The organism is Ideonella benzenivorans, from assembly GCF_020387415.1.
Classification (GTDB): Bacteria; Pseudomonadota; Gammaproteobacteria; order Burkholderiales; family Burkholderiaceae_C; genus Ideonella; species Ideonella benzenivorans.
Map to the genome: position 1 here is coordinate 282855 of NZ_JAGWCB010000007.1, position 57671 is coordinate 340525.

Consider the following 57671-nt stretch of genomic DNA (forward strand, 5'->3'; position numbering starts at 1 on the left):
CGGCCTGACATGAAGGTCTCGACCTTTGGGTCGTGCTTTGCCCAGCACATTGGCCGGGCGCTGGCCGCCCGTGGCTTCAACTGGTTCATGCCAGAGGCCGCACCCACGGGGCTCAGCCCAGAAAACGCCCAGCGCTTCAACTACGGCGTGTTTTCGGCACGCACCGGCAATATCTACACCGTGTCGCTGTTGCGGCAGTGGGTGGAATGGGCCCTGGGAGAGGCGGTTGCGCCGGAGGAAGCGTGGTCCCAGGACGGGCGGTTCTACGATCCGTTTCGCCCCAACATCGAGCCGCAGGGATTCGAATCACCGCAAGAGATGCTGCGTTCCCGTGGGGCGGCGGTGGCAGCGTTCAGACGTTGCCTGAAGGAATCTGATCTGTTTGTCTTCACGCTTGGGTTGACCGAGAGTTGGTTCCACAGACAGTTCGGGTATGAATACCCCATGTGCCCCGGAACGGTGGCGGGCGAATTCCATGAGGACCAGCACAAATTCGTGAATCAGCTGTTTCCGTTCATCCGGAAGACGCTGGCGCAGACGCTGGAGAAGATCCAGGCCATCAACCCCACGATCAAGTTTCTGTTGACGGTGTCGCCGGTGCCGCTGACGGCGACCATGTCCGGTGGGCATGTGCTGGTGGCCACCATGGAGTCGAAATCCATCCTCCGTTCTGTGGCTGGCCAGTTGAGCCGGAACGTCGAGTCCGTGGACTACTTTCCGTCCTACGAGATCATCAGCGCCACGCCCTACCGTGGGACGTTCTTCGAGGCCAACCAGCGTCAGGTGAACCCGGTGGGTGTCAACCATGTGATGGACATGTTCTTCGAAGGCCTGGCCAAACGGGGCGGCTCGGCGAACGGCGCACTGGAGGGGCGTGATGCCCCCGGGGGGGCTCAGACCCGGGATGTTGTGTGCGAGGAAGAACTTCTGGGAGCATTCGCGCCATCTCGCCAGGTGAGCGCCCCATGAAGGTGGGGGTCATCGGGAACAGCCATCTGGCGAGTCTCAAGAAGGGCTGGGAGGCTTTGGCCGTTGCCAATCCGTCCGTGGCTTTGACCTTTTGGGGGGCGCCGGGGAACGACCTGGGCACGTTGGCCCGATCCGGAACCGCGTTGGTGTCACCGAGCGAGCAGGTCCGGCGGATGCTGGCCTTCACCAGTGGCGTGGGCGAAGAGATCCAAGTCCCCGATCACGATGTTGTGCTGCTGTATGGCCTGGATCTGCGGATCCCTTTCCTGCCCCTTGATTTGTCAGAGCAGGTTCGGCAGCAGACCTGCGTGGACTGCCTGGACGCCTCGCTCAATCTGCGGCTCGCACGTGAGATTCAAGGCATTTCCGGTCGGATCCCGATTTACATCGCCCCGCGCCCCATGGGCGCGTTTGTGGCCAAGCACAAGCTGAGCACGCCGCATGAGTCCTATGCCGAGGTGGTCCGGCGGTTTCAAAGGATCGCGGCCCAGGTTGCCTTGAAGTTTCAAGCACAGCCGCAGGAGACCTTGACCTACGACTGGTTCACCCAAGAACACTTTGCCCGCAACAGCGTCGATCTGGCCGGGCCCGATGGCGCAGACCTGGCCAAGGTGCGCCACCGGGTGGACCATCACCACATGAATGGTGACTACGGACGATTGTGGCTAGAGGGTTTCCTGCCGCAGTTGAGGTGACTGCCAGCTGGCGCGGGCGTAACGCCCGGGTGCTTGCCCCACCTGCCGGTGGAAGGCCAGGCTGAAGGCGCTGGCGGAGCCGTAGCCGACCCGCTCGGCCACTTCGGCGACGGGGCGCTGTTCATTGCGCAGCAAGGTCTTGGCGATCTCCATGCGCCAGGCCAGCAGGTACGCCATCGGCCCCAGGCCCATCACGCGCCGAAAGCGTTCGAAGAAGGCGGAACGGGACAGGGCGGCCAGCTTCGCCAGCTGTTCACTCGTCCAGGGCCGATCGACCTGGGCGTGCAGCTGGCTGAGCACACGCGCCAGACGGGCGTCGGCCAGGCCACGCAACAGCCCGGGGGGCGCGGTGTCGCTGGCCGCCATGCGCATCGATTCGATGAGCAGCAGGTCCACCAGGCGGGTGAGCGCGAAGTCCGCGCCGGGTTGGGCGTCGGCCGCTTCCTCGCCCACCATGCGCACCAACTGGGCCAGGCGGGCCGAGCCCCGCACATGGACCACGCCGGGCAGCATGGCGGCCAGCAGCGCGGCGTCGCCACCGTCAAAGGCGAAGGCACCGCCCAGCGAGCGCAGGTCCGGGCGTCCGCGGCGCTCGCCGTAGCGCAGCCCGCCCCGGGTGTTGGCGGCGGCCAGCGGGTCCAGCGGGATGGGCGGCGGGGCCTCGCCCGGGCTGGACAGCGTGAAGCTCGGCGTGCGAGGCAGCAACACGAAGTCGCCCGCCTGCAGGACGAGGGGGGCATGGCCATCGACGCTGAGCCGGCAACTGCCCGCCAGCAGGATGCAGAAGCTGGGCAGGCCGTACTCGGCATAGCGCACGGCCCAGGCGCCCTTGGCCGTGATGGGGTTGGCCATCACCGCACGAGGGCGCAGCAGGCGGACGACGTCGGACAGGGGATCGTGCATGTCTGGACGATCAATGAAGTTTGACGGACTGTAGACGATTGGAAGTCCGGTCCGTGGTCCCTATCGTTCATCCCATGTTCCACACCTCAGGAGATGAACCATGAAGACTGTGCTGATCACCGGCTGCTCGTCCGGCTATGGGCTGGAAACCGCTCGCCACTTTCACGCCCTGGGCTGGTCGGTCATCGCGACGATGCGCCAGCCCCGTGACGACAGCTTTCTTCCCGTGTCGGATCGGCTGCGCGTGCTGCCGCTGGACGTGACCCGCCCGGAGAGCATTGCCCAGGTGCTGGAGGCCGCCGGCCCCATCGACGTGCTGGTGAACAACGCCGGCATCGGCCTGTTCGGCGCCTTCGAGGCCACGCCCATGGCCACCGTGCACGAGCTCTTCGAGACCAACACCTTCGGCACCATGGCGATGTGCCAGGCGGTCATTCCGCAGTTCCGGGTCCGCGGGGCCGGCACGCTCATCAACGTCACCTCCAGCGCCGTGCTGGCGCCCATGCCTCTGGTGGCGGCCTACACCGCCAGCAAGATGGCCGTCGAGGGATTCAGCGCCTCCTTGGCGCTGGAGCTGGCACCGTTGGGCGTGCGGGTGAAGCTGGTCCAGCCCGGCTACGGCCCCACGACCCGGTTCGCGGCCAATGGCCAGGGGCGCATGCAGGGGCTCATCACCGAGCCCTATGCCGCCTACGCGCACAGCGTCTTCGCCCAGTTCCAGGGCGCTGCACGCACGACCCAGCCGGCCGATGTGGCCGAGGCGGTCTGGCAGGCGGCGCAGGAGGGGGCAGATCGGCTGCGCTATCCGGCGGGCCCGGACGCGGTGGCGCTGGCGGCTACCCCGGCTGGTCAGGGGAGCAGGGCCTGAACGCGGGGCCGGACGGGCACGTCGAGGCCTCTTCTTCACCGCGCTGTTCGAACAGCGCCACCATGTGGCGCAGCGCGGCGGTCTGCCGCTGGCCGTGGGCCAGCAGGGCGGCACGCAGCTGCTGCAGTTTGTCCGCCTGCAGACCGGGCTGCAGGGCGCGGGCAAAGGCCTCCAGCGGTGTATGCAGCCCTTCGCATTCGAAGTGCTCGGCCCCCAGATCGGGGGCGATGGCAGCGAACACCGACTTGGCCGACCAGGAGCCCGCCATGGCCGGGTGGTAGTAGTGGGCGCGGGCGATCTGGAACAGGTCGACGATGCGCTCGGCCAGCGCCAGCAGGGCCGGGCCCAGGTCCTCGAACTGGGCGGCCAGCTCGCGCAGGCGGTTGCGTTCGAAGCCGGCGTTGTAGGCCTGCACCGGACCGTTGTCGTTCCCCAGGGCCAGCAGCAGGCTTTGGGCAAAGGCGCGGCGCGGGTCGCCCGTGGCGTCGGCCAGAAAACCGTGGTGCTCAGGTGGCTGCCCCGGCGCGGCCACGGTGTCGCAGCTCCATTGGAACGGCAGCACCTGGTAGGGCCGCGTACCGGCCCACACCGGCACCGCAAAGCCGATGGTCTCAAAGCGCAGGAAACGCCGGGGATAGGGCAGGGCACGCAGCAGCGGGGCGGCGGCCGGTTCCAACACCGGCGCGTTCTGCTGTACCGCGCGCGTGGCACGGCGCAGACGGGCATCGGGCAAGGCGTCCAGCGGCACGCTGTGCAGGTCCACGTGGCCGGCGGCACGCAGTTGGGCGGCCAGTTCCCGGCCCACGATCTCCAGGCGTGCGCGCGCATCGCCGGGACGGGCGGGGGCCTCCGGCAGGGCGCAGTGCGCCAGCTGCTCGCAGGGGCCGGGCTGGGTGCAGGGGGCGCCCAGGGGCACGGCGGGTTCGGGCGCGCGGGCGCAGGCCTGCATGGCGGTCAGCCAGTGGCCCACCGGCCGCGATCCCAGCGTGGGGCCCAGGTCCACCTCGCGCAGCAGGCCGGCATAGCAGCCGTGGCCGGGGTAGATGAAGCCGGTGTCCACCAGCAGCAGGCCCACGCTCTGCACCCGCAGCCCGCTGCGGGCCGCCACATGGGCCCACAGCGCCACCGCGTCCACATCGGCCTCGGTGCCCACGGTGGCGTAGCGCAGCTTGAACAGGCGCCAGCCGTGCGAGCCGCGGGTGACCAGGTCGACGCGGGCGCACGCGCCGTCGTTACTGGCCAGGCAGGCGCCCAGCAGGGCCCAGCCTTCGGTCTGGGGCGTGGCCTCGGCCAGGGCGGCGTGGGTGCGCGCGATGGCCAGGTTCCAATCGGCCTCGGTGCGCGGGGCGGGCACCGCCACCCCGGCCGGAAAGGAGGCGCGCAGCGCCGCATCCAGCGCCGGCCCGTGGACCACGTCGGCATCCGTGGGGTCGGCCGGGGCCGGTGCAGCCTCTTCAGCAGCGGCCTGCCGGTGCAGCCAGAAGCGGCGCGCACAGGCCCGCCAGCGGCGCAGGTCCGCGTCGTCCAAGAGGGCAAGGGTGTCGGCCATCATGGGCAAAGGCTGGACAGAATCGGACAAACACGACAGATCGGGCCAGGGCGCGCCAGCGTCGACGGACGCCGACACCAAGGCTCAGTGGGCCCGTGCCGCCAAGGGCTTCACCGGGCCCACATCCACCAGAATGTCTTCCCCCTCCACCTGCAGTGGGTAGGGATGCAGCGCGCTGGGGTGGGCGTGCGACACGCACTTGCCGCTGCCCGCGTCATAGCCCCACTGGTGGATGGCGCAGACCACCCGCTGGCCGTCGAAGCAACCCTCGGCCAGCGGCACGTCGGCGTGCGGGCAACGGCCCCGGTAGGCCTTCAACTGCCCGCCCTGCGGCCAGACGAGCAGCACGCTCTTCTTGCCCACCTGAAACAAACCCATGCCGCCTTCGGCGACGGCGTCCTTGCGACAAACGGGGGTGAAGGCCATGGTGCGGGCTTCCGGGCAGTGATTTGGGCCTGATAAAGGCAAATTGCGGGCCATGGGGAACTGGCCTAGGGGGCGGGAGGAAGTTGTGACTGTCTTCGGCCAACCTCAGTCGTTCGCGAGATTCAGCCCTAAGGGGGGCTGGCCGCATTGCGCCAGGGTGCTGTAGGAGAGAAGCTGGGCGCCGCCTGCTTCAGCTGATCAAGCAAGCTGTTTTCTCTCTCTGTGATCTGCCCGCCAACCAAGCGCGGCGGGATTACCTCGCCGTGAAGCTGCGCGCGAAGGTCGTCCCATCGCTCGCGCAGCACGCGCCAGTGGTGTTCGTCGTAAGTGCCGCGGAAGATCACCGGCAGCACCTCGATGCGAGGTAGGTCTTCGCCACAGCGCCTTTCGCGCAACGCCCCATGCAGTTCCTTCGCCCAGCGGCTACCCACGCGATCGACGCGACCAATTTGTTGTTCTACCACGCCGGGATTCCACTCGGGGTGCAGCAACACCACCACGCGGCAGGCCTCGTGTAGGTTCAGGCCCTCGCGGCCGACCAGTGATTGCGCGATCAGCACCATTGGCGCGGCCTCGGACCGGTTGAATGCTTGTTGAAGCATGCGACGCGACTCGGTCTTGGTGCCGCCATGCATGAAGCGGGCGAACTCCCCCGTGCGCGTGCCAAATTCGTCTTCCAGTCGGCGCTGGAACTCGGCCCAGCTCTCGGCAGGGTCGTCTTGTGCGTCGGCGTCGGCTTCTGCTGCATCGTTGTCCATCACTGCGTCGACCAACGCCGCGAATTCCTGTCCCAGCTCCCGTGTCTCCATATCGGCAGCTGCATTGGCCGTCAGCTCCAGCAACGCGCGGGCAACTACCGCGACCGGATGGCCGTCTTCGTCGCCAGATGGCGCGTCGGCGGCGGCTGCCTGCAAGCCGGCGCACAGCGTGCGATAGATAGAAGGTGCGGTGAAGGCATCGCCCAAGCGCTGCACCAGAGCTTGGCGGAAGCGCTTACGCAGATTGCGTTCCCGGCGGTAGCCGGCGGCCAACGCATCGTCAATATCTTGCAGCGCGATCGGGTGTTGCGCACCGTGCTCCTCGGTCCATTGCCTGTGCGCGGCACGGATTGCGGGCCATTGGTCCAGACCGTCGGCACTGGCGCGCACGCTGCGTTGCGGCCAGTAACGATCTTCCGCCAGGCGGCGCAACAGCTCGCGTGCGTTAAGCAACAGCTCCAGCGCACGCATCTGGCGCGTGAAGCGGCCAAACACCAAGACCTTCTCGCGTTCGCCGGGCGGCGCAACCACCGCGCGCTTCTCGATGGCGCGCACAGCCTCGCGCAGCACGGGATGCTCGTAGGTGGTGTCGCCCACAGCGTGTAGGCTTTCGCGTAGCGACGCGCGCCAGAACGCTGCTCGCTGCCGAGCATGTGCGTCCAGCGCGGGTTCGGGCGCTTCCGCCTGTCCGTTGCTGCGGGCACGTTCGGCGTTTAGGGCAGCTTCGATACGCTCCTCTTCCTGCACGTCCTCGTCCAAGAACTTGCTGGTGCCGTGGCCGCTGGCGAAGGTGGTGCGCAGGTACTTTTCGTTGCGGCTACCACCGCCTCGGATCAGCGACAGCGCCTCGGCAGCGCATACCGCCTGTCTCCACGGCAGCGACAACTTCTCGGGGTCAACCAACACTTGACCCTCGGTGGCGCGGTAGCTGCCGCCCGCGTGCTCTTCGTAGAGGAGGACATCCGCGTCCTCGCGCTTGTCCCTCCGCACCACGAAGTCGCCCAGCTGGCGCTGGAAGTCGGCGGCCGCCGCGGTGTATGCATCGCGCGCCTGTCCGCTGGTGCGCCAAGCGAGGCGCACGCGCTGCAAAGCCTCTGCATATCGGTCGATAGCGTCCCGCGCCGCCTGCAACCGTTTGGCGGGGATGCGAATGCGCTCCAGCGTCTGCACCCATTGCCCAGCATCCAACTCCACCGGCGTCGCGCTCATGGCCAGATAGCGCGTGTTGTCGTCCACGTGCAGTATTTCGTCCAGCAGGCGGGACAGCCGGCTGTCCTCACCGCGGCTCTTGTGCGCTTCGTCCACCACCACCAGGTCGAAGAGACCAAAGCCAAGGCCGACGGCCTTCATCAGCATGCTGCGGTGTTCCGTGCCCATGGCATAGGTTGCAGGTCGCAACAGTGGCTCCCATTGCGTCTGTTGGGCGAACTGTCGCAGCGCGTCCCCGGCAGGAGACGCATCGTCCTGCATCATCCTTGTGATAGCCTTTGCTGCTAGCCAGGCCTCTTCGCCATAATGCTGTTTGCGTACCTTTCTAATGTGGTCGGGGCGGTCGCACAGCACTGCTACCAGCGCGGGCAGCAGTATCCAGCGGCATGAATGCGCGTTCTCCTGGATCTTCCAGTTGCTGAACGCGTGCGACAGCACCACCACTTTACGCTGGTTCCACGGTATGGGGCCGCCCTCGGCCCAGCCGTCCATGTAGCTGACGATGCCGCGTAACACGTACTCGGTTTCCAGCCCACCGCCACGCAGTTCGCGCTGCCACTGGTAGCCCAGGCCGCTGGGGATCAGCACCGCCACGCGGCCGCCGCTTCGAACCACTGAGTCGATCAGCTGCACGGCGATGCGCGTCTTACCCATGCCGACTTCGTCGGCCAGCACCATGCCATTGCGCGGCAGCTGGGTACCGAAAACCCGCAAAGTGGCACGCTGCCCCTTGTTGAGCCGCACCGCGGCGCCGGTGGCCTCCTGAGCTTCGATCTGCGCCACCTGGCCTGCCAAGTGTGCAGACACTTCAAGCCACCTCATAACTCATTCTCCCCGGAGCGCGCCACGGACTCCAGCCCGCAGACCTCCCAGCACTTCTCCACTGCGTCCAGCACCGGAAGGTAGCGCGCGAGCGCCGCCGATAAAGGATCTCGGGCAAACACCGGCAGACTGCACTCGGCGCGTAGCACCGCCAGCGGATTCAACGCAAGCTGGCGCTTGAAGGCGTCAACCACTGGGCAATCAGCTGCTTGGCGTAGCGCCTGTTCTAGGCTGATGCACCACGCGTCCCAGTCCGCTTCGGACAAGCCGGCCTGCTTGTCGGCGACGTTCTCCATCAGACGCATCATGGTCCGGATGGCACTGTCGACGGGATCAGGCGCCGCTGCCCTGGCCAGTACTGTTCCTGTCTCGAAATCCCGCGTGTCGGTGTCACAGTCCTCTTCGGCCGGCGACTGCGGGAATTGCGCCAGCTGCCACCACGCCGACTCCAGATCCAGCTTGGGTAGCTCCACCGCGGCCACGCGACCCGCGCTATCGATGACAGGAATGCTGCAACGCAGCTGTTCACCGGTAACGCTCCATTGCACCACTACCGAAGGCTGCTGCGCGCCGCGCCAGACCACCTCCTGTGGCCCCAGGTAGGCGCAGACGTTGCCCGCCGTGTCCAGCACTTCGACCGGCACGGTGTAGGCTGGAAGCACCAGCCGAGCCGGCTGGCCAGCTGGCAACGGCACGTAGCGGCACCAGGAAACGGGCGGAGCCACAAACGCTGGTGGGCGCTCGGGCATCTCGGAACCAGCCTGCAATTGGGCCACATCCTTCACTTCGTGCTTCCATTGCATTGGTAGGCGGCTGCTAGCGCATGACTCCTGCCCAGGTTTGGACCAAGTCAGCGCGTCGTCGCCAAACACCACACCGGCCTCCAGGTTGCCCTGCGGACAGTTCTGCAGGATACCGGGCCTTGTCAGGTTCCCGGAGCCCAAGTAGATCCAACCGTTGAGGCACTTGTCAGAATCTTTGCGATAGCCGCAACCGAAGATGAATTTTGCGTGCAACGTGCGTGCGGGGCGCTGGTCCAGGAAGGGCGGCGGCTCGGCAGCCCACACGCGCCAGCCCAGGGCCCAGATGGCAGTCAATCCGCTAGCCACAGCCTGGCAAGCGGTGGGTTCGACGAACAGGTGCACTTCGCAACTGCGGGTTGCCAAGCCGGCATCCCTCAGCGCGTCGACGATTTGCACTAGCGCCACCGGTGGCTCCTTGCTGGTCCCGCCTTCGTAGAAGCCAGAGCCGAGCATCAGCGTGTTGCGGTCCATCTCTCCGGCGTGGTGCCGCACGAATTCCGGCAGTTGGCGCAGCAGCGACTTCTTACGCGAGTCGAAGAAGCGCGCCTTCCGGCGAGGACGGTCCACGGCCCGTACCCAGGCGTCGAACTTGCCGCGGGCCAGCGCAGTGAGGCTTCGCGGCTCCGCTTCCAACGCGCCCAGGTCGAACTTGGGTTGCAGCCAGTGAAATAAGTCCCAGGCCGCCGCCACATCGGCGCGCGCCTGCAATGGGCCCAGGTCGCGCAAGGCGAGGTCCTCAGAGCGGACCTCTACCAACCACATCGCATCCAGACTGCGCTCCAGCGTTTCACGCGTCCAGTTGCCAGTGCTTACCACCAGCCGCAGGCACCAGCGTTCCGGCTCCTGTTCGTGGCGGTAGCCGAGCAGCGCCAACTTGGCATGTAACAGCGCGAAGTGCGATGCGTCGCGCATAGGCGCGTGCAGCACGCCAGGCGCATCGTGTGGCAGCACCTGCGACTGGCCACTATCAAGCAGCACGATCAGAGCCAGCTTGCCAGCATAGGCGCGCTGCGCCGTGGTTTGGCGCGTGAAGCGCTCCGCCGCGGCGTCCAGGAAAGCTGCATCGGCCGAATAGCCGCATAGCCACCCAAAAGTGCCGACATAACTCTCGGGCGGCGCGAAACATTGCAGCAGGGAAGGGGGCAGGTAGCGACTCATGCGGCTGTCTCCGCCTCGCCCAGCCACTGGTCCAGTCGTGCTTCCAGGTCCAATTCCATGAGGAAGAGATTGCGCATACGGAAGGACATGCCGGCCGGTAACAGAATGCGGTCGGACAAGACGGCTGTCGCTTCATCGCCGTCCTGTTCTTCGCTCTCTTCCCCTGCTGCGCCGTCGAAGGCCATACCAGGCACGATCTCCGCGTCGCTCAGCCGCAGCACACGACCGTCTCGGGCTACGAGCTGGGCCAGCACCTGCTGATGTTCCCCCCGAGCTATTTCGCGACAGAACTGCAAGCCGGCCGGGTGGTAGTTGCCGTGCTCGGCTCCGGTGAGGAATTGCTCGGCAGCCGCCTGTGCGGCCGCTAGGGCTCTACCCACCGTGGTGGGCGGCGGCGCAGTCAGTCGAAGCGCGTGGCCCGCCGGCCCCATTACACGTTCACATGCATCAAGCACGGCTAGGGCAGCGTCGCGTGCGCGGAAAAAACTCGCGCCAGCGTGAAGATCAGCCCAATGCTCAGGTGAAAACTCCTCCGGAGCGTGCACGTCCCAGCCTGACGTCGGCTCGTCCTGCAGCCGGCGCACCCAGGCTAGCGCCGCGCGGCGGCGAATGGAATTCGCGTCGCTGCGAGCCGACAGGCGTTCCCTCAGGACCTCGGAGGCACGCGGTGGCAGTGGCGCCAGCGGCGTGATTGCTCTCTCGATGGTCGCAATGTGGGCTACCCGCACGGGACTGCCCACCATCCACTTCGCCAACGTGTCTATTAGGCCGCTACCGTGCCAGCACGCGGGATATGGGGCGCAAGCCGCTTCGAGAAGCGCCTCGCCCGCCTCGGACACGCAGTAGGCATTGAAGCGCTCACTGTTGGAGTCGACCAGGCCGAGAGCCAGCAGTGGCTGCACCGCCGACATACGCATCGGTTGGGTGACGTAGAACCCGGGGCGGCGCATCACTTGAAACGTGAGATTGTTGGCGTCTTGCAGCTTCTGCGCGCCGCGTATTCGCGCATCGCGGCGCTGAGCACCGCTCGACCGCGCCTTGCGCTGCCGCTCCAGCGTTGCCAATGCCATGCGGCAGGCGAGCGCTTCCACGGCATTCGCCGCCTCAATGTTGGAAACCTGTATGCTTTCACGGGCTTTGGCAGCCGCCGCGATGCCCAGCAACGGCCAAAGCAACTGCCTGCCGGTCCAGATACTGCCCATGCCCGGCACCGCCAGTTCGTTGAACTGCCGCACCGCAGCGCCGACATCCAGTGTGCGGACTCGCCGGGCCGCGACCAAGCCATCCGGCCCCATGAGGCCCCATGGAGTGGATGGATTCATCGCGTGGCGGCTCTCAACATTGGCTGTAGCACAAAGAGACGTTGCTGCGTGCTTGCAAAAAAGGGAGCAGGAAGCGAATCGCTGTCGCGCCTCCTCGCACGAAGGCGCGGTGTTGAGAAGGCGACCTCCCGGTTCGCTATTACGTTTTGTAGCACGGTGCCCTGGCAGGCCGCTTCATGCTCGTCATCTCAAATGTTGACTGTCTACTTTCCAGCCATCTATTGACGCTTCCCGAAGGACTGCTCCCGGTCGAAAGCCGTCTCCACCAAGCACGATCTCACATCCGCACCACCACCTTGCCGAAGGCCCCCCGGGCCAGGTGCGCAAACGCTGCCGGCACCTCCTCGAAGCCATACTCGGCGGCAATCACCGGTTGCAGCCGATTGAGGTCCACCGCGCGGACCAGGTCTTCCAGCGCGCGGCGGTGGCCCACGCTGATGCCCTGCACCACGGCGCGCTGCAGCAGGGCGTCGTAGGTGGAGGCGGTGAACTCGCCGCCGTCCAGCACGCCGATCATGGACAGACGGCCGCCCTGGGCCAGCACGGCCATGGAGCGCGCGACGTTGGCGCCGCCCACGGTTTCCAGCACCTGATCCACGCCGTGCCCGCCGGTGAGGCGGCGGATCTCTGCCGGCCAGTCGCTGTCGCGCGCCAGGGCGTGGTGGGCGCCCAGCGCCTGCGCGCGCTCGCGCTTGTCCGCGCTGCCGGAGACCACGATGGCCTGCGCCCCGTGCAAGCGGGCCAACTGCACGCCGAACAACGCGACCCCGCCGGTGCCGTGGACGAGCACAGTCTGGCCGGCGCGCAGTCCGCCCTGTTCCACCAAGGCGAACCAGGCGGTCAGCCCGGCGCAGGGCAGGGTGCTGGCTTGCACGGCGGACGCGCTGGCCGGCGCGGCCACCAGCCATTGCGCATCCAGCAGCACATGCGAGGCCAGGCCGCCCGGCCCCGGCGCCCCGAGGATGGTCACGTCGGCAGGCGCCTGCCCGTCGATCCACCCGCCGACAAAGGTGCTGATGACCCGCTCGCCACCTTGCCAGCGGTGCACCCCGGCCCCCACGGCCGCGACCGTGCCCGCAAAGTCCGACGCCGGCACCAGCGGATGTGGCATGCCGCGGCCGTAGCTGCCGGTGGTGACCATCAGGTCGCGGTAGTTCAGGGCCGCGGCCTCCACCCGCACCAGCACCTGGCCGGGGCCGGGCAGGGGCAGAGGGGATTCGATGCAGCTCAGATGCTCCAGGCCCGGGGCCGTGAGTTGCCATTGGCGCAGCAGTTCGCTCATGGGATGTTCCTTGGAAAGACAACGGAGCGAGATGCTATTGATTCCACCGGCGGCGCAGTGAAGCCATTTATTCCGTGGAATGGCGCCACAATGGCGCCAATGAGCGAACGTCTGAACGGCATTGAAGCCTTCGCCGCCGCGGTAGAAACCGGCAACTTCGCCCTGGCGGCGCAGCGGCTGGGGCTGACGCGTTCGGCCGTGGGCAAGAGCGTGGCGCGGCTGGAGGCACGGCTGGGCACGCGCCTGTTCCACCGCACCACCCGCAGCCAGAGCCTGACCGAGGACGGGCTGGCCTATTACGAGCGTTGCCGCCGGGCGCTGGCCGAATTGGAGGCGGCCGATGCCGCCCTGGAGGCCGGCCGGCTCACACCCTCCGGGCGGCTGCGCATCACCATGCCCGAGCTGCTGGGCCGGGTGCTGGTGGCGCCCCTGCTGTTGGAGCTGGGGGCGCAGTACCCGGCGCTGTCCTTCGACGCTTCTTTCAACGATCGGCGGGTGGACCTGGTGGAAGAGGGCGTGGACCTGGCCGTCCGCAGCGGCCCGCTGGACGACAGCACGGCCCTGGCGGCCCGAGCGCTGGGACATCAGTGGATGGGCATGTTTGCCGCACCGGCGTACCTGGCCGCGCACGGCCGGCCCGCCAGCCTGGAGGCCCTGCTCGCCCAGGCGTCCGCGCACCGCTTCGTCGGCTATGTGCGCGACAGCGGCCGGCATCCCTGGCAGTTCCGGGATGCCAAGGGCCAGGCGGTGGCGTTCACCCCGCCCAGCCAGTTCGACTTCGGCTGCAACAGCCTGGAGATTGCGGCCCTGGCGGCCGCCCAGGGGGCCGGCATTGCGCGGCTGCCGGTCTGGCTGGTGCGGGAGGCGCTGGACCAGGGCCGCCTGGTGCGGGTGTTCAACGAGCCGCAGGCCTTCGGCTACGCCGTCCATGCCGTGTGGCCGCACGCCCGCGCCATGCCGCTGAAGACGCGGGTGCTGATCGACCTGCTGGTCGAGCGCCTGGTGCCGGCGCTGGCTGTGCGTTGAGGGGCGGGTCAGCGCTGAGCTTGCAGGTCAATTTCCACCTGGCCGTCGTCGGTCAGGCGCAGCGGGTATTCGTCCAGCGCGCAGCCTTCGGGCCGCAGGCCTTCACCGTTGCGTCCGTCGAACACCCAGCCATGCACGGTGCAGGTCAGGGTGCGACCGTTGAACTGCGAGTTGTTGACCAGCGACTGCTGCTCATGCGGGCACAGGCCGGTGAAGGCGCGGGGCTGGCCGCCGTCAGGCCAGATGACCAGCACCTCGTGGCCGTCGAGCAGGAAAGGCACGGCCTCACCTTCGCCCAGGTAGCGCTGCTTGCACAGGGTTTGAAAGGCCATGGTGTCGCTGCTCCTCGCCTTGCCTGGGGGCTGGGCCGTCAGCGCGGTCGCGCTGTCGGCAAGCCGACAAACCCAGGGTGTGAAGCGAGCGCAGCAAAAGCCGCGCCAGCTGCTGTGGCGATCCGCGCGGGCTAAGGCCTGGGGGGGGCCGCGTCGGCCTCCGCCTCCGGCCAGAGGGCGGGAAAGAGAAAACGCAGGGCATCCAGGGGGATGCCGAAGCGCACCGGCCCGCGGGGCGAATCAGAGCGCAACAGGCCCGCGTCCAGCAGCTTGCCGATCAGGGTGGTGGCGGTGCGTTCGCCCAGACCGCTCATGCTGGCAAAGTCCCCGCGGGAGACCTCCCCTTGCGTGGCAAAGAGATAGTGCAGCGGCCGCAGGGCCTCCCTGCGCAGCCCGCGTTTGACGACATGCTCTTCGTGGGCCAGCAGCGCACCCAGGCGGTCCTGCATGTCACGCAGGTTCAGCATGCGGGACATGAAGCGCACCTGGTCCAGGCAGATGCCGATGAAGAACGCGATCCAGGCCAGCAGCATGCGCTCGCTGAGATGCCCTCGGCCATCCAGGTCCCCCATGCGTGGCATGTCGGCATTGCCCAGGGCTTCGCTGTAGTGCTCGGCCTGGCGGGCCAGGCCCCGCAAGGGTGACCAGAGACCGCCGGTCAGTTCCAGGGCGCCCAGCACGGCCAAACTGTGCAAGCGGGCGGTACGGCCATTGCCGTCGGCAAAGGGATGGATCCAGACCAGGCGGTGATGCGCCGCGGCGGCGGCGACGATCTGCAATTCGCCACGCCGGGCTTGCCCATACACGGTGGACCAGCGCGCCAGCAGATCGGGCAGTGCCGCGGCAGCCGGGGCGACATGGTTCTTGATGCGGACCTCTCGCGTGCGGATTTCGCCCGGCGTCACCACCAGGGCCTCACTGACCGCACCCTGCGGGTCGTGCAGCCGGACGATCCTGTCGGCGTCGCTGAGCTGTCCAAACAGGTGGTGGTGGATGCGGCAGAGGAAATCCGGCGCGTAGGCTTGGGCCACGCTGACCGGCTCCGCGTGGATCCATTGCTCGGTGGCGATGTGGGCCAGCGCCAGACGCTGGAGGCGGGCTTTTTCAGCGTTGGTGGAGAAGTCCTGGGACAGGGCTTGTTGGATCTCCAGCGGTCGGGTGTGCTCGCCCTCGATCTTGTTGGAGTAGTACGAGTTCATCGACCGCAGCAGCCGGGCCAACTCCTGGCTGACGCCGTTCTGGCAGGCACCGGTCAGGCGAGCGGCTTCGGTGCGAAGGTCGTGCGCCAAGCCCAGCACCTCGTCCGCCTGCCCGTCCCGCGGCAGCAGCGGCTCCATTTGCGAGGGGTGGTCGTACATGCGCCATATTTTGCGTATTACCAATGAATACGCAAGTGGTTGATTTTTTTTATTTTATTGAATCAATTGCGGAAAGAATTGCGGATCCATCTTCGCGCACGGGACGCCGGTCAATCAGTCGCCCGAACCAGCCGCCGCCGCTCGCAGCTTGTCCTTCTTGCTCGGCCGCTTGCCCTTGATGCCGCCGCTGGCGGCGCCGGCCGGGGCGGTCTCGGTCACGCCGAAGCCGGCGATGCGCTCGCGCGGCACGCGGTGGCCTTGGCGCTTTTCGATCAGGCGGAAATGCGCCTCGGTGGCGGGGCTGATGAAGCTGATGGCCAGGCCGCTGGCGCCGGCGCGGGCGGTGCGGCCGATGCGGTGCACATAGTCCACCGCAGCGCGGGGCAGGTCGTAGTTGACCACCACCGGCAGCTGGGCGATGTCGATGCCGCGCCCGGCCAGGTCGGTGGCCACCAGCACCTGCAGCTCGCCGGCCTTGAAGGCGGCCAGCAGGCGCGTGCGGGCGCCCTGGCTGGCGTCGCCGTGGAAGGCCTCGGCCGTCAGGCCGGCGCGGCGCAGCTTGTCGGCCACATGGTCGCAGGCGTAGCGCGTGGCCACGAAGACCATCACCCGGGGCCAGCCCTCCTGGGCGATCAGCTGGCGCAGCAGCGGGGTGCGGCGGGTGCTGTCCACCTCGATGGCGCGTTCGGTCAGCAAGGGCGCGGCGGCTTCTGCGCCCTGAGGGCCTTCGGTGTCGGCGCTGGCGCCGGGCGCGGGGGCCACGTCCACCCGCAGCGGGTCCCGCAGCAGTTGGTGGGCCAGGGCATCCACCTCCGCCGGGAAGGTGGCCGAGAACAGCAGGTTCTGGCGCCGCGCCGGCAGCGCGCGCAGCACACCGGCCAGTTCGTCGGCAAAGCCGCTGTCCAGCAGGCGATCGGCCTCGTCCAGCACCAGGGTGTGGACGTCGTCCAGGCGCAGGCCGTTGTGCTCCAGCACGTCCAGCAGCCGCCCCGGGGTGGCCACCACCACGTCGGCACCAGCGCGCAGGGCCATCAGCTGCGGGTTGATGGACACGCCGCCGTACAGCACGCTGAGCTTGACCGGTGTGGGCAGGCCCTGGGTGATCTGCTGCAGCGTCTCGCCCACCTGGGCGGCCAGTTCGCGGGTGGGCACCAGCACCAGGGCCTGGGGCCGGCGCTTGCCGATGGGGGCATGGGCGGCCAGGCGCTGCAGCAGGGGCAGGGCATACGCCAGGGTCTTGCCCGAGCCGGTGGGCGCGCAGGCCAGCACGTCCTGCCCGGCCAGCGCGGCCGGGATGGCGGCGGTCTGCACCGGGGAGGGGGTGTCCAGACCCAGGGCCTGGACGGCACGCAGCAGACGGGGCGAGAGCCCGAGGTCGTCCCAGCGGGCCGCGTCCGCGCTTTCAGAGGCTTCGGTCACGGCAGGCGTGTTCTCCGGCGATTCGCTCACAGCAGCCTCACCTTCACCGCACGGCCCTTGACCTTGCCGGCCGACAGGCCGCGCAGCGCGGCGTCGGCGATGCTGCGCTCCACCGCCACATAGGTGGAGAAGTCGTTGACGTTGATCTTGCCGATCTTGCTGCCGTCAAAGCCCAGGTCCTTGGTCAGCGCGCCCAGCACGTCGCCGGGGCGGATCTTCTCCTTGCGCCCGCCCAGGATCTGCAGCGTCACCATCGGAGGCAGCAGGGGCGGGGCGTCGGTGGCGTCGGCCAGCTCGCTCAGCGGGTGCCACTCGCTGGGGCGGCCCTGCATCTCGTCGATGCGGCCCACGCTGCCCATCTCGTCCAGGCTGGCCAGGCTGAAGGCCCAGCCCTCGGCCTCGGCCCGGCCAGTGCGGCCCACGCGGTGCACATGCACCTCGGGGTCGGGGGTGATGTCCACGTTGATGACGGCTTCGAGCTGGGCGATGTCCAGGCCGCGGGCGGCCACGTCGGTGGCCACCAGCACGCTGCAGCTGCGGTTGGCAAAGCGCACCAGCACCTGGTCGCGCTCGCGCTGGTCCAGGTCGCCGTGCAGCTCCAGCGCGGTGAAGCCCTGGGCCTGCAGCACGGCCACCAGGTCGCGGCACTGCTGCTTGGTGTTGCAGAAGGCCAGGGTGCTGACCGGGCGGAAGTGCTTGAGCAGCAGGCTCACCGCGTGCAGGCGCTCGCTGTCCTTCACCTCATAGAACTGCTGGCGGATCTTGGTCTCGGCGTGGCGCTCGGTGAGCTTCACCTCCTTGGGGTCGCGCATGAAGCGCCCGGCCAGCTTGGCCACGCCATCGGGGTAGGTGGCCGAGAACAGCAGGGTCTGGCGCGCCTTGGGGCAGCGTTCCACCACCTGGGCGATGTCGTCGGCGAAGCCCATGTCCAGCATGCGGTCGGCCTCGTCCAGCACCAGGGTGTTCAGCGCGTCCAGCGCCAGCGTGTCGCGCGCGAGGTGGTCCAGGATGCGGCCGGGCGTGCCCACCACGATGTGGGCGCCGTGCGCCAGGCTGGCCAGCTGGTTGCGGATGGGCGCGCCCCCGCACAGGGTCAGGGTCTTGATGTTGTCCTCGGCCCGGGCCAGGCGACGGATCTCCTGCGTCACCTGTTCGGCCAGCTCGCGGGTGGGGCACAGCACCAGGGCCTGCACGGCAAAGCGGCGCGGGTTCAGGTTGGCCAGCAGGGGCAGGGTGAAGGCGGCGGTCTTGCCGCTGCCGGTCTTGGCCTGGGCGATCAGGTCAGCCCCGGCCAGGGCCAGCGGCAGGCTGGCGGCCTGGATGGGCGTCATCGCCAGGTAGCCCAGTTGGTGCAGATTGGCCTGCATGGCCGGGGGCAGGGGCAGGCTGGCGAAGGAGGCGGCGGCGGGCGCGGGAGCGCCGGTCGTGTCGGTGCGGGTCATGCACGATTGTCCGCTGTGTCGACCCATCCCTACAAACGGCGACGCCCTGTGGCGCCCGTGGGGCGGTTCACCAGGCCGATGCCGGCCAGCACCAGCACGCTGCCGACGAGGAAGGGAGCTTCCAGCGGCTCGTCCAGCAGCCAGACGCTCAACAGCACCCCGAGTACCGGGGTCAGGAAAGAGAATACCCCCAGGCGCGAGGCGAGGTAGTGCCGCAGTAGCCAGAACCAGGCGAGAAAGCTGGCGAAGGAGACGACCAGACTCTGGAAGCCGAGGTGCCACCACAGCGTGGGGGAGGGCTGCCAGTGCCACTGCCCGCTGAGCCCGGCGATGGGCAGCAGCAGCACGAAGGCGCCGAGCAACTGGTACATCAGCGTCTCGGTGGCGGGTGCGCTGGCCAGCGACGAGCAGCGCAGCGCCAGGGTGGTGGCCCCCCAGGCGGCCCCGGCCATCAGGGCCAGCGCATCGCCCAGCAGCACCCGGGCGATGGCGCTGTCGCCCGGCCCGGCATGGCCCCCCAGAAAGGCCAGGGCAATGCCCCCGAAGGCCAGTGCAATGCCCACCCATTGGAGGCGCCCGAGCCGCTCGGCCGGCAACCGGGCGTGCAGCCCCAGGGCCGCGAAGAGCGGGGCGGTGTACTGAAAGACCACCACATGCGAGGCCTGCGTGAACCGAAGGGCTTCGGCCACCAGCAGGAACTCCAGTGCGAAGAGGCTGCCCACCAGGGCCCCGGCTCGCCGATGGCGAGGGTCCGGGCGGTCCCCGCGCTGCCACATCAGCGTCGACAGCAGGAGTAGCGCCACCAATGAGCGCACTGCCACCATCAGCATGGGGCTGGCCACGGGGGCGGCGGCTTTCAGCGAGATTTGCTGCAGGCCCCACAGAACGCAGAGGATGCTCATCGCGCCGATGGCACGGGCGTCCAAGGGGCCAGGGACTGGCGTTGGGGCGGGGCGGGTACCGGCGGTGAGGGGCGGGGTGTTCGGCGTGGGCAGGGCGGTCATGGTGGTGTCAATGTGCACTCGGGGAAGCATCCTGAAAAGCAGATAATTTGCGTGACTTTCATTCGAAAATCGAATCCAAGATGGAGCTGCAGACCGACTGGCTGAAGGCCTTCGTGGCCACGGTGGATGCCGGCTCGCTGTCGAGCGCTGCACAGGAGGTGCACCGCTCGCAGTCGGCCGTCAGCATGCAGATCAAGAAGCTGGAGGCCGCGGCCGGCTGCGCGCTGCTGGTGCGGGGGCCGCGTCAATTGCGCCTCACCCCCGAAGGGCAGGTATTGCTGGGCTATGCCCGGCGCATGCTGGACCTGCAGGCCGAGGCGCGGGTGGCCTTGCATGGCGAGACCGTCACCGGCCTGGTGCGGCTCGGGGTGCCCGACGACTATGCGGCCAAGTACCTGACGCCGGTGTTGCGGCGCTTCGCCCAGAGTCATGGCGGGGTCGAGATCCACCTGAACTGCGAGCAGTCCACTGCCTTGATTCCGCGCGTGGCGGCGGGCGAGCTGGACCTGGCCCTGGTCTCGCGCGACCATGCCCGCCGCGGCACGCTGCTCTTCCATGAGCCGATGGTCTGGGTGGGCTCGCCGCAGTTCGACGTCTGGAACCGGCAGCCCCTGCCGATTGCGGTGTACGAGGAGGCCAGCCTGGCCTGGCGCGGCGCCATCCAGTCGCTGGCCCTGCGGGGGCGGCCTTACAAGGTGGTCTACCACAGCGCCAGTCTGGCGGGCCAGCTGGCCGCGGTGGAAAGCGGCCTGGCCGTGGCCGCCCTGACGCAGTGCAGTGCGCCTGCACACCTGCAGATTCTGGGGCCTGAACAGGGCCTGGGGCCGCTGGAGCCGATGCAGGTGGCCGTTTACCGCAGCCGGGCCTCGCAGGGCTCCAAGGCGGTGGACCGTCTGCACCGCATGCTGGTGCAGACGCTGCGCTACGCGGTGCGCTGAGGGGCGGCGTGCCCAGGGTTTTCAGGGCAGGGTGCTCTTCATGGTTTGGGCCAGGGCCTGCTGACCATGGGCCTCCAGCGCCTGGATGGCGCCCTCGCGGTCGCGCCGCTCGTGGTTCTGGTTCAGCTTGCGCTTGCCCACCAGACGGGTGATGCGCACCTCGATGCCGACGATGCGCTGCAGCTGTTCGTGGAGGTAGTCGGCCGGGGCATCGCCCATCTTCCAGGGCTCGGGCTGGGTGGCTTCGTGGGTGCGGGTCAGCCGGGCCAGCACGCCGCGCAGGAACTTCTCATCGTTGTGTACCTGCAGGGTGCCGTGCGCATGCACGACCTCGTAGGCCCAGGTGGGCACGCGGCGGTGGCTGTCCTGCTTGCCGGGGTACCAGCTGGGCGAGATGTAGCCCTGCGGCCCCTGGAAGATGACCAGCACCGGGGTGCCGTTGGCCAGGTTCTGCCACAGCGGGTTGGCCCGGGCCACATGGGCCAGCAGCACGCCGGCCGCGCCCTGTTCGGCGTCGAGCAGAAAGGGCAGGTGGTTGGCATCCAGCCCGGTGTCACCGTGGGTGACCAGGGTGCCCAGCGGATGGGCCTGGATCAGACGGTGCAGGACGGCCGGGGACGGTTCAGCGAAATGGTCAGGCAGGTACATGGTGCAAAGGGTTGAAAGCCTGGTGCCACTGTGCCGCGGATCGGGTTGGCGGGAAACAGCCAGTGCATGTTGATTGGGCCGGTACAGATCGGGTGCGCACGGGGACTGACGGCTGGGCGCACGCTTCACGGCCTATGCTCGGGGCTGCTTACGCATGGCCAGCATTCCCATGACTTCCCGACTCCGCGCTTTGCGCATCCTGCGCATCCTGCGCATTCTGCGCGGCCCCCCCCGCCGGATTGGCTCCCTGCTGTTCGGGCTTGTCGCGGCCTGGGGCCTGCCCCACGCCCAGGTCGGCCGCGGGGTCACCCGTCTCATCGTCGGCTGGAATGCCTTTGTCTGGCGGTGCAGACCATCGTCGCCTCCTGGCTGTTCACCCAGGTGATGTTTGCCTTGCACTATGCGCACGACTTCCATGCGGCCTTGGTGCGGGGCCAGCCCGGTGGCCTGCAGTTTCCAGACACCCCCTCGCCCGACTACCTGGACTTCTTCTACTTCTCCGCGGTGATCGGCACCTCGGGGCAGACCGCTGACGTGTGCTTTGCCAGCGGTCTGATGATCAATGGGGCGTCCAGCCTGCGGTGAGATGGGGCCCGCCCGCCGCCTCACGGGGCAGCGGCCGCCTGCAGCAGGCGCCAATAGGCCCCCCGGCGCTCCACCAGGGCCTCGTGCGTGCCCTGCTCGCGCACCCGGCCGCCGTCCAGGTAGACGATGCAGTCCGCATGGCGGATGGTGGACAGCCGGTGGGCGATGACGAAGCTGGTTCGGCCGGCACGCAGCCGGGCCATGGCCTGCTGGACCAGCACCTCGGTGCGGGTGTCCACCGAGCTGGTGGCCTCGTCGAGGATCAGCACGGTGGGCCGGGCGACAAAAGCTCGGGCGATGGTCAGCAGCTGGCGCTGGCCGGCACTCAGGCCGCTGCCGTTTTCGTCGAGCAGGGTGTCATAGCCCCGCGGCAAGGTGCGCACGAAGTCGTCCACATGGCAGGCGCGGGCCGCTTCGCGCACCTCGTCTTCGGTGGCCCCCTCCCGGCCATAGGCCAGGTTCTCGCGGATCGTGCCCTCGAACAGCCACGTGTCCTGCAACACCATGCCCAGGTGGCGGCGCAGGTCCTCGCGGGCCAGTTGTCGGATGTCCACCCCGTCCAGGGTGATGCGGCCGCCGTCTACCTCGTAAAAGCGCATCAGCAGGTTGACCAGCGTGGTCTTGCCCGCGCCGGTGGGGCCGACGATGGCGATGGTCTGCCCCGGGCGGGCTTCAAGGTCGATGCCTTCGATCAGCGGCTGCTGAGGCTGGTAGCGGAAGTGCACCTGCTCGAACACCACATGACCGCGCGCTGGCTGGGGCAGCCTGGCGGCCGGCGATGGGTCCGGGCTCATCTCTGGGGCGTCCAGCAGCTCGAACACCCGTTCGGCCGAGGCCGCGGCCGATTGCAGCACGGCCGCCATCCCCGAGATCTGGTTGAGCGGTTGGGTGAGCTGGCGCACGTACTGGATGAAGGACTGCAGCTGCCCCACGCTGAGGACCCCGGCCATCACCCGCAGGGCGCCCACCCCCACCACGCCGATGAAGCCCAGGTTGCCGACGAACAGGATGGCCGGCTGGATGGCACCGGAGATGAACTGAGCCTTCAGCGCGCTCTGGCGCAGGGCGTTGTTGGCCTGCTCGAAGCTGGCGCTGGCCACCGCCTGGTGGCCGTAGACCTTGACCAGCGTCTGGCCGGTGAACTGCTCCTCGATCTGGCCATTGAGCTGACCCGTCCAGCGCCATTGGTCGGCATAGTGCGGCTGAGCCTGCCCGCCCAGGCGCCGGGCCAGTGCCAGGGAGGCGCCCAGGCTCAGCAGGGCCGCCAGGGTCAGCAGCGGTGAGAGGATGCACATCATCGTCACCACCCCCAGCACCTGCAGCAGGGCCATCGTCAAGGGCCCCAGCATCTGCATCAGGCTCTGGCTGACGTTGTCGATGTCGTTGGTGACGCGGCTGAGCACCTCGCCGCGGGCGCGGGTGTCGAACCAGCCCAGCGGCAGCCGGGCCAGCTTGGCCTGGGCGTCCCGGCGCAGGTCCTGGGTCAAGGTCTGGACCAGCCGGTTGCTCATCCAGCCTTGCTGGGCGGCCAGCAGGGCGCCGCCGCCGTAGAGCCCGGCCACGCCCAGCAGGTGCAAGCCCAGGCGCTGGAGATCCAGGGCCTGGTGGGCCTGCAGGGCCGTGACGACCAGGTCGGTGGCGCGCCCGAGCTGCCAGGGCCCCAGCACGTTGAGCAGTACGCTCAGGGCACTGCCCAGCAGCACCAGCGCGGTGCCCAGACGCTGTCCCGCCAGACGGTGGCTCAGGCGGGCGATGGCCTGCCGGGCGTTGCGGGCATGTTGGACGGGGTGGCCGCTCCCCATGCCGGGCGGACCCAGGCGACCGCCGGGCAAGGGTCCGGGCGGGCTCATGCGAGGCTCTCCTGGGTTTGCTGCGAGGCGACGATTTCACGGTAGGCCGGGCAGTCCGCCAGCAACTGTGCGTGGCGGCCCTGGCCCACGATGCGCCCTTGCTCCAGCACCACGATGCGGTCCGCATGGCGCAGCGAGCTGACCCGCTGCCCCACCAGCACCACCGCCGCCTGCCGGCCCACGGGGCTGGCCGCCAGGGCCTGGCGCAGCCGTGCCTCGGTGGCGTAATCCAGGGCCGAGAGGCTGTCGTCGAGCAGCAGCAGGCGGGGCTGGCGCACCAGCGCCCGGGCGATGGTCAGGCGCTGGCGCTGGCCGCCGGAGAAGTTGGTGCCGCCCTGGGTCACCGGCGCGGCCAGCCCCTGCGGCAGCGCTGCGATGAAGTCCTGGGCCTGGGCGATGCGCAGGGCCTCCCACAGTTCCGCCTCGCTGGCCTCGGCGCGGCCATAGCGCAGGTTGTCGGCGACGGTGCCGGAGAACAGGTAGCTCTGCTGGGGCACCAGGCCGATCAGGCCCCACAGCGTGGCCAGCGGCAGCCTGCGCACATCGCAGCCGTCCAGGCTCAGCTGGCCGGTGCTCACATCGAACAGGCGGGGGAACAGGTTGAGCAGTGTGGTCTTGCCCGCGCCGGTGGCCCCGATCACCGCCAGGGTTTCGCCGGGGTGGATGTCCAGCGTGAGGTCCTGCAGCACCGGATGTGCCGCGCCGGGGTAGGTGTAGCCCACGCCGTCGAGCCGCCAGTGGCCCGCCCAGCCCCCAGCGGGGGCGGCCACGGGCTGGGCGGGGTCCTGCACGCTGGGTGGGGTGTCCAGCACCTCGCGGATGCGGCCGGCGCTGACCAGGGCCCGCGGCGCCATCGTGAACAGCATCGAGGCGACCATCACCGAGATCATGATCTGCACGATGTAGGCCTGGAAGGCCACCAGCGCGCCGACCGGCATCTGGCCCGAGGCGATGCGGTGGGCACCGAACCAGACCAGGGCCACGCTGGAGCCGTGCATCACCGCCATCACCGCGGGCATGTGCAGCGCCATCAAACGGCCCACCCGCAACGAGGTGTCGGTCAGCGCGGCGTTGGCCTGCTCGAAGCGGGCGCTCTCGTGGCGGTCGCGGACAAAGGCGCGGATCACCCGCAGGCCGCCAATCTGTTCGCGCAGCAGGCGGTTGACCTGGTCGATCTGCCCCTGCAGCCGGGCGAACAGCGGCAGGCTCCGGCCCATCAGCCAGCCCACGATGCCGGCCAGCAGCGGCACGCTGACCAGCAGCAGCGAGGACAGCGGCGGGTCCTGCCGGATGGACATGACCACGCTGCCCAGGCCCATGAACGGCGCGATGATGACCATGCTCAAGGTCATCAGCAGCAGGGTCTGGATCTGCAGCACGTCATTGGTGCTGCGGGTGATCAGCGATGGCGTGCCGAACTGCTGCAGTTCGCGCAGCGAGAAGCGTTGCACCTGGTTGAACACGGCCGAGCGCAGGTCGCGCCCCACGCCCAGGGCGATCCGGGCGCTCAGCCAGGTGCACGCCAATGCCAGCAGCACCTGCAGCACTGCCGCAGCGCCCATGCCCAGCGCCACCAGTCCAACCTGCCGGGCGTCGCCCTGCAGCACGCCCTGGTCGATGATCTCCGCGCTCAGGCTGGGCAGGCTCAGTGAAGCCAGGGCCTGCGCGGCCTGGCCTGCCAGCAGCAGCACAAGGGCCCGCCGGTAGGGTTGCAGGGCCTGGCGCAGCAGATGCAGTTCGGGGGAGTGCACAGCGCCACATGCTACCTGGGTCCGGGCGGACCCCATGACCACGGGGCCCTTGTGCGTCAGCCCTGAAACCTGGCCGGCAAGCTGAGACACTGGGAGGATGCCTCTTGTGTCTTCCCGCACCCAGCGTGTCCTGCCCTGGATCGTGGCCTCCAGCCTGTTCATGGAACAACTGGACGCCACCATCGTCAACACCGGCATTCCGGCCATGGCCGCCGACCTGGGCACCACGCCCTTGGCGCTGAAGTCGGTCTCCTCCAGCTACGTGCTGGCGCTGGCCATGAGCATCCCGGCCAGCGGCTGGCTGGCCAACCGCTTTGGCACCCGGCGGGTGTTCCTGTGGGCCATCGTGGTGTTCACGCTGGCCTCGCTGGCCTGCGGGCTGGCACCCAGCGTGCCGCTGCTGGTGGCCTGCCGGGTGCTGCAGGGCATGTCGGCGGCGATGATGATGCCGGTGGGCCGCATGACGCTGGTGCGCAGCTTTCCCAAGAGCGAGCTGCTGGCGGCGATGAATTTCATGGTCATCCCGGCTCTGATGGGGCCGCTGCTGGGGCCGACGGTGGGCGGCTTGATCGTCCACTGGGGCTCCTGGCGCGAGATGTTCTTCGTCAACGTGCCGGTGGGGCTGGTGGCGCTGTATTTCGGCCTTCGCCACATGCCGGATTTCCGGGCCTCGGTGGAGCGGCCCTTCGACCTGCGCGGCATGTTGCTGTTCGGCGGTGGCACCGCCTTGCTGTCCTGGCTGCTGGAGGTGTTCGGCGCGCACGGCCTGAGCAACCAGGCGGCACTGGGGTGGCTGTTGGTGTCGCTGGCGCTGATGGCGGGCTATGCGTGGCACAGCCAGCGCCACCCCGCACCCTTGTTGAACCTGGCCCTGCTGCGGGTGCGCACCTTCCGTGTCTCGGTGGTGGGGGGCACCTTCACCCGGCTGGGCATCGGCGGGACACCGCTGCTGCTGCCGCTGCTCTACCAGGTCGGGCTGGGCATGCCGGCCTGGCAATCGGGCCTGCTGATGATGCCGGCCGCGGCGGCGGCCATGGTGATGAAGGCGCTGGCCCAGCGGGTGCTGGCCCGCCTGGGCTACCGGCGGGTGCTGATGGTCAACACCTGGATCGTCGCGGCCTGCATCGCGGCGTTCTCGCTGGTGGGGCTGAACACGCCGATCCCGGTCATCGTCGGCCTGGGGCTGGTGATGGGGCTGGCCAACTCGCTGCAGTTCACCAGCTTGAACACCATGGCCTTTGCGGACCTGGGGGAACGGGACACGGCCGACGGCAGCACCATTGCCAGCACCTTCCAGCAGCTCTCGCTGAGCTTCGGCCTGGCCAGCGGCACCCTGGCGGCGGGCTACTTCCTGGCCCAGGCCCCCAGTGGGGCGGAAGGCGGCGCGCTGCCGGCCCTGCACAAGGCCTTCCTGTTGCTGGCGGTCTTCACGCTGGCCGCCTCATCGCTGTTCCGGACCCTGCGCGAACACGATGGTGACAACGTCAGCCGGCCCGACCGGACGGACGCGGAAGAGGCCTCGGCCAGCTTCCGCTCTCACACCTGAGGGGCCGCCGGCCTCAGCTGCCGCCCAGGGCCTTGAACAGGGTCAGGCGGTTGGTCTGCTCGGCCAGCTTCAGGCTGATCAGGCTTTGCTGCGCGCTCCAGTAGCTGCGCTGCGCCTCCAGCACCGTGAGGGCGCTCTCGGCGCCCAGCTTCTGGCGGGTCTCGGTCAGCGCCAGGGCCTGGGCATAGGCCTGCACCTGCTGGCTTTGGGCGTCCAGCCGTTCGTCGAGCTGGGCGCGCACGGCCAGTGCGTCCGCCACCTCCTGGAAGGCCGTCTGCACCGTCTTTTCATAGGTGGCCAGCTGGGCCTGCTGGTTGGCCCGTGCCGAATCGACGGCCGCCTGCTTGCCGCCCCAGTCAAGGACGGGCAGGCTCAGCCCCGGGGCAACGCTCCAGGTGCTGTTGCCACTGGCGAACAGACCGCTGAGCGCCGTGCTGGCGGTGCCGGCGGCCGCGGTCAGCGACAGGGTCGGGAACAGCGCGGCCCGCGCGGCGGCCACGTTGGCATCGTTGGCCTGCAGCGTGAATTCGGCCGCCATCACATCCGGGCGCCGCAGCAGCACACTGGACGGCAGGTCGGCCGGCACGTTCACCAGGGCGGTGGCCTCGGCGCTCTGGTCCAGGGCGCTGCGACCGCCAGCGGGCAACCATTCCGCGGGCGGCTCGGTGCCCAGCAGCAGGCGCAGCGCGTTCAGGTCCTGCGCCACCTGGGTGCGGGCGGTGGCGGTGCTCAGCCGCGCCGTCTGCGTGGCCGCCTGGACGGCGGCCAGATCGAGCGCCGAGATGGCTCCGAGGTCCTTCTGCTGCAGGCTCAGCTTCAGGGTGCGCTGCTGGCTGGCCAGGGTCTCTTCGTAGAAGGCCAGCGATTGCTGGTCGGCCGCCAGGGTCAGCCAGGTGCCGGCCACCTCGGCCACCAGGGTGGCGCGCACGCTGCGGGCGGTGGCCTCGCTGGCCAGCAGCTTGGCCTGGGCGGCCTCGTCCAACCGGGCCAGCCTGCCCCACAGGTCGATCTCCCAGGCGGAGATGCCCAGGCTGGCGCTGTGCTGGCGGCTCACGCCGCCGTGGCCGTTGCTGCTGAGGTCATTGGCGCTCTTGCTGGTGGTGGTGCCGGCCGAGGCGTTCAGCGTGGGCAGGCGATCCGCGGTGGCGCTGGTGACGGCGGCGCGGGCGGCGTCGATGTTACGCAGCGCCACCCGCAGGTCGCGGTTCTGATCCAGCGCCAGGCCGATCATCTGGCGCAGGTGCGGGTCGAGGATCACCGTTTGCCAGTCCGGCATGGGCTCGGCGGCCGTTGGCTGGGGACGGTCGCCCGTCACGGCGCTGGCACCCAGCGTGGCGGGCACCGGGGCCTGCCATTGCGGGGCACCGGGGCCGCTGGGCTGGGTGCTGACACAGCCGGTCAGCCCGGCCAGGCTCACCGCCAGCCCGAGGGTCGAGAGATTGAGGATGGCGCGTGTCATGCCGCCTTCTCCTGCGAGGAAGTGGAGGGAGGGGTGGCGCGGGGGCGGTTCTTGAAGAAGCCGCGCACCACCATGTAGAAGACCGGGATGAAGATCAGCCCCAGCACCGTGGCGGTGACCATGCCCCCCAGCACGCCGGTGCCGATGGCCCGCCGGCTGCCGGAGGCCGCGCCGGTGGCGATGGCCAGCGGCAGCACGCCCAAGCCGAAGGCCAGCGAGGTCATCACGATCGGGCGCAGCCGCAGCTTGATCGCCTGCAGGGTCGCTTCCAGCAGGTCCATGCCCTCGTCGTGCAGCTTCTGGGCGAACTCCACGATCAGGATGGCGTTCTTGGCCGACAGACCGACGGTGGTGAGCAGGCCGATCTGGAAGTAGACGTCGTTGTGCAGCCCCGCCAGCCAGGTGGCCAGCACCGCACCGATGACCCCCAGTGGCACCACCAGCATCACCGAGAACGGCACCGACCAGCTTTCATACAGCGCGGCCAGGCACAGGAACACGAACAGGATGGACAGGGCATACAGCGCCGGCGCCTGCGAGCCCGACAGGCGCTCCTGGTAACTCTGGCCCGCCCATTCGTAGGTGATGCCTTTGGGCAGGGTGGCGGCGATGCGCTCGATCTCGGCCATGGCGGTGCCGGTGCTGACGCCGGCGGCGGGCGAGCCAACGATCTCGAACGAGGACATGCCGCTGTAGCGCTCGAGTTTGGCCGGGCCGCTGCTCCAGGCGGCGGTGGCAAAGGCGCTGAACGGCACCATGCCGCCGCTGCTGTTGCGCACGTACCAGTGGTTCAGGTCCTGCGGCTGCATGCGGTAGGGCGCATCCCCCTGCATGTAGACCTTCTTGACCCGCGACTTGTTGATGAAGTCGTTGACGTAGGCGCCCCCCAGTGCAATCGACAGCGTGTTGTTCACGTCATCGGTGGAGAGGCCCAGGGCCGCGGTCTTGCTGTCGTCGACGGTGATCTGCAGCTGCGCGGCATCGTCCAGGCCGCTGGGGCGCACCTGGGTCAGCAGGGGGCTTTTGCGGGCTTCGGCGACGAGCCGGTCGCGGGCCGCCAACATGGCGTCATGGCCCAGCCCGGCCAGGTCTTCCAGCTCCACCGTGAAGCCCGCGCTGCCGCCCAGGCCGCGCACGGCCGGTGGCAGCATGAAGAACACGCGCGCATCCCGGATGCCGGACAGGTCCCGCGTGAAGCGCGCGGCCAGGGCGCTGGCGTCCTGGCCCTCGCCCTGGCGCACCGACCAGTCCTTGAGCCGCACGTACAGGTTGCCCGAAGCCTGGTCTCCCCCCATGCCGACCAGCGAGATCGAGCTTTTCACCTCCGGCTGGGTCTTGAGGTAGTCCTCCACCTGGGCCAGCGCGGTTCGGGTGCGCTCAGCCGAAGCCGAGGCCGGCAGCTGCACCATGGCCATCAACAAACCCTGGTCCTCGTCCGGCAGGAAGGAGGTCGGCAGGCGCACGAAGCTCACCCCCAGCGCGGCCACCAGCACGGCGTACACGGCCATCATCCGGCCGGTGCGTCCCAGCGTGCGGCGCATGAAGCTCTGGTAGCGGTTGCTCAGGCTCAGAAAGCCTCGGTTGAAGGCCGCGAAGAAGCGGCCGGCCGGCCCATGGGGGGCATGCGGTTCGCCATCCTGCCCCTTGGCGTGCGGCCGCAGCAGCGAGGCGCAGAGGGCCGGTGTCAGCGTCAGTGCCATCAGTACGCTCAAGGCCATGGACGACACGATGGTGATCGAGAACTGGCGGTAGATCACGCCGGTGGAGCCGCCGAAGAAGGCCATGGGAATGAACACCGCGGACAGCACCAGCGAGATGCCGACCAGCGCGCTGGTGATCTCGCCCATGCTCTGGCGGGTGGCCTCGCGCGGGGCCAGCCCTTCCTCGCTCATCAGACGTTCGACGTTCTCGACCACGACGATGGCGTCGTCCACCAGCAGGCCGATGGCCAGCACCATGCCGAACAAGGTCAACGTGTTGATCGAATAGCCGAAGGCGGCCAGCACGCCGAAGGTGCCCAGTAGCACCACCGGCACCGCAATGGCCGGGATCAGCGTGGCCCGCAGGTTCTGCATGAACAGCACCATCACGACCACCACCAGCACCATGGCCTCGACCAGCGTCTTGACCACTTCCTCGACCGAAATGGTCACGAAGGGCGTGGTGTCGTAGCCGATCTCGTAGTGGATCTGGTTGGGGAAGTACGGGGCCAGCAGTTCCAGCTTGGCCTTGACGGCCTGGGCCACCCCCAGCGCATTGGCGCCCGAGGCCAGCTTGATGCCCACGCCGGCGGCCGGGCGGCCGTTGTAGCGGGTCTGGAAGGTGTAGCTTTCGCTGCCCAGCTCGATCCGGGCCACATCGCCCAGGTGCACCAGCGCGCCATCGCTGGCCGATTTGACGACCACGTTCTGGAACTGCTCGATCGTGCGCAGCTTGCTGCGGGCGGACACCACGGCGTTGATCTGCTGACCGGCCGCGGCCGGCAGGGCGCCCAGCTGACCGGCGGACACCTGGGTGTTCTGGGCCTCCAGCGCGTTGGTGATGTCCGAGGGCATCAGCGCGTACTTCTGCATCTTGGCCGGGTCCAGCCAGACGCGCATGGCGTAGCCCGACCCCAGGGTGGTCACGTCGCCCACGCCGTCGATGCGGCTGAGCGTGTCCACCAGGCTGGTGGAGATGTAGTCCCCCAGGTCGGTGGCGGTGACGCCCGGATCGTCCGAGACGAAGTTGGCGATCAGCAGAAAGTCGGTGCCCGACTTGGTCACCGTCACGCCCTGGTTCTGCACCACCTGCGGCAGCCGGGTCAGGGCTTGCTGCACCTTGTTCTGCACCTGCATCTGGGCCACGTCGGGGTTGGTGCCCGCGATGAAGCTCAGCGTGACGCTGGCGCTGCCGGTGGAACTGGAGCTGGAGGACATGCTCTGCAAGCCGTCCAGCCCCTTCATGTTCTGCTCAATGACCTGGGTGACCGAGTCCTCCACGGTTTGCGCATTGGCGCCGGTGTAGGTGGCGTTGACCGAGACGCGCACCGGCGCGATGTCGGGATACTGTTCCAGCGGCAGGTCCAGGATGGACAGCGCGCCGGCCAGCATGATCAGGATGGCGATGACCCACGCGAAGATGGGGCGGTCGATGAAGAACTTGGCCATGGTGCGGGGCCTCGCTCAGCGGCTGGCGGCCGAGGCCGCCGCCGGCGCAGAGGCCCCCAGCGCGGCGGCCACCGCATGCACCACCTGGCCGGGGCGCACCTTGGCCACGCCTTCGACGATCACGCGGTCCCCCGCCTGCAGGCCCTGGGTGACGCGCCACTGGTTGCCGATGGCCTGGGCGACCGTGACGGCGCGCTGCACCACCTTGCCGTCCTGGCCCACCAGCAGGGCGCTGGCTTCGCCACGGGCGTTGCGTTGCACGCCGGCCTGGGGCACGAGGATGGCGGCCGGGTCCACCGCCTGGTTCAGTACGGCGCGCACATACATGCCGGGCAGCAGCACATGGTCCGGGTTGGGCACGGTGGCGCGCAGCGTGACCGCGCCGGTGCTGGTGTTGACCGCCACGCCATTGACCTTCAGCGTGCCTTCTTGGGCGTAGGTGCTGCCATCTTCCAGCACCAGCCGGATGCGGGTGCCGCCATCCTTCAAGCCACCCTGGGCCAGTTGCTGGCGCAGTTTCAGCAGATCGACACTGCTCTGCGGAATGTCCACGTTGATCGGATCGAGCGTCTGCACCGTGGTCAGGGCCGTCGTCTGGCTGGCGGTCACCAGCGCGCCTTCGGTCACGCTGGAGGTGTCGACCCGGCCGCTGATGGGTGAGGTGATGCGGGTGCGGGCCAGGTCGATGCGGGCGCTGGCCAGCGTGGCCTGGGCCGACAGCAGCGCGGCTTCATCTTCCTTCAGCGCCGCCTGGGCGTCTTCCACCGTCTGCTTGCTGCTGGCGTCGGCGGCCAACAGGGCCTGCTGGCGCTGCGCGGTCAGCCGGGCGGCGGCCAGCGTCGCGGTGGCCTTGGCCACGCTGGCCTCGGCACTGCGGACGGTGGCCTGATAGGACGAGGCATCCAGTTGGTACAGCGCCTGGCCGGCCCGGACCTGGCTGCCTTCGGTGAACAGGCGCTTCTGGACGATGCCACTCACCTGCGGCCGGATCTCGGCCGACTGCATGGCCACGGTGCGGCCCGGCAGTTCGGTGGTGAGCGGCAGGGACTGGGTTGAGACGGTGAACACGCCCACCTCGGTGGCGGCCGTCTGTGGGGTCTCCTGGTTCTGGGCGGAGCAGGCGCTCAGGCCAATGCTCAGGCTGGCCGCCAGCAAGGCCCACGGGGTGCGTTGGGGAAGGGGAAGGATCACGGCAGCAAACCACTGGGATGACGATGGCCGGGATGCTGCGCGGCGAATGTGCAGAAAAAACGAGGAACCCTGCGCAGGGGCGGGCAGCGCTTGCCGAGTCCGCCGGCCTGCGGCCCAATCGGCACATGGCATTCCTGTGGTCCTGGCTGAAACCGCTGTCGCGCACGCGGCTGTCCTGGCGCATCTTCCTGGCGGTGTTCGGAACCGGGCTGGCCGTGTCCCTGCTGGTGGGCGCGGCCACGCGCTGGAACTTCAACCGCGAGTTTCTCGGCTACCTGAACGACGTGGCGGCCGGGCGCATGACCTATGTGGGCCCCCGGCTGGAACGCGCCTATGCCGAGCATGGCAACTGGGACTTCCTGCGGGAGGAGCCGCGCCACTGGTTCCATCTGCTGCGGCCGGTGCCGGGCGAGGAACTGCCGGCGGACGTGGACCCGGTGCGCCAGGCGCCGCCCACCTCCGACCTGACCGGGGCCAGCCTGCGCCTGGGGCTGCTGGACAGCCAGGGGCAGTGGGTGGCGGGCTTTCGCAACCAGGTGCCGGGCATGCTGCGCAACCCGATCCAGGTCGGCGGCGTGACCGTGGGCTGGCTGGTGCTGGCGCCCTTTCAGAGTGTGGCGGAAGGCGGGGCGGAGCGCTTCGGCCACGGCCAGGCGCAGGCCAGCCTGGCCATCGCCGCCGTCGCAGGCCTGCTGGCGGCATTGATCGCCTGGTGGGTGTCGAGCCGCCTGCTGGCACCGGTGCGCCGTGTGGCGGCCGCCACCCACAAGCTGGCGGCCGGCGCCTACGACACGCAGGTGGAGGTGCTCAGCGACGACGAGGTGGGCCAGCTGGCCCGCGACTTCAACCTGCTGGCCCATTCCCTGGCCCGCCACGAAGCGCTGCGGCGCGACTTCCTGGCCGATGTCTCGCACGAGCTGCGCACCCCGCTGGCGGTGTTGACCGGCGAGATCGACGCGCTGGTCGATGGCATCCGGCCGGTGTCGACAGCGGCGCTTGAATCTTTGCGCAGCGAAGCCGAGCGCCTGGGCGAGTTGGTGAAGGACCTCAACGAACTGGCGCTGTCGGACGTGGGCGCCCTGAGCTACCGCATGGCGCCGGTGGCACTGGCCGAGCTGCTGGCGCGCCGGGTGGCCGATCACCGCTGGCGCTTCGCCCAGCGCGGGCTGGACCTGCAGCTGGTGCTGCCCGACAGGGAGCCTGGCAGGGTGCTGGGCGATGAAGGGCGGTTGCAGCAGTTGCTGGACAACCTGCTGGGCAACAGCCTGCGCTACACCGATGCCCCGGGGCGGGTGCGTCTGACCCTGGCGGACCGCGGGCGTGAGCTGGTGCTGGACGTGGAGGACAGCGCGCCTGGCGTGCCGGAGGCCTTGCTGCCGCGGCTGTTCGAGCGCCTGTTCCGGGTCGAGGGCTCCCGCAGCCGGGACACCGGCGGCGCGGGTCTGGGCCTGTCCATCTGTCGCAACATCGTGCAGGCGCACCGGGGGCGCATCGAGGCCCTGCCCTCGCCCTTGGGCGGCGTCTGCATCCGGATCCACTGGCCGCGGCTGGCGGGGCGCGGGCCGCGCAAGGAGTCTGCCGATGAATGAACTTTCCGCACGGGACTTCCCGCAGGTGATGATCGCCGAGGACGAGCCCAAGCTGGCCCAGTTGCTGGTGGACTATCTGCAGGCGGCTTCTTTGTCGACGGTGGTGGTGGACGATGGTCGCGCCGTGCTGCCAGCGATCCAGGCACAGGCCCCGGACCTGCTGCTGCTGGATCTGATGCTGCCCGGCCGCGACGGCCTGAGCATCTGCCAGGAACTGCGCGGCTTCAGCCACCTGCCGGTGATCATGGTCACAGCCCGGGTGGAGGAGGTGGAACGGCTGATGGGGCTGGAGGCAGGCGCGGACGACTACATCTGCAAGCCGTTCCGTCCCCGGGAGGTGGTGGCACGGGTGCAGGCCCAGTTGCGGCGCCGGCAATGGGATCGCGCAGGGGGAGACCCCGCCGCCACGGCGCCAGCGGAGGGCGGGCGCTTGCAGCTGGACGAGACCCGCATGCAGGCCTTGGTGGCGGGCCAGGCGCTGGATCTGACCCCGGCCGAGTTCCGGCTGCTGCGGCATCTGACCCAGACCCCTGGCCGGGTGTTTTCACGCGACCAGTTGCTGGATGTGCTGCACGAGGACGGCCGGGCCGTGACCGACCGGGCGGTGGACAGCCATGTCCGCAACCTGCGTCGCAAGCTCGAAGGCGTGGCCGGCGACTGGGAGCCGATCCGATCCGTCTACGGGGTGGGCTATGCCTGGGAGGACGCGGGCTGAGTCCCGGGGGCGTGGCCGTCCAGCCAACGCAGCAGGGTGAAGTAGAGCTGCTGCGGTTCGACGGGTTTGACGAGGTGATCGTTCATGCCCGCGGCCAGGCAGGCGGCGCGGTCCTCCGCAAAGGCGCTGGCGGTCATCGCGATGATGGGTGAACGGCTCCAGCCCGGCAGGGCCCGGATGCGACGGGTGGCCTGCAGCCCATCCATCTCCGGCATCTGCATGTCCATCAGCACCAGGTCGTAGGGCTGGAGCGCGGCTAGGTGCACGGCCTCCAGCCCGTTGGTCGCCGGGGTCACCCCCAGCCCGACCAGACGCATCAGTTCGGTGGCCACCTCGCGGTTCACCGGGTTGTCCTCGACCAGCAGGATGCGGGCGCCGTGGTGGCGTTCGCGCAGATGGCGTTCGGTGGCCTGTGGCCCCAGCGTGCTGGGCGGCGGCAGGGTGACGCCGTTGTCCGAGGCCAGGCGGGCGAGCTGGTCCAGCAGGGTGGAGGCGGTCACCGGCTTGAGCAGCACCGCGGCAAAGCCGGCGGCCCGGGCATCCGTCCAGAGCCCGGAATCGTCGCTGGCCGTGACCATGATGGCCGGAGGCACCGCCTCCGCGGCGATGCGGCGCATGCGCTGCAGGGCCTCCACGCCACCTGCGCCCGGCATCCTGCCGTCCAGCACCAGGAAGTCGAAGGGTTGGCCGTCGCTCAGGGCCAGGTGCCAGCGGGCCACGGCATCGACCCCGTCCTCGGCCTCGTGCACCTCCAGGCCCATCTGGCGCAGCATGTCGCCTTGGGCCTGTCGGGCTTCGGGCAGGTCATCGGCCAGCAGCACTCGCCGGCCGGTCAGCAGGGCCGCCTGCGCGCGCTCACCCGGGGTGGCGGGCACCTGCAGGCGGGCGGTGAACCAGAACCGGCTGCCCTGGCCCAGGGTGCTGTCGACACCGGCCTGTCCGCCCATCAGTTCGGCCAGACGGCGGGTGATGGCCAGGCCCAGGCCCGTGCCACCGTGGCGTCGCGTGTGGGAGTTGTCAGCCTGCTCGAAGGCCTGGAACAGTTGCGGCAGCTGATCGGCTGCGATGCCGATGCCGGTGTCGCGCACCTCGAAGCGCACCAGCAGGTCCTCTGCGGTGGCTGCCAGGCGTTCGCAACGCAGCGTGATGTTGCCGTGTTCGGTGAACTTGGCAGCGTTGTTCAGCAGGTTGAGCACGGCCTGCGAGATGCGCGTGGCGTCGCCGCGCAGGCGGGCGGGCGTGTGGTCCGTGTCGATCACCAGTTCGATGCCCTTGGCCCGGACCTTCTCGGCCACCATTGAGACCATGCGGGCCAGCAGCGCGTCGAGCGAGAAGTCGGTGATGTCCAGCGACATCTTGCCGGCCTCGATCTTGGACAGATCCAGGATGTCGCTGATGACCCCGAGCAGATGCTGGGCCGCGTCCTCGATCTTGGTCAGCCGGCTGAGTTGGTCCGGGACCTGGGTGTCGCGCTGCATCAGATGCGTCATGCCAAGGATGGCATTCATCGGCGTGCGGATCTCATGGCTCATGTTGGCCAGGAAGGCGCTCTTGGCCCGGCTCGCCGCCTCGGCATGGTCCCGGGCCTGCGTGAGCTCCTGGTTGAGGCGTTGCAGCGTCTGTTCGGACTGCTTGAGGGCCGTGATGTCGTGAAAGCCGACGAAGATGCCGCGGATGTCGCCATCCTGGACATCGGGCTGGTAGCTGCACCAGAAGGTGCGCGGTGGCTGGCTGCGGCTGGATTCGAACTCGAACTGCTGGGCCTGTCCGTCCTGCAACGCGGCCTGCGCCTGCTGGAGCAGGATCCGGTGGGTGTCGTGGACGGCGGTGTCCTCGATCGCGTGATCGATCAGGGCGTCTGGCGTGGTGTCGAACCAGCTGGCGTAGGCCTGGTTCGCAAAGCGGCAGACCAGGTGCTTGTCCCAGTAGCTCATGGCGCCGGGCATGCGGTCGGCCAGATCCTGGCTGAACTGGCTGGCGCGGCGCAGCTGAGCCAGGGTTTGTTCAAGGGCTTCGGTGCGTTCGGTCACCAGCTGCTCGAGCTGGCTACGGTGGCGCTCCAGTTCCAGCGCGATGCGCTTGCGTTCGGTGATGTCGCGGCAGGTGCAGAGGACCAGGGCCCGGCCGGTGACATTCAGGTGGTTGGAGCTGATCTCAACGTCGATGAGGGCGCCGCTGCGTTGCCGGAAGCGGGTTTCGAAGCGACGCACCCCGGCGACGGGGGCGCGCAGCTTGGCCAGCAGGGTCGGTTCGTCCCATTGCACATCCCAGTCCCAGAGGTGCAGGCCGGTGACTTCGGCGGGCGGTCGGTCGAGCAGTTCGCAGAAGCTCTGGTTGGCCAGCACCACCGCGCCGTTGTGGTCCAGGGTCACGATGCCATCGTGGGCGTTGTCCAGCAGGGCCTCGCGCAGGCGGGCGCTTTCCTGTGCCTGCAGTTCCAGCTGGTGCGATTCGGTCACATCCCGCGTGACCCCGAAGACGCCGATCAGCGTGCCCTGGGCGTCGAACAGCGGCCCCTTGGTGATGAGCAGGGCGCGGCCATCCGGGGTTTGGTGCCGCACATGCAGCGGCTCGCGCCGGCCCAGCACCTCCTGGTCCTCGGCCTGGATGAGGGCTGCGCGCTCTGGCGGCAGCAGCTCGGCATCGGTACGGCCGATGGCGTCATCGGCCTGGAAGCGGGCGTGACCGTTGGGGCGGCTGCGCCACAGGAAGTAGCGGCCGTCCAGCCCCTTGGCGAAGATGGCGTCTGCCGCGCCCTGGGCGATGGCCGCATAAAGGGCCAGCTCGCTGTTCTGCTGTTCGCGCCCGGTGCGCTCGTGTTCAATGCGCTGCAGGCGCTGGCGCTGCTGGTGGATGCGCCAGAAGAGCAAAAGGCAGCCAGCCAGCAGCACCGCCCCGGCGACGATGCGCAGCAGGTCGCCACGGAAGGCCTGCCAGAGCTCGTCGGGGCCCGGCTCGGCACTGATCCACCAGTCAGCGGCCAGCACCGGGTGGGCGGCGCGGACATGCTCGGGATCGATGTGGCTGCCGCTGCCCGCCTGGGTCAGCCCTTGCCGAGGACCTTGGGCGGCCACGCCCAGTTCGGATACCTGCCGGTCTCCGGGGGTCATGACATGCCAGGTGCCGGCCTCGTGCCACCAGAACCGGTAGTGGACGGGGGCGATGTAGGCCTGGTGCTCGGCCAGCAGCGAAGCCAGCAGCCGGGCCGGCGACAGGTGCAGAGCCACATAGGCGGCGGGGGCGGAACTGTCCTGCAAGGCGATCAGCAGGTCCAACCCCTGGCCATCGGCGGTCGGGGTGGCGGTCTGGGGCTGGGGGCTGAGCGTGGCCGCCGTCAGCGCCGCGCGAAACTCCGACGTGGCCAGGGCCGCCGTCGGTATCTGTCCCAGGAGTTGCTGGCCCTGTCCATCCACGAGCCCGATGTAGGTGTCGGGGCCGGCGCGCAGCAAACCCTCGATCTGGGACAGCAGCTCAACACCGGCCCGGCTTTCCCCGGCACGGAAGCGGCGATAGAGCTCCGCCAGATGGGTGCTGCTCCCGATCGAGCGGAGCGCGGCCTGTCGTTCGGTCAGCCAGGATGTCAGCGCATGGCTTTGCAGTGCGGCCGCGTAACCCATCCGGTCGGCGAACTGTTCGCGCTCCTGCCGGTAGGCGCCCACAGCGAGCAGGCCCGTCAGGGCCAGCCAGAGCAGCGCGGCAGCGATCAAGCGCCAGTGAACAGCCCGTTCGCGGGCAGGCGGCGTGGACGCCGGTACCTTGGCTTCCGGCAGGTCGGTGGGGAGGGCGGAAGGCGGCGGCAGATGGGACACAACAGCGACTGACTCATGCAGGAGACAGCCACTGGTTCACATCGTCATTGCTTGAGCTGCCGTATATGGCAGGCTAGCATGGCCTCGCGAGCCAAGAAAGGGAAATTGTTCCGCAATCGGAACCGCACAGCGCGGTTGATGACGGTGGACCGGTTCTCAGGGACGCCGGCGAGGCGCGGAGCCGGTGGGGTGGGCACTGCGGTCCAGGTGGCGGAACGTGATGCGCCCCTTGCCCAGATCGTAGGGGGAGAGCTCCAGCGAGACGGCGTCACCCGCCAGGATGCGGATGTGGTTCTTCTTCATCTTGCCGGCGGTGTAGGCGACCAGCTCGTGACCATTCTCCAGGGTCACACGAAAACGCGAGTCGGGCAGCACTTCGTTGACGATGCCGCGCATTTCAATGAGTTCTTCCTTGGCCATGACGGCCCTCCGTTCTGAGATTGAGCTGCCCCTGTCAGGGCGTGGGCATCCTCACGGTCTTGTAGCCGCACTGCACGGGCAACGCACGGTTGCGATGCACCTGGAGCGGGCTTCCCGGGATGCACAGGGAAGCGGGCTGTCGCCCGAAGGCGGCCAGCGTGGACGGCGTTTGACCACCACCGTCGCCACGGACCACCCCATCCTGACCGGTGAACGGCCACGCTGACGCGCCACCGGGGTGAGCCGATGACGCAAGGGGCCATTGATCCGGGCGACGAAAAATGCGTTGCGAGGTGGTCAAGCCTTTGATTCTATGATGTTTCTTGTTCCCATGCAGCTTGTTCTTCGAGCGCTGCGAGGCGACGCCGATAGCGTTCCATCACATCCGGTTCGGTCACGCCCAGCCAGCGGGCAACCTGGTCAGGCGGGACGCGCCGATGCAGCGCATGCAAGGCAAAAGCATGGCGCAAGCTGTAGGCACTGATGTCCTCGGCAGCAAGGCCCGCCTCGGCCAGGGTTGTCTTGACCGCGACATGGTGGGCGACCTTGCCCCAGGGTTTGCCGCTGCCCTTGGTCGACGGCAGGAACTGAGGCCCGGGGATGGCCAACTCCGCCCGCAGCCCTTGCCATCGCCGCAGCACCGGCACGGCCCAGCGGGGCAGAGGGATGGGCACACGGGTTGGGGGCTCGGTGCCCACGAGGTGCACTGTCGAGACCTCCGACGGTGCTGCCGAGAGGAAGAGACGGGCGCTGGGCAGGGCCCGGACCTCGGCAGGGGTGAGTCCGGCACCCAGGTGCAGGGCGAGGGCGGCGTGGTTGCGGACCTGCTGCCATGTGGGCAGACCCGCGCAAGCGGAGGCGGAACCGGTCCGGGCGAGCCAGCGCGCCAGCTTCGCCGCTTGCTGCATTGAGAGCTCCTGCGGCAACTCGTCGAAGCGGCTGGCGTTGGCGTAGCGGATGTCGGGCCGCCGCTCCAGGAGTTGGAGGCAGGCCAGGGGGGCTGGCAGGCCCTGATCACGGTGGTAAAGCCCCAGCACACGGTCAAGCAGGCGCAGCACACGCCAAGCATGGCGTGGCGACAACCCATGATGCTGTTCGCGTTCAGCCAGGTAGTCCTGCAGCAGTCCGGCATTGAGCTGCTGGGGAAACATCTGGCGCTGACAAGCCCAGTCGGCGAATGCATGCCAGATGTGCCGGTAGACCTCCTCGGAGGATTCCCGGCGCAGCAACGCACGCTCTCGGGCCTGTCGTTGCCAGAGTGACCAAGCCAATGCGTAAGCGGCTGGCGGATGAGGGGGCGGCAGATGCTGGGACATAAATGAACTAACGGCAGACACCGGGAGCTCCCGCGAACTGCACGTTTCAGGCTTTGAGTAAAGATTTGCCGTTAGTTCATTTTAACAGGTGGTCTGCCGGCCTCCCAAGAAACCCATCCCGGGCTTGCTGGGAGAGCAGCCGGTCCATTCTCAGTCGAATGCAGGGGACTCCGGTTTCGCCACCGGCCTGCCTGCCGCCTGCCACCCGTCGAACCCGCCGGCCAGGGAGCGAACCTGCAGATAACCCATGTCCAGCATGGCCGCCGCAGCCAAAGCCGCCCGACCTCCGGTCTTGCAGTACACAATCACCTTCAGCGTCCGCGGCTCCAGGGCGGGTGTGGCGCTGAGCTTGAACTCCAGCAAGCCGCGCGGGATGTGCACTGCACCGGGCAAATGCCCTGCCAAGAACTCGTCCTGTTCGCGCACATCCAGCAGCACATCGGCACCTTGGATGGCATCTTCCGCCTGTTCCAGCGGAATTTCCTGGATGCGCTGCTTGGCAGCGACAACAAGGTCATGGGCAGTTTTCATAGGGTGGCCTTCTTCCTGAAGCAGGAAATGAAATACCCCCGATGGTAACGAACCCGCGGCGGCGCCGTGGTCAGCCTGTGCCAGCCCCCGGCCCGGCTGCAGGCCCGACCCCCGGCAACTCGCCAGCCCCGGCGGCACCAAACGCCTGATCCAGTTCCTGCTGCAGCCGCTCCAACTGCGCGTGGGCATACCGCATGGTGGTCCGTGGGTCGGCATGCCCCAGCTGACGCTGAACCACCTCGAGCGGGGCCTTGCGTTCCAGCGCGCGGGTGCCAAAGGTATGGCGAAGCCAGTGGGGCGAGGCACGCAGGGCGATCGCCCGCTCCGGTCCGGACAGATCGCTGCCCGCAATCGCTTGCCGGACCCAGCGCTTCATGGTCTGGTACAGCGCCTGGTACCCAATGGGAGCGCGCGGATCCGACAGCCGGGCGAGCAGAGGCCAATCGGCAGACACCTCGGCGCCCACCAGGGGCCCCAAGCCCCGCGCCTCCAGATAAGCAGAGAGCGCCTCCAGCGCCTGACCGGGCACCGCAATCACCCGGTTGCGGGCGCCCTTGCCATGGACCTGCATCACCCAGCGACCACGGTGCCGGGTCAACTGCCCCAGGGTGGCGCCGACCAACTCGGAGGCCCGCAACCCGGTCGCCTCCACGAAGGCGAGGATGAACAGCATGCGCTCGCGCGATGCACTGGCTGGCTCTGCCCACAATTGGCGTAGCAACGCCTGCCAGGCCTCTGGTGTGAACGCTCGGCTGTCCAGCAGGGATCGTCCGGGGTCGTCCCCCAGCCGGCGATTGACCAGCATCCAGGGATTGCGAGCCACCAGATAGCCGACATCCACCATCCACGCGAAGAAGCTGCCCAGGATCACCACCGCCTGGTGACGGCTGGCGGTGCTCAGCGGGCCCCGGAAGGGCGCCCAGCCTTCCCCCATCACGGTGCTGTGCCGACGCGAGATCCACTCTGCCGGCAAATGTTCCAGAAACGCCATATAGGCGAGACAGTCCTCCACGCCCATCTGGGCGAAGTCGAGCTGCCGCTCATGCGTCAGCCAGAGCAGGAGACGAAAGGCTTCCCGCCGGTAGCTCTTGGCCGTGGCCGATGACCCGGCCCGGGCACTCACCCAGGCCTCGATGATCTCCGCATCGGTGCGGGCCCCGGTCAGGACGGCTGAGCCCGGGACGCCGGCATTCGCAGGGCGCCCGTCGAACAAGGCCCGCTGGGCCACAACCGTGACGCCCTCACCAACCACCTGGGCGGACACCGCCCCGCCTTCAAACGGGCGGGGCGGCGCGACGGCGCTGCTGTCTGGCAGCAAGGTGGCCAGATGCTGGGCCAGGCGTTGCGCTTTCACCGCACCAATCGCGGGCAGAGACCGCCACCAATGGCCGCCTTGCGCGATCAGCCGCTGCAGGTCGATCAAGAGCAGGAGCCCGCACCGGGACAGACGATCGGCCACCACGGGATCGAACCAGCCGTCGATCCGGTCCTCCGGGCGCGGTTGTTCTGCCGCGACGGCCTGCAGGTGACGCAGCAACGCCAGCTGCCGTTCACGCAGACGGCGGCGACGATCGGCCTTGAGGTCGGGCGGGTGCGCCTCCTCATAGAGCTGGAGGACCTCGGCCTCGGTCCAGCCGTCCAGGTCCCGCTCGGCGATGAAGTCCTCCAGGTCCGGCCGGGCGTCGGTCGTTCGGGTTCGAATGGTCAGGCCGATCAGGCGCCATGCCCGGTGACCTTGCCGACGTGCCAGCGAACGCAAATGGTCCACCACCTGTCGGTGGGCCGTCACCGCCTGATGGCCGTGATCGATGCCCAGGTAGCGAAAGGCCGATTCCTGGACAGTCACCCCCTCGGCGACTGCGCGCAGGTGGGCGAAGTGGTGCTGCCCGATGCGGGGACACCCACCGGAAGCCGTGGAACGGCGGACAGAAGAGGGCATGGCTCAATTTTCCGTACCCTACCCCGTTCGTGCAAGAGATTATCGTAATAATCTAAGTATTAAATAATTTCGTCAAAACGATCATCTTTGGCATCGCTGGGGCTTTCCCGCCTCAAATCAAAGACTTACGAGTCTTTTGCCGATCTCAAATCCAAGCTTCAGCCCACGGGGGTCGATCACCGAGACACGCCTTCAGCGTGCACGTCGTCCGCAAGGTCATGCCGGATGCGGCCACCCGCGCCATGCTGGCCAAGGCTCACGTTGGAAACGGGAGGGCGATGCTGCGTGACCCACCCTTCGCGCTCGCCATGGCGCAGCCAGTCACGCTGGCGAGACGCTTTTTGATCGGACCGGGGGTCGAGCAGAACAGATGGAGGGGGTCAGGCAACAGGCCATTGGTCGGGGCTGTCGCGCACTGTTCTGCGACGGTCCGTCGCGCCCTGAGATGTCAGAGGGGGTCGTGCGACCCTGCGCCCGGCTGATCGCAGCACAGCCAACAAGAGCTCCGCCATTCAGGAAAGTTGCGGCTCGGGCGAACAGGTCGTCGGATTCTTTGCGGGGCAGGCAGTGCCCTCGAGACCAAACCTGCGGAGCGAGGGAGACCCCCAGCAGGGGCGCTCAAAGGCATCAGCCAAGCCCCTCGTTGTCTTACAGGCCCCACAGCGCAGGCGCGCCTGACCGCTCGGCCGACATCCCTCTGAAACCTGCCCCACGGTGTCCGGGCTGGCAGAGTGGTCCAGGATGCATTCGTGCATGCTCAAGCCCTGAACCGTATTGCGGGGCCCGGTCCCAGTCCGCTGGCACCTCAGCATCGATGCAGCACGATCCGCAGTCAACGACCTGACCAAACGCGTCGTTGTTGCCGCCCCGCACGACGACTGCAGGCGAATCGGCCGAAGGATTGGCCGACCCCAAAAGAAAAGGGGCCCTCACGGGCCCCTCCTCTGCTCCCCATCCGCTGGCAGCCTCCTGCGGGTTCTGCCAGCACGATCCTCATGCCTTGACGAATCCTTCCAGCCAGGCCACGAGTTCTGGGTAACGCTCCGGGGATACCGTCCCCGGCTCCAGTTTGACGGTCACCCTGCCCTTCGCATCAGACTGAAGCGTTGCAGCCACCTTGCCCTGCCGAAGAAACTTCTGGGACGAGACCTCCAGTGACCGGACCACCGGCTCAGAAATGCGGCACAGGCGGTCAAACACCTGGACGGCCGTCAAACGCTCATCGGACTCCTGCAACTGCTTTGCCCGCAAGAGCACGCCGTCGGGATCCTTCTGCAGGGCTTCAGACAGGGGCTGCGCCCAGCGGAATTGAATGTCGAGTGGCGAAGGGAAGGCCGCCACAACCGACTCCGGCAGACGTGCCAGGGCCAGGCTCTTCGAGACCAAGGAGACATCCACCTTGACCGCTTCCGCGAGCTTGCGCAGCGATGGATACAGCCCTTCATCCAGGGCCTTGCGGTACATGCAGCCCTGCTCCCAGGCGCTCAGGTTCTTGCGGCCGCGGTTTTCCCGCTCCATCGCTTCGAACAGCTCCTGATCCGTCGCGTCCTCCACCAGCGCGCGCACCGGAATGCCCAGCTCCAGACAGGCGCGGTGCCGGCGATGCCCAAATACGATTTCGTATTGCGGCCCTGTTGAACCGTTCAACACACTGGCCAAGGGACGGACACGGACTGGCTGAACATTGCCGCCGGCAGATTCAATCTCCGCCTTCAGTTCGTCGAAATCCGCGGTCTCGAACGATGCGTCGTGCCGATTGGCCCACTTCGAGGGCCGGATCAGCGCCGGGTCGATCTGACGAACTGGGCTCGCCCCGTCAAAGGACCTCAACCGTTCCTTGAGATCCTCCGCCTCCTTGATGGCGGCACTCTGGGACGACATGAATTGCAGCATGGACCCCGGAGCCGTTTTGGGACGGGCCGCCTCGCCAGTGGGCTCGGGTCCCGCGCGATGGGCCGAGACCGGCGGAAGATTCAAGGCTTGGATCAGCCCGGCTTTGGCCGCCAACTTCTTGCTCATCGCTTAGCCCCCTGCTTGTTGGTGCCCGTTGAACCGTTCAACACCCCTGCCCTCCCCTGCCCTGCGATCTGCACTTGCTTGGCCCACACCGAACGGATGGAGCCATCGATGTGCCCCACGAAAGAATCGTACGCATCGCGCGCACGCTTGAAAGTACGTGCGGAGCCATCGTACTTGGCCACGTCGTACACCGTGCCGAATTCGGCTGCCGTCACACCGGTCACCGCGGTCTTCGGAATCTCGACCGGCAGCACCTTCTCCGCGTAGGTCTGGCCGATCCACTGCCGCACGATGTTGCTGGCTGCATCGGTCGAATCCACGCGCGCCAGCAGGATGTGAATGAAGTCAAACTCCTTGCTCAGGCCACGGTTGGTCAGCAATTCCGCCGTCAGATCAGAGAACAGGCTCCAGAACTGGGATGCCGAAGCGAAATCCAATGCATTGGGTGGCAGGGGCATGATGATGCCGTTCGACGCCATGAAGGCGTTGATGGTCGTGTACGACAGCGCGGGCGGCGTGTCGATGATGATGACATCGTATTCATCCCGCACATCGTCGATGCCCAGATCCAGCACGCGCCAGAATTCGAACCCGGGCTCCTGCGTCTGCCGGGCAGGCAGGGCGAACTCGGCGCCGAAGAGAACCGGCGCGGCCGAGACCAGATCAATGCCGTTCCAATAGGTAGGGCGAATCGCGTATCGGATTGAAGTCTCCGTGCCCATGGCGAGAGGAAGAATCGTGTCGCCCTCCTCCACCTCGGTGTCCGGCAGGATCCCAAACAAGGTGGTGAGCGAACCTTGTGGGTCGGTGTCGATCACCAGCACCCGATGCCCCAGCAGCGAAAGCCCCTGCGCCAAGGTGACGGCCGTCGTCGTCTTGCTCACGCCGCCCTTGAAGTTTCCAATGCTGATCGTGACGGCCTCCGCCCCGGTCGGACGGAGCAGCTCCTTGCGATATTCGCGAATCCAGCTCCGGGCCTCCTCCAGACTGAATTCGCGGCGGCTGCCCGCCTCGTTAAGCCGGCCGGCCGGCAGATCCCCTTTGCTCAGACGGTGGCTGAGAGAGCCTTTCTCGATACCGCACAACCCGGCCAACTGGCTGAGATTGAAGACAGGTGGCGTCTTCCGTGCGGTGGGTGCCAGCATGGCCGTGCGAATCTGCGCCATCATGCCAACGGCACGTTCGGCTTGGTCCGCAATGTCTGCCAAGGAGATTGGGGCGGGTGACTTGAAAGCGATGCGATCCAACGGGAGTCTCCGTTTCGACAAGCCATCAAAGGCTTGACAAGAAAAAGCTGATAGGACGCTATTCTGTCAAGGAACGGGCTGCGTGGAAAGAGAAGAAGCCCGTCAACAGGGTGTTGAACCGTTCAACACCTTGGATTTCGTAGCGAACTTCCCTTCGAAACCATGAATGGGCATCTGCTTTCGGCTTTGTCTGTCCCCGGTCGCTTTGGAATGACTATGAGTTCTTCAAACTCTTTAATACCTTTAGAACACAAATTCTCCTTGAAAAACAAAGACTTGTATGCTCTTCTGTGAGTGGATTCGGGGGCGCTTGGAGACTTTTCAGGGGGATGCGTGAGGGGGATCGGGCACTGACGGCGAAAAAACAGGACCTGAGGTGAGTGAACACAGGAATTGCTCCTGCAGACGGCTCTCGGTGAGCCGGATGGGGCATGCATCGTCCGAGAAAGGCCGATCCAGAACGTGGCCCGTTGCATTCAATGGTCTCTTTCGGGGGCGTGGCAGGCCTGAAGGTGAGAGTAAACGGGAGACTGGCCGTTGAGAGTGAATGGTGGGGCTGGGTGGCCCTCCCCCGGAGCCCACTTGTCTGGCGAAAGAACCGACCGGGTTCCGCCGGGCTCCTGAAAAACCTCCAGTTCAGAATGACCGTTGCCCTCAGTGCGGAGACTTTTCGGGAGCGAGTTCGGGCGAGCCGACCCTCTCCGGGCGATCGGGCGTGCTTGCCCGGCTCGGGCGGCTCCGCGCAGGACCGTGTGAGCGTTTTCGGGAAGTGTGTGAAGCGCCCTCTTCACCCCCGCCGAGTCGGCGGCCCGTGGACGGCAATGACCCGCGGATGGAGTGTGAAAGCCGAATTCACATCTGAGGTAGAGTCGCGCCATGTCGGAACTGGCGCCTGAGTCCCCTTCCCTGTCCACCTCCTCTGCGGCCTCGTCCTCGCGGCGGCGCCCGGTGGAAGCCGCGGTGAAGGCGCCGACGCGGGCTCCGGCGCCCTTGCGCAAGCCCGTCAACACCTTGGCCATCGTGCCCAAGTCGGCCCGTATCACCTCCTTGGGGCGCAAGGCCTACAACGTCCTGCTCTATGAAGCCCAGGACCAGGGGCTGGAGAAGGATGTCTTCCGGGTGCCGCTGGAGCGGGTGGTGCGGGGGGTGGATTTCGACTCCAACGACCACGCCCTGATCAAGAAGCATCTGCGCGCGATGGTGTCGACCACGGTGGAATGGCAATCGCCGACCACCGGGGAAGGTGCGGCCTGGAACGTCTCCGGCCTGCTGGCCCATGCGCGCCTCACCAAGGAACGCGGTCAGGTCTGGGTCGAGTGGTCTTATGCCGTGAACCTCAAGCAGGAGTTGCTGGAGCCGACGGTGTTCGCCCGCCTCAAGCTGGAGATCATCAGCCAGCTTCGCTCCCATGCCGGGATCGCGCTCTATGAGATCTGCACCCGTTACAAGGACATCGGGCGGACCTCACGCCAGCCCTGGCGCTGGTGGCATCCGGTCCTCAGCGGTCAGCCCGTATCGGAGCGCACGGCCAAGCTCGAGTACCGGATTTTCAAGCGTGACACCCTCAAACCGGCCATCGCGGAGGTGAGCGCTGTCACGGACCTGGAAGTGGAACTGCTCGAGCACAAGGAAGGTCGGTCCATCAGTGAGATCCAGTTCCTGATCCGGCCCAAGCAGCAGACGCCCCTGGCGCTCAAACAGCCACCCGAGCCGGTGGATCTTCGCCTGGTGGAGCGCGCGGTGTCCCTGGGCGTCGAGGAAGACAAGGCCGAGGATCTGCTGCAGACGCATGGCGGCCCGGCGGTGGAAACCGGGCTGGAGGTGCTGGCCCAGCGGGTGGCGTCCGGCTTTCCCTCGCCACTCAAGGACCCCTCCCGTTACCTGCGGGCCTTGATGCCTGGGTCGGCACCGGCCACCGCTGCGCATGAGGCGGAGACGTCACCACCGTCGGCCCCTGCCGAAGAGGCGCCGTCGGCCGAGGCGCATGGAGAGCTGCAGGCCCGGCGCCAGATGCGCTGGACCGAGGAATGGAACCGCCGCCGCCGTGAGCAGGTGATCGGGCAGATCGCGGCCATGTCCGAGGAGGGGCAGGGCCAGTTGGTGCAGGACCTCTTGTCGGACATGGAGCGTCGGCAGTTGCACCCTTCGATCCGCAAGCGTCTGCAGACCAGTGGCTGGCGCCATCCGTTGGTGTTGCCCGAGATGGTGCGCTATTACGCCGAAGGTTCCCTGGGCGAATCCTGGGACAAGCCCACGCCCCAGCAACTGCTGCAGATTGCCACCGAATTGGGCGATCTGGGCTGACACACCTGGCGCCGTTCAGGCGGCCAGGGCCATCACCTGCTGTCGCAGCCAGTCATTGGCCGGATCCCCTTCGCGGTGGGCGTGCCAGTACAGATGCAGCTGCACGGGGGGCAGCGAGAAGGGCAGGGGCCAGCGTCTCACGGCGGGGCCCTGCCCGATTTCATCGGCCAGGCGTTCGGGCACCGTCAGCCAGAGATCCGAATCGGCCACCAGGCGGACGGCCGTGGTGTAGTTCTGGCAGCGCACGGCCACCTCACGCTGCCACCCCAGGTGGGCCAGGGCGCCGTCCTCCATCACCACGCCCGTGGCGCGGGAGGACACAGCCACATGCCTGGCCTGCAGGTATTGCGCCAAGGAGGGGGCTTCGGAAGAAGGCTGGTCCTGCCGCATCAACAGGCAGAAGCGGTCCTCCAGCAAAGGGCCGTGCCGCACCGGTTCACCCAGGGGCAAGGCCACGTCAATGGCCAGGTCGAGTTGCCCGGCCGCCAAGACGCGGGCCAGACTGGATCTTTCGAAGTGAGTGCTAGCTGTTGTTGCAAGCGGTGCCAACTGGGTCAGCCGGCGGTGCAGCGGCGTCAGCAGCATCAGTTCCACCGGGTCCGGCATGCCGATGCGAAAGCACTGTCGGGTCAAGGCCGGGTCAAACTGCCCCCAGGCCTGGATCAGCTGGCGCAGCCGGGCCAACTGGTCCAGCAGGGCGGGCGCCAGCCGCTGGCAGGTGGGGGTCGGACGCATCAGCTTGCCATCCCGCACGAACAAGGCGTCGCCCAGTTGCTCCCGCAGCCGGCGCAGGGCGTGGCTGACCGCGGAGGGGGTCAGGGCCAGGACATCGGCCGCCCGGGTCAGGTGCTGCTCGCGATAGACCGCCTCGAACACATGCAACAGGTTCAAGTCCATGGTCGGGCGATTCCAATGAACAAAATTCATCGGACAAGCTTAAAACAAATCACTTCATTCACCGATGGGGCCCGCCTACCATCGCCTGAAACCAGAAGCGCGACCGGGATGGCCGTGCCGATTCAGGAGACACACCATGGATTTCAGCCCCAGTGCCAAGGGCCGGGAGATGCTGGCGCGCGTGCAGGCCTTCATGGCCGAGCATGTGCTGCCCGCGGAAGCCGCCTACCGGGAAGCCAACCGCACCCTCAACCCAGGATCGGACTGGACCCAGTGGCGGACGGTGCCGCTGATCGAAGCGCTCCAGGCCAAGGCCCGCGCGGCCGGACTGTGGAATCTCTTTCTGCCCGACCCGGTGCTGGGCGCGGGGCTGAAGACGGTCGAATACGCGCCGCTGGCCGAGGCCATGGGCCGTTGCGACTTCGCGGCCGAGGTCTTCAACTGCAATGCGCCCGACACCGGCAACATGGAGGTGCTCTACCACTATGGCAGCGGGGCCCAGAAGGAGCGTTGGTTGAAGCCGCTGCTGGCGGGCGAGATTCGCTCGGTGTTCTGCATGACCGAGCCGGGCGTGGCCTCCTCGGATGCCACCAACATGCAGGCCACCGTGCGCGAGGAGGGGGATGAACTGGTGCTGCAGGGCCGCAAGTGGTGGTCCACCGGGCTGGGGCACCCGAAGGCGCGGGTGGCCATCTTCATGGGCCTGTCGGATGACCCGACGGCGGACCGCCACCACCGTCACAGCATGGTGCTGGTGCCGCTGGACACGCCGGGCGTGCGGATCCAGCGCATGCTGCCGGCCGCGGGCCAGTGGGATCCGCCCTATGGGCATGGCGAGGTGCAGTTCGATCAGGTGCGCGTGCCCAGGGAGAACCTGATCCTCGGTCATGGGCGTGGCTTCGAGATTGCCCAGGGACGGCTGGGGCCGGGCCGCATTCACCACTGCATGCGGGCCCTCGGGGCGGCCGAACATGCGCTGGAGCTGATGGTGACGCGCGGCATGCAGCGGGTGGCGTTTGGCCAGCCTCTGCTGCAGCTGGGGGGCAACATGGAAAAGCTGGCCCATGCCCGCATGGCCATCGACCAGGCGCGTTTGCTCACGCTGTACGCGGCCTGGAAGATCGACACCGTGGGGGTGCGCCAGGCGATGACCGAGATCTCGGCCATCAAGGTGGTGGCCCCGAACGTGCTGCAGTCGGTCGTTGACCAGGCGATCCAGATCCACGGCGGCTGCGGGCTGTCGGATGACGTACCGCTCAGCGGTCTGCACCTGATGGCGCGCGCCTTGCGCCTGGCCGATGGGCCCGACGAGGTGCATTGCGCGATGGTGGCACGCCAGGAGCTGCGCCGCTTCAAGCCTCGCAAGGAGGCGGCATGAAGACCCCGCGCGTGTTCATCACCGGGGGGGCCTCCGGCCTGGGGCGGGCACTGGCCGAGTGCTTTGCGAAGGAGGGCGCGTCCGTCTGCCTGGGCGATGTGGACGCCACCCAGGGGGCTGACACCCGCCAGGGCTTGGCGCGCCATGGCTGGCCGGTGCACTTCCTGCACTGCGATGTGACGCAGGAGGGCGATCTCCGCGCCGCGGCCGACTGGCTGCAGCAGCACTGGGGCGGGGTGGACATCGTGGTCAACAACGCCGGGGTGGCCCAGATGGGGGGCATCGCCGATGTCGGTCTGGCCGACTGGCAGTGGATCGTCGACATCAACCTGTTGGGGGTGGTGCGGGGCTGCAAGGTGTTCACGCCGCTGTTCCGCCGGCAGGGCGGGGGCACCTTCCTCAACATCGCCTCCATGGCCGGCATGATCCACCTGCCGGAGGCCGCGGCCTACAACGCGACCAAGGCCGCGGTGGTGGCCCTGTCCGAAACGCTGCAGCTGGAGCTGGAGGCCGACCGTATCCGGGTGAGCGTGGCCTGCCCGGCCTTCTTTCGCAGTGACCTGGCGCGGCACATGCGCGCCGCCACGCCAGCGGCCGAACGCACCACGCAGCGGCTGGTGGAGCGGGCCCGCATCGGCGCCGAGGAGGTGGCACGGGCGATCCATCGGGGCTTGATGGCGGGTGAGGCTCACATCCTGACCCACCCGGAAGGTCGGATGGCCTGGCGCCTCAAACGCTGGCTGCCGTACCGCTGGTACCTGGCGACGCTGCGTCGGCGCATGGCCCGGCTGCAGCTGCGCATGCAGCGACCGGCGGGGGCGGCATGAGCAGCGCGCCAATCGACACCGCCGGCGCCGTGCGCGCCGGCGAAGCGTTGGACTTGCCACCGCTGGATGCCTGGCTCAAGCAGCAGCTGCCGGGGCTGGCCGGTGCGCCACAGGTCACCCAGTACAGCGGTGGCGCCTCCAACTGGACCTACCGCCTGGCCTATGAGAACGCGGACCTGGTGCTGCGCCGGCCGCCCGCCGGAACCAAGGCCAAGTCAGCCCATGACATGGGCCGGGAATACCGGCTGCAAGCGGCGCTCCAGCCGGTGTTTCCCTTCGTGCCGACCATGCGGGCCTATTGCCCCGATGCCAGCGTCATCGGGGCCGAGTTCTATGTGATGGACCGGCTGGCAGGGGTGATCCTGCGGCGCAACCCCCCGCGGGGGTGGTCGCTGCCGCCGGAGCAGGTCCGCACGCTGTGCCTGAAGGTGCTGGACACACTGATCGCCCTGCACCAGGTGGACCACCAGGCGGCCGGGCTCTCGCATCTGGGACTGGGGCAAGGCTATGCCCGTCGCCAGATCGAAGGCTGGAGCCGGCGCTACCGCGATGCGCGTACCTGGAACGTGCCTGGCGGACAGGCCATCATGGACTGGTTGATGGACCATCTGCCGAGCACCGAGCGCATCTGCATCACGCACAACGACTTCCGCTTTGACAACGTGGTGCTGGATGCGCAAGACCCTACCCACATCCTGGGGGTGCTGGACTGGGAACTGGCCACACTGGGCGACCCGCTGATGGACCTGGGCAATCTGCTGGCCTACTGGGTGCAGGCCGACGACGACGTCCTGGCCCAGGCCACGCGCCGTCAGCCCACCCATCTGCCCGGCATGCTGACCCGCCGTGAGGTGGTGGACTACTACGTCGAGAAGACCGGCTTCGTGCCCGAGCACTGGGCCTTCTACGAGGTCTACGGTCTGTTTCGGCTCTCGGCCATCGCCCAGCAGATCTACTACCGCTACCACCATCGGCAGACGCGCAACCCTGCCTTCAAGAACTTCTGGGTCTTCGTGCACTACCTGCACTGGCGCTGCCGCCGGGCCATGAAGGCAGGGCACTGAGGTGGGGGAGATCGTCCTGATCCGCCATGGCCAGGCCAGCTTTGGCGAGGACGACTACGACCGTCTGAGCGACCGCGGCGTGGCGCAGTCACGCCGCCTGGGCCTGGCCTTGAAGGCGATGGGCCAGCAGGCGCCGCGCGTGGTGTGCGGCCGCCTGCGCCGGCACCGGGACACGGCCATCCACTGCCTGGCCGGTGCCGGGACGGTCACCGAGCCGGAGGTCCGGGCGGCCTGGGATGAGTTCGACCACATGGCTGTTCTCCGCGCGGCCTGGCCCCGCTATGCGGACCTGGCCGCGCTGCGCGGCGACATGGCGGCCGCCCCGTCGCCGCGGGGTTTCTTTCAGGACGTGTTCACGCAGGCCATGCTGCGCTGGGTGGGCGGGGACCACGATGCCGAATACGCGGAGACCTGGGCAGCGTTCCAGGCCCGTTGTCGTGACGGCCTGCAGCGTCTGCAGGAGGAACTGGACCCGGCCCAGACGGTGCTGGTGTTCACCTCGGGGGGGCCGATCGCCGTGGTGATGCAGGCGCTGTTGAACCTGGCCACACCGGCGGCCCTGGCGCTCAACGCGGTGCTGGTGAACACGGGGGTGACCCGCGTGAGCACGGGGCGGCAGGGGGCTCGTCTGTTGAGCTTCAACGCCCATGACCATCTGCTGCAGGCCGGGTCGGAATGGGTCACCCACCGCTGACGGGCCGCTGGCCCGCAGGGCGGCCGTGCGAAGCGAGCGACAATCCGGGCCGCCGGCACGTTGCCGGTGAAGAGAGAGCTTGATGAAGAAGAGCGAACTGATTGAACTGCTGGCCACCAAGGCCGAGGTGAGCAAGGCAGCGGCCACCCGCATGCTGGAGACCCTGACCCAGACCGTCGTCACTTCGGTCAAGAAGGGTGAGAACTTCACGATTGCCGGTTTCGGCACCTTCAAGCAGGCCCAACGCGCTGCGCGCAAGGGCCGCAACCCCGCCACGGGCGAAGCCATCAAGATCGGTGCCGTGAAGACGGCCCGCTTCACGCCGGCGGCAGCCTTCAAGGCAGCGGTCGATCCGCGTGCGGCGGCCCGCAAGGCGGCCAAGAAGGCCGAGGCCGCGCCGGCCAAGAAGGTGGCGGCCAAGGCCCCCGCCAAGAAGACGGTCAAGGGCAAGAAGTAATTCCTGCGCTGTCCCGTACCCAGGGCTGCCCGCGGGCAGCCCTTTTTTTGTCTGATGGCGAGCTCAGGCCGCTGCCAGCGGCAGGTGCAGCGTGAAGCAGGCCCCTTCACCGGGACGGGAAGTCAGCGTCAGGCTGCCCTGCATCAACTCGGCCAGCCCGCGGGCCAGGGCCAGGCCCAGGCCGGTCCCGCCGTGGTCATAGCTCACCCGGGCGTGCCCTTGCTGGAAGCGCTCGAACACGGTTTCCTGCAGTTCCGGCGGAATACCGGGGCCGGTGTCACGCACATGGAACAGCAGCGCGTTTCCCTGGCGTTCCACGCTGAGCCGCACCGCGCCTTCCGGGGTGAACTTGATCGCGTTGGACAGCAGGTTGTTGAGGATCTGCTTGAGGCGCAGGCCGTCGCAACGCACCTGCGCCGGCACGTCGGGGGCGATGTCTGCCGTGAGGCGCAGGCCCTTGGCATTGGCGGCGATCGCGAAGAAGTCCGCCGTGCCGTCGATCAGCGGGCGCAGGGCCACCGGTTCCGGGCTGAGGGCCACGGCACCGGCTTCGAGCTTGGTGAAATCCAGGATCTCGGTGAGCAGCTCGTTGAGGTGCTCGGCCCCCTTGCGGATCAGGCCCGCCTGTTCACGGAATTGGGGCTGTTCCAGCCGCAGTTCCATCAGCTCGGCAAACCCCCGGATGCTGGTGAGGGGGGTGCGCAGCTCGTGCGAGATGGCCGCCAGGAAATCGCTTTTGGCCTGGCTGGCGGCATGGGCCTGGGCCTCGCTCAGGCGCAGGGCTTCGTTGGTCTGCTCCAGCCGGCGCAGGCCGATCACGAAGTTGATCGTCGCGATCAGCGCCACGCCGGTCAGCAGGCCACTCAGGGTCAGCAGGACGTTGCGGGTGGCACGCCAGGCCGCCAGGGCCTCGTCGACCGAGGAGCCCACGGTCACGTACAGCGGATAGTCGGCCACCCGTCGGAAGGCGACGAGGCGCTCAATGTGGTCGAGGCTGCTGCTGCCTGTGTAGGTGCCGGCGGCCTGGCCGAGGTGCTCCTGCAGCTTGCTCTGGAGCAGCTGCGTGCCCATGCCCTTGCTTTGTCCGCCGACGACGCGGGCGCGCAGGGCCAGGTCGGTGCCGACCAGCGTGACGATGCCCTGGCGGCCCAGGCTCACGCTGCGATAGACCTCCTCGAAATAGCTCGGGTCCAGCGAGGCCACCACGACGCCCAACACCTGCCCCCGGGCGTCGGTGATCTTGCGGGAGAGTTGGATGGTCCACTTGCCGGAGACCTTGCCCAGCACCGGCTTGCCGATGAACAGACCGCCGCTGACCAACTGGCGGGTGCCGGCCGGCAGGTGGGCGGGCGCCAGGTGCACCCGGATGTGCTCGCGCGAGGACAGGTCCACATGCTGGCTCTTGCGCCCGTCCGGGTCGAGGTTGCTGCCGACGAAGTGACCGGTGGCGTCGATCAGCGACAGCTGAGCCAGGATGTGGGGCGTCTGGCCGGTCTCGTTGGCCAGGCGCACCAGGTCCGGGGTCTGCCCGGGCTGGGCCAGCACGGCATTGCGCACCCGCAGCGTGGCCTGATCCAGCGTGGCCAGCACGCGCAGGGTCTGTTCCCCCAGCACGTTGGCGATGTTGACATCCTGCCGCCGTTCGGCGTCGAGGGCATCGTTGCGCTTGGAGGCCAGCACGGCCAGCACGGCCAGCCAGACCAGCAGCAGCAGCGCGGCGGCGAAGGTGCCGACCATCAGGCTCAGGCGGCTGGGGCGGGTGGCAAGGGCAGAGCGGTGGGGCATGGTGCAGGGGGCCGCTGGCGTTCAGTACGTCAGCGGAATGGGTTTGGTGATCAGGTCGCCCGTGAGGGTGTCGGCAAAGCCGCGGCTGGGCAGTGTCAGCTCGAACTGGCTGCCGCCATCGGGCATGTTGCAGGCCGTGATGTCGCCACCGTGCGCTTCCATGATCTTGCGGCTGATGGCCAGGCCCAGCCCGGTGCCACCGGCTCCGTTCTTGGTCTGGCTCGATTGCACAAAGGCCTCGAAGATCTTTTCCAGTTCCTGGGCCGGAATGCCCGGGCCATGGTCCCGCACCCGCAGGCGGATGTCACCATCGGGCGTGAGTTCGCCATGGACTTCGATGGCTGAGCGCTCGGGGGAGAACTTGATCGCATTGGCCAGCACGTTGCGCACCACCTGTTGCAGGCGCAGCGGATCGACCTTGGCCGACAAGGGCAGTTCGCCCAGGTCCAGCTCGATGTGCAGCCGCTTCACGGCCAGCAGCGGGGCCAGTTCCTGGACCACCGTCCGGACGGGGGGACGGATGTCCACACGCTCCAGGTGGAAGGTGCCGACCGTGCTCTCGATCTTGGAGACGTCCAGCAGGTCGTTCACCAGGGCCAGCATGCGCTGCCCGGCCGCATGGACGTCGGAGAACATCGCGGCCAGGCGCGGCTGGTCGTGCGCGCGCAGCAGTCCGAGTTCGGAGAAGCCCAGGATGGACTGCAGGGGGGTGCGCAGCTCGTGGCTGATGTTGGCCACGAACTCGGACTTGGCGCGCGAGGCTTCCTCGGCCACGTCGCGGGCCTCGCGGATGGCCCGCTCGGCATCGCGGAACTCGGTGACGTCGGTCAGCACCGTCAGGATGCCCGCGGTGTGGCCGTTGGCGGCGGGCACCGCCACCCGCGTCAGGATGATGTCGCGCAGGCTGCCGTCGCCGGTCGGCATGTGGGCCTCGTAGCGGATCCGCCCCCCCTCGGCCAGCAGGTGTTGGCGGTGCGTCTGGTGCACCGGCCACTCTGCGGGGTCCTGCAGGCTGGTCGCCAACTTCCCGACGACATCCTGCCGTTGCAGGCCGCGGAATTCCTCCCAGGCATGGTTGACGGTGACGTAGCGGTCCTCGTTGTCCACCAGCGAGACCGGCAGCGGGCTGATGTCCAGCAGCAGGTCGCTGAAGGCGAGCTGGGCGCCCAGGCGCTCTTCGATTTCAACCCGCTCGGTCACATCCACGGCACTGCCCGAGAAGCCCGCCAACTGGTCGCCGGCATACCAGGGCACGACGGAGACATCGAAATGGCGCGCTCGCCCATCGGCGGTCGGAATGCGGAACCGGCCGCGGCGGCGTGCGTGGCCGGCCTGGGCCGTCAGCAGGGGTGCCAATTCATCCCGGCACGCCGGGGGGACCAACTGCAACAGCGGCTGGCTCAGGGCGTGGCGGGCCGCGTCGCCAACCACGGCGAGCCAGCGGTCGTTCAGGTAGATCACCCGGCCCTGGGCATCGGTGCGGAAGATCAGCTCCTGCACGCTGCGCAGGAGAACCTGCAATTCGCGTTCGCGGGCGCGGGTCTCGGCCTGCGCGCGCGTCAGCTCGGTTTGCAGGGCCTGGCCATGGCGGGCGGCCCGGCCGGCCCGGCGCAGGCTGAGCACGCAGCCAATCAGGGCGATGACCAGCAGAACGAGGCTGGTCGCGAGTCCCGGATTCATGAAGCAGCCTCGGCCGGGTTGGTCAGGGGGGCGCGGCGCGCGGGGTCGGTCTCGAAGTCCACCAGGAAGCGGCGCACATCGAGCAGCGGGGCGCCGGCGATGCTGTCCAGCGCGCCGTGCTGGCTGCGGTCGATGCTTTGGCGCAGGGCCACCAGGGCCGGCGCATGGGCCAGGAAGGCATCGACGATGCGCGGGTCGAAGCTGCGGCCCCGCTCGCTGGCCAGCATGGTCAAGGCCGCGGCGGTGCTGAAGGCGGGCCGGTAGACACGGTCCATCGTCAACGCGTCGACGTAGTCCGCCACCGCGACGATGCGGCCGGTGATGGGAATGGACTCGCCGAACAGCCCCGCTGGATAGCCGCGGCCGTCCCAGCGCTCATGGTGGTGCTGGGCCACCTCGGCGGCCATCTGAAACAGCGGAATGCGCGAACGGCCCAGGATGTGGGCGCCGATCTCGGCATGCCGGTTCATCAGCTGGCGTTCGCCCGGGTCCAGCGGGCCGGGCTTCTTCAGCACCGCATCGGGCACACCGATCTTGC

The 57671-nt window shown here is 68.2% G+C and carries 44 protein-coding genes (2 of these 44 cut by a window edge); 15 read left to right on the forward strand and 29 right to left on the reverse strand.

Going from position 1 to position 57671, the window contains the following annotated elements:
• Both KGA65_RS04345 and KGA65_RS04350 read left to right on the forward strand, forming a co-directional pair.
• On the forward strand, window positions 1-969 hold the 3' portion of the coding sequence (locus KGA65_RS04345; protein ID WP_225861914.1) for a GSCFA domain-containing protein. The gene continues 105 nt to the left of window position 1, outside the view; 969 of the gene's 1074 nt are visible here — the last part of the coding sequence; the start codon falls outside the window, past its left edge; it ends in the stop codon at window positions 967-969.
• Window positions 966-1664, forward strand: coding sequence for a hypothetical protein (locus KGA65_RS04350; protein ID WP_225861915.1), 699 nt, complete (start codon window positions 966-968; stop codon window positions 1662-1664). Before KGA65_RS04345 ends, KGA65_RS04350 begins: the two co-directional genes overlap by 4 nt.
• On the opposite strand, the gene KGA65_RS04355 is transcribed toward KGA65_RS04350, so the two are convergent.
• On the reverse strand, window positions 1635-2567 hold the full coding sequence (locus KGA65_RS04355; protein WP_225861916.1) for an AraC family transcriptional regulator: 933 nt from the start codon (window positions 2565-2567) through the stop codon (window positions 1635-1637). The genes KGA65_RS04350 and KGA65_RS04355 overlap by 30 nt on opposite strands.
• A 100-nt stretch (window positions 2568-2667) precedes the next feature.
• On the opposite strand from KGA65_RS04355, the gene KGA65_RS04360 reads away from it, so the two are divergent.
• A complete protein-coding gene (locus KGA65_RS04360) occupies window positions 2668-3435 on the forward strand; it encodes an SDR family oxidoreductase (protein ID WP_225861917.1) in 768 nt (255 codons plus the stop codon).
• On the opposite strand, the gene KGA65_RS04365 is transcribed toward KGA65_RS04360, so the two are convergent.
• The 6 genes from KGA65_RS04365 to KGA65_RS04390 form a co-directional block, all read right to left on the reverse strand.
• On the reverse strand, window positions 3404-4987 hold the full coding sequence (locus KGA65_RS04365; RefSeq protein WP_225861918.1) for a DUF2779 domain-containing protein: 1584 nt from the start codon (window positions 4985-4987) through the stop codon (window positions 3404-3406). The genes KGA65_RS04360 and KGA65_RS04365 overlap by 32 nt on opposite strands.
• A gap of 81 nt (window positions 4988-5068) precedes the next feature.
• Window positions 5069-5410: a Rieske 2Fe-2S domain-containing protein gene (locus tag KGA65_RS04370; RefSeq protein WP_225861919.1), complete on the reverse strand. Its 342-nt coding sequence runs from the start codon at window positions 5408-5410 to the stop codon at window positions 5069-5071.
• A gap of 128 nt (window positions 5411-5538) precedes the next feature.
• Window positions 5539-8172 carry a DEAD/DEAH box helicase gene (locus KGA65_RS04375; RefSeq protein WP_225861920.1) on the reverse strand — a complete coding sequence of 878 codons (2634 nt, stop codon included), beginning with the start codon at window positions 8170-8172 and terminating at the stop codon, window positions 5539-5541.
• 23 nt (window positions 8173-8195) lie between these two features.
• The gene (locus tag KGA65_RS04380) at window positions 8196-10160 is read right to left on the reverse strand and encodes a phospholipase D-like domain-containing protein (protein WP_225861921.1); all 1965 of its coding nucleotides are present in this window, start codon (window positions 10158-10160) and stop codon (window positions 8196-8198) included.
• Window positions 10157-11482 carry a hypothetical protein gene (locus tag KGA65_RS04385; RefSeq protein WP_225861922.1) on the reverse strand — a complete coding sequence of 442 codons (1326 nt, stop codon included), beginning with the start codon at window positions 11480-11482 and terminating at the stop codon, window positions 10157-10159. Before KGA65_RS04385 ends, KGA65_RS04380 begins: the two co-directional genes overlap by 4 nt.
• A 277-nt stretch (window positions 11483-11759) precedes the next feature.
• Complete coding sequence (locus tag KGA65_RS04390; protein ID WP_225861923.1) at window positions 11760-12764, reverse strand: zinc-dependent alcohol dehydrogenase family protein; 1005 nt, start codon at window positions 12762-12764, stop codon at window positions 11760-11762.
• A gap of 99 nt (window positions 12765-12863) precedes the next feature.
• Here KGA65_RS04390 and KGA65_RS04395 point away from each other — a divergent pair, with 99 nt between their 5' ends.
• Window positions 12864-13790: a LysR family transcriptional regulator gene (locus KGA65_RS04395; protein WP_225861924.1), complete on the forward strand. Its 927-nt coding sequence runs from the start codon at window positions 12864-12866 to the stop codon at window positions 13788-13790.
• An 8-nt stretch (window positions 13791-13798) separates the two neighbouring features.
• Here KGA65_RS04395 and KGA65_RS04400 read toward each other — a convergent pair whose 3' ends face one another.
• The 5 genes from KGA65_RS04400 to KGA65_RS04420 form a co-directional block, all read right to left on the reverse strand.
• The gene (locus tag KGA65_RS04400; RefSeq protein WP_225861925.1) at window positions 13799-14122 is read right to left on the reverse strand and encodes a Rieske 2Fe-2S domain-containing protein; all 324 of its coding nucleotides are present in this window, start codon (window positions 14120-14122) and stop codon (window positions 13799-13801) included.
• Between the two features lie 131 nt (window positions 14123-14253).
• The gene (locus tag KGA65_RS04405) at window positions 14254-15480 is read right to left on the reverse strand and encodes a Fic family protein (protein WP_225861926.1); all 1227 of its coding nucleotides are present in this window, start codon (window positions 15478-15480) and stop codon (window positions 14254-14256) included.
• Window positions 15481-15594: 114 nt separating this feature from the next.
• Window positions 15595-16899, reverse strand: coding sequence for a DEAD/DEAH box helicase (locus tag KGA65_RS04410; RefSeq protein WP_225861927.1), 1305 nt, complete (start codon window positions 16897-16899; stop codon window positions 15595-15597).
• A 26-nt stretch (window positions 16900-16925) separates the two neighbouring features.
• Window positions 16926-18341, reverse strand: coding sequence for an ATP-dependent RNA helicase DbpA (gene dbpA, locus KGA65_RS04415; protein ID WP_225861928.1), 1416 nt, complete (start codon window positions 18339-18341; stop codon window positions 16926-16928).
• Window positions 18342-18370: 29 nt separating this feature from the next.
• Window positions 18371-19243: a DMT family transporter gene (locus KGA65_RS04420; RefSeq protein WP_225862181.1), complete on the reverse strand. Its 873-nt coding sequence runs from the start codon at window positions 19241-19243 to the stop codon at window positions 18371-18373.
• Between the two features lie 182 nt (window positions 19244-19425).
• On the opposite strand from KGA65_RS04420, the gene KGA65_RS04425 reads away from it, so the two are divergent.
• The gene (locus KGA65_RS04425; protein ID WP_225861929.1) at window positions 19426-20283 is read left to right on the forward strand and encodes a LysR family transcriptional regulator; all 858 of its coding nucleotides are present in this window, start codon (window positions 19426-19428) and stop codon (window positions 20281-20283) included.
• Between the two features lie 21 nt (window positions 20284-20304).
• Here the strand turns inward: KGA65_RS04425 and KGA65_RS04430 are convergent, their stop codons facing one another.
• Window positions 20305-20931: an FMN-binding negative transcriptional regulator gene (locus KGA65_RS04430; protein WP_225861930.1), complete on the reverse strand. Its 627-nt coding sequence runs from the start codon at window positions 20929-20931 to the stop codon at window positions 20305-20307.
• A gap of 66 nt (window positions 20932-20997) precedes the next feature.
• Between KGA65_RS04430 and KGA65_RS04435 the strand changes: the two genes are divergently transcribed.
• The gene (locus KGA65_RS04435; protein ID WP_225862182.1) at window positions 20998-21516 is read left to right on the forward strand and encodes a DUF1345 domain-containing protein; all 519 of its coding nucleotides are present in this window, start codon (window positions 20998-21000) and stop codon (window positions 21514-21516) included.
• A gap of 20 nt (window positions 21517-21536) precedes the next feature.
• Here KGA65_RS04435 and KGA65_RS04440 read toward each other — a convergent pair whose 3' ends face one another.
• Window positions 21537-23366, reverse strand: coding sequence for an ABC transporter ATP-binding protein (locus KGA65_RS04440; RefSeq protein ID WP_225861931.1), 1830 nt, complete (start codon window positions 23364-23366; stop codon window positions 21537-21539).
• The gene (locus KGA65_RS04445) at window positions 23363-25117 is read right to left on the reverse strand and encodes an ABC transporter ATP-binding protein (protein WP_225861932.1); all 1755 of its coding nucleotides are present in this window, start codon (window positions 25115-25117) and stop codon (window positions 23363-23365) included. Before KGA65_RS04445 ends, KGA65_RS04440 begins: the two co-directional genes overlap by 4 nt.
• 97 nt (window positions 25118-25214) lie before the next feature.
• Here KGA65_RS04445 and KGA65_RS04450 point away from each other — a divergent pair, with 97 nt between their 5' ends.
• Complete coding sequence (locus KGA65_RS04450; protein WP_225861933.1) at window positions 25215-26663, forward strand: DHA2 family efflux MFS transporter permease subunit; 1449 nt, start codon at window positions 25215-25217, stop codon at window positions 26661-26663.
• 13 nt (window positions 26664-26676) lie between these two features.
• Here KGA65_RS04450 and KGA65_RS04455 read toward each other — a convergent pair whose 3' ends face one another.
• The 3 genes from KGA65_RS04455 to KGA65_RS04465 are packed head-to-tail and all read right to left on the reverse strand — an operon-like array spanning window position 26677 to window position 32462.
• Window positions 26677-28122: an efflux transporter outer membrane subunit gene (locus KGA65_RS04455; protein WP_225861934.1), complete on the reverse strand. Its 1446-nt coding sequence runs from the start codon at window positions 28120-28122 to the stop codon at window positions 26677-26679.
• Window positions 28119-31271 (reverse strand): efflux RND transporter permease subunit, encoded by a 3153-nt coding sequence (locus tag KGA65_RS04460; RefSeq protein WP_225861935.1) that lies wholly within the window; start codon window positions 31269-31271, stop codon window positions 28119-28121. Before KGA65_RS04460 ends, KGA65_RS04455 begins: the two co-directional genes overlap by 4 nt.
• A 15-nt stretch (window positions 31272-31286) precedes the next feature.
• Window positions 31287-32462: an efflux RND transporter periplasmic adaptor subunit gene (locus KGA65_RS04465; RefSeq protein WP_225861936.1), complete on the reverse strand. Its 1176-nt coding sequence runs from the start codon at window positions 32460-32462 to the stop codon at window positions 31287-31289.
• Window positions 32463-32587: 125 nt separating this feature from the next.
• On the opposite strand from KGA65_RS04465, the gene KGA65_RS04470 reads away from it, so the two are divergent.
• Window positions 32588-34051 (forward strand): ATP-binding protein, encoded by a 1464-nt coding sequence (locus tag KGA65_RS04470; RefSeq protein ID WP_225861937.1) that lies wholly within the window; start codon window positions 32588-32590, stop codon window positions 34049-34051.
• A complete protein-coding gene (locus KGA65_RS04475; RefSeq protein ID WP_225861938.1) occupies window positions 34044-34766 on the forward strand; it encodes a response regulator in 723 nt (240 codons plus the stop codon). The genes KGA65_RS04470 and KGA65_RS04475 overlap by 8 nt, the downstream gene beginning before the upstream one ends.
• Here KGA65_RS04475 and KGA65_RS04485 read toward each other — a convergent pair.
• The 7 genes from KGA65_RS04485 to KGA65_RS04515 all read right to left on the reverse strand — a co-directional run bounded on the left by KGA65_RS04485 (window position 34742) and on the right by KGA65_RS04515 (window position 46047).
• The gene (locus tag KGA65_RS04485; protein WP_310740938.1) at window positions 34742-38473 is read right to left on the reverse strand and encodes a response regulator; all 3732 of its coding nucleotides are present in this window, start codon (window positions 38471-38473) and stop codon (window positions 34742-34744) included. The genes KGA65_RS04475 and KGA65_RS04485 overlap by 25 nt on opposite strands.
• Window positions 38474-38731: 258 nt before the next feature.
• Window positions 38732-38995, reverse strand: a complete 264-nt coding sequence (infA, locus tag KGA65_RS04490) for a translation initiation factor IF-1 (protein WP_225861939.1) — start codon at window positions 38993-38995, stop codon at window positions 38732-38734.
• Between the two features lie 311 nt (window positions 38996-39306).
• Window positions 39307-40224, reverse strand: coding sequence for a tyrosine-type recombinase/integrase (locus KGA65_RS04495; RefSeq protein WP_225861940.1), 918 nt, complete (start codon window positions 40222-40224; stop codon window positions 39307-39309).
• Between the two features lie 237 nt (window positions 40225-40461).
• Window positions 40462-40842 (reverse strand): rhodanese-like domain-containing protein, encoded by a 381-nt coding sequence (locus KGA65_RS04500; protein ID WP_225861941.1) that lies wholly within the window; start codon window positions 40840-40842, stop codon window positions 40462-40464.
• Window positions 40843-40912: 70 nt separating this feature from the next.
• Entirely contained in the window at window positions 40913-42781 is a 1869-nt protein-coding gene (locus KGA65_RS04505) for a site-specific integrase (protein ID WP_225861942.1), read from the reverse strand.
• Between the two features lie 993 nt (window positions 42782-43774).
• A complete protein-coding gene (locus KGA65_RS04510) occupies window positions 43775-44800 on the reverse strand; it encodes a ParB/RepB/Spo0J family partition protein (RefSeq protein WP_225861943.1) in 1026 nt (341 codons plus the stop codon).
• Window positions 44797-46047: an AAA family ATPase gene (locus tag KGA65_RS04515; protein WP_225861944.1), complete on the reverse strand. Its 1251-nt coding sequence runs from the start codon at window positions 46045-46047 to the stop codon at window positions 44797-44799. Before KGA65_RS04515 ends, KGA65_RS04510 begins: the two co-directional genes overlap by 4 nt.
• Window positions 46048-46923: 876 nt before the next feature.
• Here KGA65_RS04515 and KGA65_RS04520 point away from each other — a divergent pair.
• Window positions 46924-48351: a replication initiation protein gene (locus KGA65_RS04520; protein WP_225861945.1), complete on the forward strand. Its 1428-nt coding sequence runs from the start codon at window positions 46924-46926 to the stop codon at window positions 48349-48351.
• A 15-nt stretch (window positions 48352-48366) separates the two neighbouring features.
• Here the strand turns inward: KGA65_RS04520 and KGA65_RS04525 are convergent, their stop codons facing one another.
• Window positions 48367-49248: a LysR family transcriptional regulator gene (locus KGA65_RS04525; protein ID WP_225861946.1), complete on the reverse strand. Its 882-nt coding sequence runs from the start codon at window positions 49246-49248 to the stop codon at window positions 48367-48369.
• A gap of 136 nt (window positions 49249-49384) precedes the next feature.
• On the opposite strand from KGA65_RS04525, the gene KGA65_RS04530 reads away from it, so the two are divergent.
• The 5 genes from KGA65_RS04530 to KGA65_RS04550 all read left to right on the forward strand — a co-directional run bounded on the left by KGA65_RS04530 (window position 49385) and on the right by KGA65_RS04550 (window position 53668).
• A complete protein-coding gene (locus KGA65_RS04530; protein WP_225861947.1) occupies window positions 49385-50626 on the forward strand; it encodes an acyl-CoA dehydrogenase family protein in 1242 nt (413 codons plus the stop codon).
• Window positions 50623-51453: an SDR family oxidoreductase gene (locus KGA65_RS04535; protein ID WP_225861948.1), complete on the forward strand. Its 831-nt coding sequence runs from the start codon at window positions 50623-50625 to the stop codon at window positions 51451-51453. Before KGA65_RS04530 ends, KGA65_RS04535 begins: the two co-directional genes overlap by 4 nt.
• Window positions 51450-52517, forward strand: a complete 1068-nt coding sequence (locus KGA65_RS04540) for a phosphotransferase family protein (RefSeq protein WP_225861949.1) — start codon at window positions 51450-51452, stop codon at window positions 52515-52517. The genes KGA65_RS04535 and KGA65_RS04540 overlap by 4 nt, the downstream gene beginning before the upstream one ends.
• 1 nt (window position 52518) lies before the next feature.
• Window positions 52519-53211, forward strand: coding sequence for a histidine phosphatase family protein (locus KGA65_RS04545; RefSeq protein WP_225861950.1), 693 nt, complete (start codon window positions 52519-52521; stop codon window positions 53209-53211).
• A gap of 82 nt (window positions 53212-53293) precedes the next feature.
• The gene (locus KGA65_RS04550; RefSeq protein ID WP_225861951.1) at window positions 53294-53668 is read left to right on the forward strand and encodes an HU family DNA-binding protein; all 375 of its coding nucleotides are present in this window, start codon (window positions 53294-53296) and stop codon (window positions 53666-53668) included.
• A gap of 63 nt (window positions 53669-53731) precedes the next feature.
• Here KGA65_RS04550 and KGA65_RS04555 read toward each other — a convergent pair whose 3' ends face one another.
• The 3 genes in view from KGA65_RS04555 to KGA65_RS04565 are tightly spaced (at most 21 nt apart) and all read right to left on the reverse strand, a layout consistent with a single transcriptional unit that may run on beyond the window.
• Window positions 53732-55453 (reverse strand): sensor histidine kinase, encoded by a 1722-nt coding sequence (locus tag KGA65_RS04555; RefSeq protein ID WP_225861952.1) that lies wholly within the window; start codon window positions 55451-55453, stop codon window positions 53732-53734.
• A 21-nt stretch (window positions 55454-55474) separates the two neighbouring features.
• Entirely contained in the window at window positions 55475-57133 is a 1659-nt protein-coding gene (locus KGA65_RS04560) for a sensor histidine kinase (RefSeq protein ID WP_225861953.1), read from the reverse strand.
• Window positions 57130-57671 carry the 3' portion of an HD-GYP domain-containing protein gene (locus KGA65_RS04565; RefSeq protein WP_225861954.1) on the reverse strand. It continues 313 nt past the right edge of the window, so only the last 542 of its 855 coding nucleotides appear in the window; the start codon falls outside the window, past its right edge; its stop codon occupies window positions 57130-57132. Before KGA65_RS04565 ends, KGA65_RS04560 begins: the two co-directional genes overlap by 4 nt.

What these genes read in the sequence shown, in the direction of transcription:
- KGA65_RS04395 (WP_225861924.1), top strand. Translation starts at nt 12,864, where the DNA reads ATGAGCGAACGTCTGAACGGCATTGAAGCCTTCGCCGCCGCGGTAGAA.
- KGA65_RS04500 (WP_225861941.1), bottom strand. Translation starts at nt 40,842, where the DNA reads ATGAAAACTGCCCATGACCTTGTTGTCGCTGCCAAGCAGCGCATCCAG.
- KGA65_RS04525 (WP_225861946.1), bottom strand. Translation starts at nt 49,248, where the DNA reads ATGGACTTGAACCTGTTGCATGTGTTCGAGGCGGTCTATCGCGAGCAG.
- KGA65_RS04435 (WP_225862182.1), top strand. Translation starts at nt 20,998, where the DNA reads ATGTTGATTGGGCCGGTACAGATCGGGTGCGCACGGGGACTGACGGCT.
- KGA65_RS04535 (WP_225861948.1), top strand. Translation starts at nt 50,623, where the DNA reads ATGAAGACCCCGCGCGTGTTCATCACCGGGGGGGCCTCCGGCCTGGGG.
- KGA65_RS04555 (WP_225861952.1), bottom strand. Translation starts at nt 55,453, where the DNA reads ATGCCCCACCGCTCTGCCCTTGCCACCCGCCCCAGCCGCCTGAGCCTG.
- dbpA (WP_225861928.1), bottom strand. Translation starts at nt 18,341, where the DNA reads ATGACCCGCACCGACACGACCGGCGCTCCCGCGCCCGCCGCCGCCTCC.
- KGA65_RS04475 (WP_225861938.1), top strand. Translation starts at nt 34,044, where the DNA reads ATGAATGAACTTTCCGCACGGGACTTCCCGCAGGTGATGATCGCCGAG.
- KGA65_RS04450 (WP_225861933.1), top strand. Translation starts at nt 25,215, where the DNA reads ATGCCTCTTGTGTCTTCCCGCACCCAGCGTGTCCTGCCCTGGATCGTG.
- KGA65_RS04385 (WP_225861922.1), bottom strand. Translation starts at nt 11,482, where the DNA reads ATGAATCCATCCACTCCATGGGGCCTCATGGGGCCGGATGGCTTGGTC.
- infA (WP_225861939.1), bottom strand. Translation starts at nt 38,995, where the DNA reads ATGGCCAAGGAAGAACTCATTGAAATGCGCGGCATCGTCAACGAAGTG.
- KGA65_RS04355 (WP_225861916.1), bottom strand. Translation starts at nt 2,567, where the DNA reads ATGCACGATCCCCTGTCCGACGTCGTCCGCCTGCTGCGCCCTCGTGCG.
- KGA65_RS04425 (WP_225861929.1), top strand. Translation starts at nt 19,426, where the DNA reads ATGGAGCTGCAGACCGACTGGCTGAAGGCCTTCGTGGCCACGGTGGAT.
- KGA65_RS04350 (WP_225861915.1), top strand. Translation starts at nt 966, where the DNA reads ATGAAGGTGGGGGTCATCGGGAACAGCCATCTGGCGAGTCTCAAGAAG.
- KGA65_RS04380 (WP_225861921.1), bottom strand. Translation starts at nt 10,160, where the DNA reads ATGAGTCGCTACCTGCCCCCTTCCCTGCTGCAATGTTTCGCGCCGCCC.
- KGA65_RS04365 (WP_225861918.1), bottom strand. Translation starts at nt 4,987, where the DNA reads ATGATGGCCGACACCCTTGCCCTCTTGGACGACGCGGACCTGCGCCGC.
- KGA65_RS04370 (WP_225861919.1), bottom strand. Translation starts at nt 5,410, where the DNA reads ATGGCCTTCACCCCCGTTTGTCGCAAGGACGCCGTCGCCGAAGGCGGC.
- KGA65_RS04470 (WP_225861937.1), top strand. Translation starts at nt 32,588, where the DNA reads ATGGCATTCCTGTGGTCCTGGCTGAAACCGCTGTCGCGCACGCGGCTG.
- KGA65_RS04530 (WP_225861947.1), top strand. Translation starts at nt 49,385, where the DNA reads ATGGATTTCAGCCCCAGTGCCAAGGGCCGGGAGATGCTGGCGCGCGTG.
- KGA65_RS04550 (WP_225861951.1), top strand. Translation starts at nt 53,294, where the DNA reads ATGAAGAAGAGCGAACTGATTGAACTGCTGGCCACCAAGGCCGAGGTG.
- KGA65_RS04420 (WP_225862181.1), bottom strand. Translation starts at nt 19,243, where the DNA reads ATGAGCATCCTCTGCGTTCTGTGGGGCCTGCAGCAAATCTCGCTGAAA.
- KGA65_RS04430 (WP_225861930.1), bottom strand. Translation starts at nt 20,931, where the DNA reads ATGTACCTGCCTGACCATTTCGCTGAACCGTCCCCGGCCGTCCTGCAC.
- KGA65_RS04400 (WP_225861925.1), bottom strand. Translation starts at nt 14,122, where the DNA reads ATGGCCTTTCAAACCCTGTGCAAGCAGCGCTACCTGGGCGAAGGTGAG.
- KGA65_RS04405 (WP_225861926.1), bottom strand. Translation starts at nt 15,480, where the DNA reads ATGTACGACCACCCCTCGCAAATGGAGCCGCTGCTGCCGCGGGACGGG.
- KGA65_RS04390 (WP_225861923.1), bottom strand. Translation starts at nt 12,764, where the DNA reads ATGAGCGAACTGCTGCGCCAATGGCAACTCACGGCCCCGGGCCTGGAG.
- KGA65_RS04360 (WP_225861917.1), top strand. Translation starts at nt 2,668, where the DNA reads ATGAAGACTGTGCTGATCACCGGCTGCTCGTCCGGCTATGGGCTGGAA.
- KGA65_RS04505 (WP_225861942.1), bottom strand. Translation starts at nt 42,781, where the DNA reads ATGCCCTCTTCTGTCCGCCGTTCCACGGCTTCCGGTGGGTGTCCCCGC.
- KGA65_RS04440 (WP_225861931.1), bottom strand. Translation starts at nt 23,366, where the DNA reads ATGAGCCCGCCCGGACCCTTGCCCGGCGGTCGCCTGGGTCCGCCCGGC.
- KGA65_RS04510 (WP_225861943.1), bottom strand. Translation starts at nt 44,800, where the DNA reads ATGAGCAAGAAGTTGGCGGCCAAAGCCGGGCTGATCCAAGCCTTGAAT.
- KGA65_RS04455 (WP_225861934.1), bottom strand. Translation starts at nt 28,122, where the DNA reads ATGACACGCGCCATCCTCAATCTCTCGACCCTCGGGCTGGCGGTGAGC.
- KGA65_RS04560 (WP_225861953.1), bottom strand. Translation starts at nt 57,133, where the DNA reads ATGAATCCGGGACTCGCGACCAGCCTCGTTCTGCTGGTCATCGCCCTG.
- KGA65_RS04460 (WP_225861935.1), bottom strand. Translation starts at nt 31,271, where the DNA reads ATGGCCAAGTTCTTCATCGACCGCCCCATCTTCGCGTGGGTCATCGCC.
- KGA65_RS04540 (WP_225861949.1), top strand. Translation starts at nt 51,450, where the DNA reads ATGAGCAGCGCGCCAATCGACACCGCCGGCGCCGTGCGCGCCGGCGAA.
- KGA65_RS04520 (WP_225861945.1), top strand. Translation starts at nt 46,924, where the DNA reads ATGTCGGAACTGGCGCCTGAGTCCCCTTCCCTGTCCACCTCCTCTGCG.